At 50.1% G+C, this 54,470-nt stretch carries 45 protein-coding genes, 1 tRNA gene and 1 pseudogene (1 of these 47 only partly in view); 20 read left to right on the top strand and 27 right to left on the bottom strand.

Features of this window, described 5'->3' with window-relative positions; genetic code table 11:
- The 3 genes from HY774_17230 to HY774_17240 all read right to left on the bottom strand — a co-directional run.
- Positions 1-933, bottom strand: partial view of a hypothetical protein gene (locus HY774_17230; protein ID MBI4750229.1) — the 5' portion only. It extends 2,082 nt beyond the left edge of the window; 933 of the gene's 3,015 nt are visible here — the first part of the coding sequence; the start codon lies at positions 931-933; the stop codon falls past the left edge of the window.
- Positions 934-1,398: 465 nt separating this feature from the next.
- A complete protein-coding gene (locus HY774_17235; GenBank protein ID MBI4750230.1) occupies positions 1,399-1,791 on the bottom strand; it encodes a RidA family protein in 393 nt (130 codons plus the stop codon).
- Between the two features lie 162 nt (positions 1,792-1,953).
- Positions 1,954-3,318: an acetyl ornithine aminotransferase family protein gene (locus HY774_17240; protein MBI4750231.1), complete on the bottom strand. Its 1,365-nt coding sequence runs from the start codon at positions 3,316-3,318 to the stop codon at positions 1,954-1,956.
- A gap of 100 nt (positions 3,319-3,418) precedes the next feature.
- On the opposite strand from HY774_17240, the gene HY774_17245 reads away from it, so the two are divergent.
- On the top strand, positions 3,419-3,604 hold the full coding sequence (locus HY774_17245) for a hypothetical protein (GenBank protein MBI4750232.1): 186 nt from the start codon (positions 3,419-3,421) through the stop codon (positions 3,602-3,604).
- A gap of 159 nt (positions 3,605-3,763) precedes the next feature.
- On the opposite strand, the gene HY774_17250 is transcribed toward HY774_17245, so the two are convergent.
- Positions 3,764-4,405 (bottom strand): ArsR family transcriptional regulator, encoded by a 642-nt coding sequence (locus HY774_17250; GenBank protein MBI4750233.1) that lies wholly within the window; start codon positions 4,403-4,405, stop codon positions 3,764-3,766.
- 182 nt (positions 4,406-4,587) lie between these two features.
- Here HY774_17250 and HY774_17255 point away from each other — a divergent pair, with 182 nt between their 5' ends.
- The 9 genes from HY774_17255 to HY774_17295 all read left to right on the top strand — a co-directional run bounded on the left by HY774_17255 (position 4,588) and on the right by HY774_17295 (position 15,918).
- Positions 4,588-5,145 (top strand): thioredoxin family protein, encoded by a 558-nt coding sequence (locus HY774_17255; GenBank protein ID MBI4750234.1) that lies wholly within the window; start codon positions 4,588-4,590, stop codon positions 5,143-5,145.
- A gap of 306 nt (positions 5,146-5,451) precedes the next feature.
- Positions 5,452-7,890 carry an LptF/LptG family permease gene (locus HY774_17260; protein ID MBI4750235.1) on the top strand — a complete coding sequence of 813 codons (2,439 nt, stop codon included), beginning with the start codon at positions 5,452-5,454 and terminating at the stop codon, positions 7,888-7,890.
- Between the two features lie 96 nt (positions 7,891-7,986).
- Positions 7,987-9,078: a UDP-N-acetylglucosamine 2-epimerase (non-hydrolyzing) gene (gene wecB, locus HY774_17265; protein ID MBI4750236.1), complete on the top strand. Its 1,092-nt coding sequence runs from the start codon at positions 7,987-7,989 to the stop codon at positions 9,076-9,078.
- A gap of 124 nt (positions 9,079-9,202) precedes the next feature.
- The gene (locus tag HY774_17270; protein MBI4750237.1) at positions 9,203-9,901 is read left to right on the top strand and encodes a hypothetical protein; all 699 of its coding nucleotides are present in this window, start codon (positions 9,203-9,205) and stop codon (positions 9,899-9,901) included.
- A gap of 10 nt (positions 9,902-9,911) precedes the next feature.
- Positions 9,912-10,787 carry a 3-methyl-2-oxobutanoate hydroxymethyltransferase gene (gene panB / locus HY774_17275; GenBank protein ID MBI4750238.1) on the top strand — a complete coding sequence of 292 codons (876 nt, stop codon included), beginning with the start codon at positions 9,912-9,914 and terminating at the stop codon, positions 10,785-10,787.
- A gap of 177 nt (positions 10,788-10,964) precedes the next feature.
- Complete coding sequence (locus tag HY774_17280) at positions 10,965-11,828, top strand: pantoate--beta-alanine ligase (protein ID MBI4750239.1); 864 nt, start codon at positions 10,965-10,967, stop codon at positions 11,826-11,828.
- Positions 11,829-12,032: 204 nt separating this feature from the next.
- The gene (locus HY774_17285; protein ID MBI4750240.1) at positions 12,033-13,658 is read left to right on the top strand and encodes an NAD(P)H-hydrate dehydratase; all 1,626 of its coding nucleotides are present in this window, start codon (positions 12,033-12,035) and stop codon (positions 13,656-13,658) included.
- A 58-nt stretch (positions 13,659-13,716) separates the two neighbouring features.
- Entirely contained in the window at positions 13,717-15,117 is a 1,401-nt protein-coding gene (locus tag HY774_17290; protein MBI4750241.1) for a peptide MFS transporter, read from the top strand.
- 477 nt (positions 15,118-15,594) lie between these two features.
- Positions 15,595-15,918: a hypothetical protein gene (locus tag HY774_17295; GenBank protein ID MBI4750242.1), complete on the top strand. Its 324-nt coding sequence runs from the start codon at positions 15,595-15,597 to the stop codon at positions 15,916-15,918.
- A gap of 162 nt (positions 15,919-16,080) precedes the next feature.
- Here HY774_17295 and HY774_17300 read toward each other — a convergent pair whose 3' ends face one another.
- The 6 genes from HY774_17300 to rseP form a co-directional block, all read right to left on the bottom strand.
- Entirely contained in the window at positions 16,081-16,560 is a 480-nt protein-coding gene (locus HY774_17300) for a hypothetical protein (GenBank protein ID MBI4750243.1), read from the bottom strand.
- 82 nt (positions 16,561-16,642) lie between these two features.
- The gene (gene yidC / locus HY774_17305; GenBank protein ID MBI4750244.1) at positions 16,643-18,448 is read right to left on the bottom strand and encodes a membrane protein insertase YidC; all 1,806 of its coding nucleotides are present in this window, start codon (positions 18,446-18,448) and stop codon (positions 16,643-16,645) included.
- An 87-nt stretch (positions 18,449-18,535) separates the two neighbouring features.
- Entirely contained in the window at positions 18,536-18,760 is a 225-nt protein-coding gene (gene yidD, locus HY774_17310; GenBank protein ID MBI4750245.1) for a membrane protein insertion efficiency factor YidD, read from the bottom strand.
- A gap of 132 nt (positions 18,761-18,892) precedes the next feature.
- Complete coding sequence (gene rnpA, locus HY774_17315; protein ID MBI4750246.1) at positions 18,893-19,363, bottom strand: ribonuclease P protein component; 471 nt, start codon at positions 19,361-19,363, stop codon at positions 18,893-18,895.
- Positions 19,364-19,514: 151 nt separating this feature from the next.
- Positions 19,515-19,658, bottom strand: a complete 144-nt coding sequence (gene rpmH, locus HY774_17320) for a 50S ribosomal protein L34 (GenBank protein MBI4750247.1) — start codon at positions 19,656-19,658, stop codon at positions 19,515-19,517.
- 266 nt (positions 19,659-19,924) lie between these two features.
- The gene (rseP, locus tag HY774_17325; GenBank protein ID MBI4750248.1) at positions 19,925-21,367 is read right to left on the bottom strand and encodes an RIP metalloprotease RseP; all 1,443 of its coding nucleotides are present in this window, start codon (positions 21,365-21,367) and stop codon (positions 19,925-19,927) included.
- A gap of 820 nt (positions 21,368-22,187) precedes the next feature.
- Between rseP and HY774_17330 the strand changes: the two genes are divergently transcribed.
- Positions 22,188-23,924, top strand: coding sequence for a serine/threonine protein kinase (locus HY774_17330; GenBank protein ID MBI4750249.1), 1,737 nt, complete (start codon positions 22,188-22,190; stop codon positions 23,922-23,924).
- 287 nt (positions 23,925-24,211) lie between these two features.
- On the opposite strand, the gene HY774_17335 is transcribed toward HY774_17330, so the two are convergent.
- The 12 genes from HY774_17335 to HY774_17390 form a co-directional block, all read right to left on the bottom strand.
- Positions 24,212-25,765 carry a tetratricopeptide repeat protein gene (locus HY774_17335; GenBank protein ID MBI4750250.1) on the bottom strand — a complete coding sequence of 518 codons (1,554 nt, stop codon included), beginning with the start codon at positions 25,763-25,765 and terminating at the stop codon, positions 24,212-24,214.
- Between the two features lie 150 nt (positions 25,766-25,915).
- The gene (locus HY774_17340) at positions 25,916-28,237 is read right to left on the bottom strand and encodes an SUMF1/EgtB/PvdO family nonheme iron enzyme (protein ID MBI4750251.1); all 2,322 of its coding nucleotides are present in this window, start codon (positions 28,235-28,237) and stop codon (positions 25,916-25,918) included.
- A gap of 302 nt (positions 28,238-28,539) precedes the next feature.
- The gene (locus tag HY774_17345) at positions 28,540-29,316 is read right to left on the bottom strand and encodes a DUF4388 domain-containing protein (GenBank protein MBI4750252.1); all 777 of its coding nucleotides are present in this window, start codon (positions 29,314-29,316) and stop codon (positions 28,540-28,542) included.
- Positions 29,317-29,387: 71 nt separating this feature from the next.
- The gene (locus tag HY774_17350; protein ID MBI4750253.1) at positions 29,388-30,347 is read right to left on the bottom strand and encodes an FHA domain-containing protein; all 960 of its coding nucleotides are present in this window, start codon (positions 30,345-30,347) and stop codon (positions 29,388-29,390) included.
- Between the two features lie 175 nt (positions 30,348-30,522).
- The gene (locus tag HY774_17355) at positions 30,523-31,041 is read right to left on the bottom strand and encodes a hypothetical protein (protein ID MBI4750254.1); all 519 of its coding nucleotides are present in this window, start codon (positions 31,039-31,041) and stop codon (positions 30,523-30,525) included.
- Between the two features lie 114 nt (positions 31,042-31,155).
- On the bottom strand, positions 31,156-31,665 hold the full coding sequence (locus tag HY774_17360; protein ID MBI4750255.1) for a nuclear transport factor 2 family protein: 510 nt from the start codon (positions 31,663-31,665) through the stop codon (positions 31,156-31,158).
- A 225-nt stretch (positions 31,666-31,890) separates the two neighbouring features.
- Positions 31,891-36,903 carry a DNA polymerase III subunit alpha gene (gene dnaE, locus HY774_17365; GenBank protein MBI4750256.1) on the bottom strand — a complete coding sequence of 1,671 codons (5,013 nt, stop codon included), beginning with the start codon at positions 36,901-36,903 and terminating at the stop codon, positions 31,891-31,893.
- Between the two features lie 445 nt (positions 36,904-37,348).
- Positions 37,349-38,260 (bottom strand): hypothetical protein, encoded by a 912-nt coding sequence (locus HY774_17370; GenBank protein ID MBI4750257.1) that lies wholly within the window; start codon positions 38,258-38,260, stop codon positions 37,349-37,351.
- Positions 38,261-38,323: 63 nt separating this feature from the next.
- Positions 38,324-38,467: a hypothetical protein gene (locus HY774_17375; protein MBI4750258.1), complete on the bottom strand. Its 144-nt coding sequence runs from the start codon at positions 38,465-38,467 to the stop codon at positions 38,324-38,326.
- 62 nt (positions 38,468-38,529) lie between these two features.
- Complete coding sequence (locus HY774_17380) at positions 38,530-39,114, bottom strand: zeta toxin family protein (protein ID MBI4750259.1); 585 nt, start codon at positions 39,112-39,114, stop codon at positions 38,530-38,532.
- Positions 39,115-39,120: 6 nt separating this feature from the next.
- The gene (locus HY774_17385) at positions 39,121-39,672 is read right to left on the bottom strand and encodes a DUF192 domain-containing protein (protein ID MBI4750260.1); all 552 of its coding nucleotides are present in this window, start codon (positions 39,670-39,672) and stop codon (positions 39,121-39,123) included.
- A gap of 112 nt (positions 39,673-39,784) precedes the next feature.
- Positions 39,785-40,642 (bottom strand): TonB family protein, encoded by an 858-nt coding sequence (locus tag HY774_17390; GenBank protein MBI4750261.1) that lies wholly within the window; start codon positions 40,640-40,642, stop codon positions 39,785-39,787.
- A 222-nt stretch (positions 40,643-40,864) separates the two neighbouring features.
- On the opposite strand from HY774_17390, the gene HY774_17395 reads away from it, so the two are divergent.
- Positions 40,865-40,939, top strand: a tRNA-Gly gene (locus tag HY774_17395).
- 175 nt (positions 40,940-41,114) lie between these two features.
- Here the strand turns inward: HY774_17395 and dnaN are convergent.
- Positions 41,115-42,230, bottom strand: coding sequence for a DNA polymerase III subunit beta (gene dnaN, locus HY774_17400; GenBank protein ID MBI4750262.1), 1,116 nt, complete (start codon positions 42,228-42,230; stop codon positions 41,115-41,117).
- 160 nt (positions 42,231-42,390) lie between these two features.
- Here dnaN and HY774_17405 point away from each other — a divergent pair, with 160 nt between their 5' ends.
- The 6 genes from HY774_17405 to HY774_17430 all read left to right on the top strand — a co-directional run bounded on the left by HY774_17405 (position 42,391) and on the right by HY774_17430 (position 47,816).
- Positions 42,391-44,163, top strand: coding sequence for a tetratricopeptide repeat protein (locus HY774_17405; GenBank protein ID MBI4750263.1), 1,773 nt, complete (start codon positions 42,391-42,393; stop codon positions 44,161-44,163).
- Between the two features lie 68 nt (positions 44,164-44,231).
- Positions 44,232-44,804, top strand: coding sequence for an aminodeoxychorismate/anthranilate synthase component II (locus tag HY774_17410; GenBank protein ID MBI4750264.1), 573 nt, complete (start codon positions 44,232-44,234; stop codon positions 44,802-44,804).
- A gap of 51 nt (positions 44,805-44,855) precedes the next feature.
- Positions 44,856-45,890, top strand: a complete 1,035-nt coding sequence (locus HY774_17415) for a potassium channel protein (GenBank protein ID MBI4750265.1) — start codon at positions 44,856-44,858, stop codon at positions 45,888-45,890.
- A gap of 201 nt (positions 45,891-46,091) precedes the next feature.
- Positions 46,092-46,673 carry a GNAT family N-acetyltransferase gene (locus HY774_17420; GenBank protein ID MBI4750266.1) on the top strand — a complete coding sequence of 194 codons (582 nt, stop codon included), beginning with the start codon at positions 46,092-46,094 and terminating at the stop codon, positions 46,671-46,673.
- A gap of 24 nt (positions 46,674-46,697) precedes the next feature.
- The gene (locus HY774_17425; GenBank protein MBI4750267.1) at positions 46,698-47,201 is read left to right on the top strand and encodes a hypothetical protein; all 504 of its coding nucleotides are present in this window, start codon (positions 46,698-46,700) and stop codon (positions 47,199-47,201) included.
- Between the two features lie 105 nt (positions 47,202-47,306).
- A complete protein-coding gene (locus HY774_17430; GenBank protein MBI4750268.1) occupies positions 47,307-47,816 on the top strand; it encodes a DinB family protein in 510 nt (169 codons plus the stop codon).
- Positions 47,817-47,895: 79 nt separating this feature from the next.
- Here the strand turns inward: HY774_17430 and HY774_17435 are convergent, their stop codons facing one another.
- Positions 47,896-49,062: a hypothetical protein gene (locus HY774_17435; GenBank protein MBI4750269.1), complete on the bottom strand. Its 1,167-nt coding sequence runs from the start codon at positions 49,060-49,062 to the stop codon at positions 47,896-47,898.
- Between the two features lie 80 nt (positions 49,063-49,142).
- On the opposite strand from HY774_17435, the gene HY774_17440 reads away from it, so the two are divergent.
- The gene (locus tag HY774_17440) at positions 49,143-50,255 is read left to right on the top strand and encodes a glycosyltransferase family 2 protein (GenBank protein MBI4750270.1); all 1,113 of its coding nucleotides are present in this window, start codon (positions 49,143-49,145) and stop codon (positions 50,253-50,255) included.
- A 183-nt stretch (positions 50,256-50,438) separates the two neighbouring features.
- Here HY774_17440 and bshC read toward each other — a convergent pair whose 3' ends face one another.
- On the bottom strand, positions 50,439-52,112 hold the full coding sequence (gene bshC / locus HY774_17445; protein ID MBI4750271.1) for a bacillithiol biosynthesis cysteine-adding enzyme BshC: 1,674 nt from the start codon (positions 52,110-52,112) through the stop codon (positions 50,439-50,441).
- A gap of 262 nt (positions 52,113-52,374) precedes the next feature.
- Here bshC and HY774_17450 point away from each other — a divergent pair, with 262 nt between their 5' ends.
- Positions 52,375-53,271, top strand: coding sequence for a zinc ribbon domain-containing protein (locus tag HY774_17450; protein MBI4750272.1), 897 nt, complete (start codon positions 52,375-52,377; stop codon positions 53,269-53,271).
- A gap of 257 nt (positions 53,272-53,528) precedes the next feature.
- On the opposite strand, the gene bamD is transcribed toward HY774_17450, so the two are convergent.
- Positions 53,529-53,957 carry an outer membrane protein assembly factor BamD gene (gene bamD, locus HY774_17455; protein ID MBI4750273.1) on the bottom strand — a complete coding sequence of 143 codons (429 nt, stop codon included), beginning with the start codon at positions 53,955-53,957 and terminating at the stop codon, positions 53,529-53,531.
- 134 nt (positions 53,958-54,091) lie between these two features.
- Positions 54,092-54,334, bottom strand: a pseudogene (locus HY774_17460) (FAD-binding oxidoreductase).
- Positions 54,335-54,470 lie beyond the last annotated feature (136 nt).

Consider the following 54,470-nt stretch of genomic DNA (forward strand, 5'->3'; position numbering starts at 1 on the left):
AATCGTGTCCTGGATTGATTCCAGAAAATCCTGAGCAAGTTGGATTTCTCCGGCTGAACCGCGTGCCCGCAGCATGGCCAGCCGCTCCCAGTTTTGAGCCTCAGTTCGATAGTAGGTGGCTGCTTCAGCCGCCGGCACCACGAGCGCCCCATCGCGTCCGCGGGGGCGCAGTCGAACATCAATTCGGAAGGCAGCACCCTCCGGCGCCGTCAATGAACCCACCATCCGCAGCAGGTTTTCAGCCAGTCGGGTAAAAAATTCGCGGTTGCGTAGCGAGCCCTCGCTCCCACCTTCGGTTTCACCATGCCCTGAGTACAAAAACAACAAATCAATGTCTGATGAATAGTTCAATTCGTGGCTGCCGAGTTTCCCTAGCGACAGCACCGCAAAGGTGGCAGGTGAGCTTCGTCCGCGTTCGTCACGAACCATCGGGGCGCCATAACGGGAAACCAGCGTTGACCGACAGCGTTCAAGGGCATATCCCAGAATAACATCCGCCACATGTGAAAGCTCTTCCGTAACTTCTGAAAGCGAGCAGCGATTGAGGCAGTCACGCAAATAAATCCGGACCCATTCACGCCGTTTGAACCTCGACAACAAAACCGAAGGTTCAAGCGTGGACTGCATCACGGCCATGCGCGCCAGTTCCTGCGACAGGTCATCACGTGATTTGGCTTCGTTGAGATGGGGTTCGCGTTCAAGCCAGGAAAGAAATTCCGGGCGCTGGAGGAGTGTTTCGCCGAGCCAGGAGCTGTAGGAACTCAAGGTGAGGATCCAGGTTAACACTTCAGGGCGTTGCCAGAAGCGTTCGGCCAGCATCGGGTGTTCATCAACCAACCGCTCCGCAAACCTTCGGGCTGCCGCTTCATCCGGTAACGTTTCAACAAAAGACTCTAAGGAAGGTGGGAGGGATACGATCTTGGTAGAGCCCATTATGACTACCTCAACCAGTTTTAAAATTGTATCAACTGTGCTTTGGAGTGGGGCAAAATCGAACACCAACAATACCTGAATGCTGAAAAGAACGGTAGCCGGATGAGCGAAAAAACAGGGTTGAGGGGTGGGGGCTGAAGACTCGCAAGCTCGGGGCAATCGAAGGGATGAGGGATGAAGGATGAGGGATGAAATAAAGCCAATTTCTTCAGCCCTCAGCCCCAAGCCCCATAAGCGCCAGGAGAAGGGAATAACGTCTGATCTGGACAAGGTGACACAAAGACAAGCAGACAACGAGACACATTCAAGCGTCTCATTCCTCCGCTCCCAACCCGAGTCCGTTCAAGCTGACACACTCGGTGAACTTGCCTCGGTGTCTCCCTGTCTCTGCTTCTCCTTGTCTCAACCAGGCTCTCATTTCCTTATCCTGGCGCTTATGGCCCCAAACCCTCAGCCCTGGTTTTCTCAGCCCAAAACAATGGCTTCGGCTTCGATTTCAACCAGCATTTCCGGATCAATCAAACGACTGATTTCAATCATGCTGGTGGCGGGTCGGATGTCACCAAAAAGTTCACCGTGGGCTTTTCCGACCTGTTCCCAGTGTTCACTGATATTGATGACATAAATCCGGGTCCGTACCACATCTTTGAGCGTGGCACCGGCTGCCTGGAGTGCGCGTTCAATGTTGCGGATGGTCTGGACTGTTTGAGCATAGGGGTCACCAATGCCAACCAATCCGCCTTCGGGTGCCGTGGCGGTGGTGCCAGAGACATGGATGACTGAACCAACTCGAACAGCTCGTGAATAGCCAACAATTGGTTCCCATTTTGTACCGCTGGAAATATTTTGTCGGGACATAGTAGTGAAGCGAGTTGTGAGTAGCGAGTCGTCAATTCAGGAAGAGTGAGTCGTGATTTGTGAGTAGCGAGTCGTCAATCCAGAACCAGTTAAATACGCGTCGCCTTAACCTGGGAAGAGACTTTTTCTGACTACTCGCTACTCGCTACTCACTTTCTCCTGCTAGCTGACCACTTTGAGTGACGCCGCAATGGCTTCATCAAGAATTGAGAGGGCGCAGTCAACCTGTTCTTCGTCAATCACCAGAGGTGGTGAGAAGCGGATGGTTGATTCGCCAGCACCGAGCAGGATCAGTCCCCGGTTGAAGCATTCGGTTTCAATCTGGTTGCGCAATGCTGCCCATGGCGTCATTGAAGTGAGGTCTTTTACAAACTCAATGCCGATCATCAATCCGAGACCGCGCACGTCGGCCACGATGGTGGAGTATTTTTCCTGGAGCTTGCGCAGGCCATCCATCATCCGTTGCCCCATGGCATTGGCGTTGGCCAGCAATCCATTGTTGAGCAATTCAAAGGTTTTGAGCGAAGCCGCAATGGCCACTGGATTGCCGCCGAAGGTTGATGCGTGGGCGCCGACGTGCCAGTTCATCAAATCTGCGCGGGCAATTGTGGCGCTCAACGGGAGACCTGAGGCAATACCTTTGGCGCTGCAAATCACATCCGGCACCACATCATGGTGTTCTATCGCGAAGAGCTTGCCGGTACGACCCATTCCGGATTGGACTTCGTCAACCACGAGCACAATGTTGTTTTCGTCAGCGATGCGACGCAGTTCTTTCAGGAATTTTGATGGTGGTACGACATACCCACCTTCACCTTGTACGGGTTCAACCACGATGGCGGCGACTTCATCCGCCGGCACGGTGGTTTTGAAGAGACGATCTTCAATCACTTTTGCGCATTCAACGGCACAGGTATCAGGTGTTTTTCCATATGCACAGCGTAGACAGTTGGCATAGGGAATGTGTGTGACATCGAGCGCGGCGCGGCCAAACCCAAGGCGCTGGGCTGATTTGCTGGCGGTCAGTGACAACGCGCCAAATGTGCGGCCATGGAAGCTGTTGAAGAAGGCGATGTATTTTTGCCGACGACGGGCAAAGGCGGCGACTTTCAACGCTGTTTCAACGGCTTCAGCCCCGGAATTGCCAAAGTGGACGCGTTTGGGGAAATCACCTGGGGTTTCATTTTCGAGCTTTTCGGCCAGATCGGCCAGTTGCGGGTAATAAAAATCGGCGCCGGCAATATGGACAAATTCAGCGGCCTGATCAGCAATCACTTTGACGATTTCCGGATGGGTATGACCTGTCGCCAGCACTGCCACGCCGGCGTTGAAATCGAGAAAATGGTTGCCGTCTACGTCTTCGATAATGGCGCCCCATCCGCGCTGAATGACCAGCGGGTAGCTTCGGGTGTAGCTAGGCGACACATACCGATGGTCTTTTTCAACCACTGCTTTGGCTTTGGGGCCTGGGAGTTCGGTCTTGATGTTGGGGAGTTTGAGGTGAGCTTTATTGGCATTGGCTGACATGAGAATTAACCTCCGTTGGATAATAAAGACAGTGAACCCTGTTTCCGGCTCACACCGCCAGTGTGGATGGATCAGGGATCAATTGGGAACAGGCCAGAGTGTGGCCTGGAGGAAAGGGTTAGCGAATAAAAGCGAAGGGCAATTTCGGGCAGGAGGATTAATCCCCGAACAGGCCGCGCCGTTGCTGGATCGGGGCCAGATGCACGGCGACACGGAGATGATTGGAGTGGGCGTCAGCAAAAATATGCATGATCGGCAAAAACGCAAACCAAATGAGTGGTTTTGAGATTGAGGTGTGGTCTGACAACAACTTCAGCGGCGGAAAGGGTGAGAAGGGAAGTTGTTGCGGTGATTCAAGCGAAGCTCTCTTATCTGGGATAAGAAGCTGAGTGTACTAGCCTTACCGGGCAAAAAGCAAGGGGTTGATTTGGCCGGTGAACCTACCTTACGAGGGGAGCATCGTCACCTGGAACCGGCAAAATCCTGACCCTTCAGACAAGGCGCATTTTCGCTCGACCTTGGCCTGCAACGACTCGCGAACAATCCGACAATCGGTATCGCACACTTCCTTATATTTCCCTGCGATTCGAAGCACCGGGCAGTGATGAATCAACAAGCAGGACTCGGTCTTGGATTTGTGTTCGGCGCGGGTCATATAGCCCATGCTGTTGAGCACATGCGAAAGCTCCTCGACTTTTTCATCAAATGATTTATTTTCCAGTGTCGGTTTGAGCTGCCGGATCAATTTGTCCGCCCGGCCTTCCAGGATGTCACGAACGGCCTGACGGCCAAACAATTGTTCAACCTGTTCAAAGATATCTACACTGAGGGTGTCGTAGGCATGCGGGAAGAGTTCATGGCCACGTTCGGTCAAAAAGTAAAGACTCGTTGGACGACCGCGCTCGCGTTTATGAACAATTGAACAGACCAGTTCATCCCGTTCCATCACGTCCAAATGCCGACGAACATTGACACCGGATTGATCGAGTTCACGTGCCAGGTCATCAACGCTCAGTTTGCCGCGAGTTTTTAACAGGTAGAGGATTTTGCCGTGAGTATCTTCGTGATTCAGAGTTCTTACGCGCATGATGGGCGTAACTGTACCACATGCAGTTATTGAGCCAGAACCCGCATCTCCGGTTCCTCAGCCCAATTATGAATTATGAATTATGAATTATGAATTCTCTAAATATTTGTTGTTCAATGAGATAATCGTTTCACAATGTAAGTAAGCCAGCTCCCACTTTGAAACCAGAAAGGATGTCACTGATGGTCCGCACATACTCAACCATGGTTGAACTGGGAACCCCCATCCCAGCTTTTTCACTGCCCTGTGTCGTAACCGGCCAAACCATTTCTCCTGAAACCTTTGCCGATCAAAAAGCTTTGCTGGTGATGTTTATTTGCCAGCATTGCCCCTATGTCAAACACGTCCAGTCAGAACTGGCGCAAATTGGCCACGATTATGCCGGGAAGGGGTTTGGGATTGTGGCGATCAGTTCAAATGATGTTGTGAATTATCCTGACGATTCCCCTGAAAACCTCAGGGCTCAGGCCGTCGCGCTCGGGTTTACCTTCCCCTATTGCTATGACGAAACCCAGGAAGTCGCCCGTGCTTTCTCAGCCGCCTGCACACCAGATTTCTTCTTATTTGGTGAAAACCGACAGCTTGTATATCGTGGGCAACTTGACGAAAGTCGTCCAGGAAATGAAAAACCATTGAATGGAAAAGATTTACGAGCCGCAATTGATGCGGTGCTGGCTGGTCAGTCAGTTCCAGAAGAACAAACCCCAAGCCTGGGATGCAACATCAAGTGGAAGATTTAATCCAATGAGCGAAATAGTGAAGTAGCGAAATAGTGAAGTCGTGAAGTAGTAAAAATCACAGAATTTAAGAATGTTGACAGACCAGCCCAGTAAATCAAGACTGAGCTACTCGCTACTCGCTACTCGCTACTCGCTACTCGCTACTCGCTACTCGCTACTCGCTACTCGCTACTCGCTACTCGCTACTCGCTACTCGCTATTCACTATTCACTATTCGCTCCCTGTGTTAACGCTTGTTTCACATCAGTCCTCTAAGGTAGAGTCCTTGCTTTCGATTTTAGCTGTCTTGTCTCTTTGTGGTCTGCCATGCTCCGTATTCTTGATCGGTACGTTATCCGTGAAATCCTGCCATATTTCCTACTCAGCTTTTTTCTGCTGACGTCCATTATTTTTGTCCACGAAGCCAATCGTTTCTCAGAATTATTCGTCGTTTTTTCACAGCGGGGAATTTCCAGTACCCCGTTGTTGATGCTGGTGATTTCACTCCTGCCAAGCATTGTCATTTTCACGATTCCAATTTCATTTCTGCTGGGCGTGATGCTGGCCATTGGGCGATTGTCAGGCGATAGTGAGATTGTCGTGATGACGGCTGGTGGAGTGAGTCCGTTGCAACTGTTGCGCCCAGTGATGTTGGTGGCACTGATTGCCTGCACCATTACTGCCTACAACACCTTTTATTTGCTACCCGTGGCTGTAAATTCGCTCAACCAGTTGAAGCAAAAGCGCAACCAGATTCTGGTTCAGAGTATTTCAACCCAGATTAAACCAGGGATGTTTGCCGAGAACCTGCCTAATCGTGTGCTCTATATCGAGCAAAGCGACCGGGCCAGTGACACCTGGAAAAATATTTTTATTGCTGAGCAGGAAGAAAGCGAAAAGGACAACAAAGAGCCGAAAATCTACACGGCGCAAAGCGGTAACCTGGTGCTTGGTGAAGATCTGGCCCAGACGGAATTATGGCTGGACCATAGTTTTGTCTATGCCTCGGAAGCCCGGAAGTTCGCCAAGCAAAAAGACACCATGTCAACCTACTCCAAACGGGCGGTGATTCGCTTTGACCTCAGCAGCGACCGCGACCAGAAAAAGCCTGAGCCGCCGCCCGCCAGCACGGTTCAGGATTTGGACCCCTTACCGCCTGGCCCGGATTTGATGACGTTGCCCCAGCTCTGGCGAGCCGTGCCCGATGCCGGGAAAGAACGCCAGTATCAGATTGAGTTTTACAAACGATTTGCTTTGCCGGTGGCCTGTCTGTTCTTTGCCTTGATTGGTGTTGCGCTCGGGGTAACTGGAACCCGTTCGGGACGGTCATCAGGATTATTTATTGGACTGGTCGTCAATCTTGCATTTTACTTGCTGTTTTTAGGAGGAGAACGCGCGGCACGACAGGGCATGGTGCCAGTTTTGCTGGGTGTTTGGGGACCGGATGTCATCCTGGGCGCGGTAAGTTTCTGGCTTTTTGCGGGTGGTCCAGCCAAATTCAGGGCATCTCGGGTGGCAGTGGCGTTCTGGAATCTCTGGAACCGAATTCAATCTCCAGCGCGAATCCTCATTCGTCAGATTCAGCAAAAAACACAGGATCTGAGCCGGTCACAGTATCCGTTGCTTGGTCAGGGCGTTACCCGGCGGCAGATTCGACTTCGATTTGGGTTTCCGCGAATTATAGATTTGATGATATTTCGGGAAGCCGCCCGCCATTTCCTCTTTGTTCTTATCGGGTTGTGGGGGATTTTCATCATCTTCACCCTTTTTGAGCTGATTAACCATATTGCCCAGAATAAGATCAAAGCCGGCGTCGTCGTTGAATACCTGCTGTTTCTCACGCCTCAGGTCATCAATTACATGCTCCCCTTTGCTGTGCTGGTTGCCGTGCTGGTGACCTTTGGACTCCTGGGGAGAACTTCGCAGTTGATTGCACTCAATACCAGTGGGCAGAGTGTGTATCGGCTGACCGTGCCGGTTTTGATTGGGGCATTGTTGATTGGGGCGACGATGCTGGCCTCGCAGGAATATGTCTTGCCGTTTACCAATCGAACCCAGGATTACCTGCGCAACTTCATTCGTGGTAAACAGGTTCCGCCTCAAACTTTTTACCAGACCAACCGCAAGTGGTTTCGAGGCCAAAACAACCGGATTTTCAATTTTCGCCACTTTGACACCAACAAAAATGAGTTTATTGGACTGTCAATTTATGAAACCAACCCAGAAACAGCCAGTCTGGTCAGCCGAATTTATGCCAAGACCGCGCACTGGGATCCGAAAACCACAGAATGGGTTTTGATCAAAGGCTGGAAGCGGACATTCACTCCGGATGGCCGACCAGAAGGGCGGACTGAAATCACTGAAGCACGGTTTAAACTCCCTGAAGATCCAGAGTACTTTACCCAGGGAATCCCTGAGTCCAGCAAGATGAGCATTACCGAGTTGCAAGAGCAAATCATTGAATTAAAAAGGATTGGTGCCGATGTGATGAGTCTGAACATCGAACTGCAATCCAAATTTGCCGCCTGCCTTGCCTGTCTGGTCATGGCGCTGGTTGGATTGCCGTTTTCCTTCACGATTGGCAAACGAGGGGCACTGGTTGGCGTCAGTATCGGAATCGCGATTGCCATTATCTTTTGGGGAACGATTGGGGTTTTTGACCAGTTGGGACGGTATGAATTGCTCCCGCCATTTTGGGCTGCCTGGGGACCAAATTTACTGTTCAGCGTCGGTGGTGTGTATTTGCTGCTGACCGCAAAAACCTGACCCTGAAAAATAAAGAATGTAAAATGGAGCAATTCAGCGGCTCAAAGCTTTTTCTTCATTCTTCATTCTCAATTCTTCATTCCTTGGCGGAAATTTTTGATGAAAATTCTCAGTGTGGTGGGTGCGCGCCCAAACTTCATGAAAATTGCTCCGATCTTGAAAACCTTTCGTGCCAATCCCGAGATCGAAAGCAAACTGGTCCATACCGGTCAGCATTATGACGCCGAAATGTCGGATGCCTTCTTTCGGGATCTGCAAATTCCCGCCCCGGACATCAATTTAGGGATTGGTTCCGGGTCCCATGCTGAACAAACCGCCCGGGTCATGCTGGCTTTTGAGCCAGTGCTCCTGCAGGAAAAACCGGATTGGGTTGTGGTGGTTGGGGATGTGAATTCGACGATGGCCTGCACGCTCGTAGCCGTCAAACTCGGAATCAAGGTGGCCCATGTCGAAGCTGGACTTCGCAGCTTTGACCGTCAAATGCCTGAAGAGATCAATCGGTTGGTGACCGACGCCCTGGCTGATTTACTCCTGACGCCAAGCCCGGATGGGGACGAAAACCTGCTTCGCGAGGGGGTTCACCCCGCCAGAATTCGTCGCGTGGGAAATGTAATGATTGATACGTTGATGATGAGTCTTGAGCAGGCACAACAATCGTCAATTGTTGACCAGATGGAACTTACCCCTGGAAATTTTGCTGTGGTCACCCTGCATCGTCCTTCAAATGTGGATGTTGTGGAAACCCTGACCGGAATTTTGGGGAGTCTGGGCCGGCTTCAAACGGAATTGCCAGTCATTTTCCCGGTTCATCCGCGGACCCGTGCTAAACTGACGGAATTTGGGTTGACCAGCCAGCTTGCTGCCTGGCCAAACTTCCGGTTGTGTGATCCATTGGGCTATCTGGACTTCCTTCAGTTATGGAGCCAGTCACGGTTGGTTTTGACTGATTCAGGTGGATTGCAGGAAGAAACCACCGCGCTTGGTATTCCTTGCCTGACCTTGCGTGAAAATACCGAACGCCCCATCACCGTCACTGAAGGCACAAATCGAATTGTTGGAACGAATCCTGAAAACATTGATGCTGCAATCCGTGAAGTCTTGCATGGCACGACGTTTCCAAAGCGCATTCCTGAACTCTGGGATGGGAAAACCGCTGAGCGTATTCTGGCCTGTTTACTCCATGGGTAGGGTCTGACAGATAAATATTTCCTGGGAGCGCCGGCAGGATGCCGGCGCTCCCAGGGGAATCTTTTTCTAAAAGGCTATATAAAACCTGCCGTCGAGCTAAGTTCTGGATTTTTGGCGGAATTCGATGCGCAACTGGTTTCTTTCATCTCAATCAAAAGTGCAAAACCCATTTTTTCGACTTGAGGAACCTGATTTGGCCCAACTCAAGCAGGGGTGGGCTGAATTAATTCGTTCTGTATCGGCCAGACCGGAACGTCTCCAGGCTCTGTGGGAACAACTGGTCAAAAACTATTCCGAGCCCCATCGTTCCTACCATAACCTCAGCCATATCAAAGCTTTATTGGACCATATCCAGCCGGTTCGCGACCACCTCGAAGATATTGAAGTGGTGAGTTGGGCCATCTGGTTTCATGATGTCATTTACCGCACTCGTCGGAGTGATAATGAGGAACAGAGTGCAGCATTTGCTTTTGAGTGGTTGAATGAATTAGAAATGCCCCCACTTCGCCGTGATCAGGTTCACCGCCTGATTCTGGCAACCAAACATCACTCCCTTGACCATCTTCCACCTGACGGCGCCTATTTTCTGGATGCCGATCTGGCAATTTTAGGGGCGCCCGAACCGGTTTATGCTGAGTACCGGCAGGCCATTCGTCGTGAATATTCGTGGGTGCCCGAGTTTGTATATCGCCGTAAGCGACGGGCCGTTCTCGAAAGCTTTTTGACAAGGGAGCAATTGTACTTTACAAGTGCAATGCGCGCCCGACTGGAAGCCCAGGCACGTCAAAACCTTTCGGCTGAAATCCAATTTTTATCAAGTTAGTCTTTTTGTTATGAGTGTTCACCAAGCTGCGAAAGAGAAAAAAGTGACGATTCAGACGCTTCTGGATCGCAAACGAAATCACGAGAAAATCACCTCGCTGACCGCCTATGATTTTCCAATGGCCCGGCTGGTTGATGAAGCCGGGGCAGATTTTATTCTCGTCGGAGACTCTCTGGCCAATGTGGTGCTTGGGTACGAAACCACCCTGGAAGTCACGCTTGACGATGTCATTTTCTGTACCCGGGCGGTTCGGCGGGCGGTCAAACGGGCGCTGGTGGTGGGGGATATGCCGTTTGGCAGCTATCACACCAGTGTGGAACGGGCACTCGATTCAGCCGTTCGGTTGATCAAAGAAGGCGGCGCCGAGGCTGTGAAACTCGAAGGTGGTCAGAAACGGGCATATCTCATTGAAAAAATTGTGGATAATGAGATTCCAGTGATGGGACATATTGGACTGACCCCGCAATCCGTGAATCGAATGGGCGGGTACAAAGTTCAGGGCAAGACGCTTGAAACGGCGAATCAGTTGATCGAAGACGCCCTGGCACTGGAAAAAGCTGGCGTTTTTGCCATTGTGCTGGAAGGGGTTCCGGGTGAAATTGCCCGCACGATTACTGAACGCGTCAAAGTTCCAACCATTGGAATTGGTGCCGGAGTTGATTGTGATGGGCAAATTCTGGTCATTTCCGATGTGCTGGGGTTGAATTTTGGCCATCAACCACGCTTTGTCCGTCAATATGTTGATTTGAAATCAGTGATTGGAAAAGCTCTGGAAACCTATGTCCAGGATGTCCAAACCGGGAATTTTCCAGGCCCGGCGGAGACCTACTCCCTTCCAGATGAAGTTGCCGCCAAACTCAAGAAATCCAATGTTGGGTTCCTGTGACACTGAGCTGGCTCATTTGAAGTGTAACCCCAGGTTGGAATCATTTTCTCGGATGAGAAGACAGTCAAGTACTTCAAAAAATGAAGCTTAATGATCTACTGACTACCGACTACTGACTGATATCATCACATCTTTGACCCTGACAATTCCTGACCTTGCCACCTTGCTGAAAAAAACATGGAAATCATCAATCGAATTCCCCGAATGCGAATGTTGTCGCGAAAACTACGCCGCGATAACCGGAAAATCGGCTTCGTCCCGACCATGGGGGCGCTTCATGACGGCCATTTGAGCCTGATTCGGCGTGCCCAACAGATGTCGGATGTGGTGATCGTTTCGATTTTTATCAACCCGATTCAATTTGGCCCCAGTGAAGATTTTGAAGTTTACCCCCGCGACCTGGCCCGGGATGCTGAGCAGATTGCCAACAAAGGGGTAGATTACCTTTTTGCCCCCAGCATTGATGAAATGTACCCGGAAGATTTCATGACCTATGTGGTGACGGAAAATCTTTCCTCCCGATTATGCGGTGCCAGCCGTCCAGGGCATTTCCGGGGCGTCACCACCATTGTGAATAAACTGTTTAATATCATCACCCCGGACTTTGCCTTTTTTGGTCAAAAAGATGCCCAACAAGTGATCATCATTCAACGCATGGTGCGTGATTTGTGTATGGATACTGAGGTGGTGGTCTGCCCAATTATTCGCGAGGCTGATGGCATTGCGATGTCATCTCGCAACCAGTATCTTGATCCGGAAGAACGCCAGGCGGGACTGGTTCTCTACCGGTCGTTGGACCTGGCCCGGCGCCTGTATCAGGATGGTGAGCGCGACTGCCCTAAAATTGTCGGAGCTATCCGTGAATTGATTGAAAAAGAACCACTTGCCCGGATTGATTACATTGCCGCCGTGGATGTTGACACCCTTGAGCCACTGAATGAAATTGATGATGAAACCTCAGTTTTAATTGCGCTGGCTGTGTTTATTGGTCGGACCCGCCTGATTGATAACATCGTCCTCAAACCAGAAATAGAAAACTGAGGGTTCCGGGTTCTTTAAGGGATGAGGGATGAAGGATGAGGGATGAAAAAAATCACCTTGTCACCTTGTCACCTTGTCACCTTGTCACCTTGTCACCTTGTCACCCTGTCACCCTGTCCGGGTTCCGGGTTTTTGAAACCAAGCACCAAGCACCAGTCACCAAAAACTAAAAACTAAAAACTAAAACCCAGTCACCAGAAACCTATGCTGCACATCCAGACTGCTGAGCACATGACAGAAGTAGATCGTCTCACAACCGAGACATATGGGATCAAAGGACTCATTTTGATGGAGAACGCCTCGGCGGGGGCGGCGCGTGAGTTGGTCCAGTTTTTTGGTTCCGTGGAAGGAAAATCAATTCGGGTCTTTTGTGGCAAGGGAAATAATGGCGGTGATGGCGCTGCACTGGCTCGTCAGCTTTGGATGCGTGGGGCGAGGGTTGAGGTCCTGTTGTTTGGAAAGCGTGAAGTGACTCGTGGGGATGCCCGGGTGAACTTCGATATCATTTCCCGGCTGGCGGAAACCGAGACCAAGTTGATTCACTTCAAAGAGATTATTTCAGAGACGGATTTTAAAAACCTGGTTCAGCAAAATCCGCACGTTCCTGATTTGCACGTGGATGCACTCTTTGGCACCGGGTTGAAGCGAGGGCTGACTGACATTTATGAGCCAGTGATTGCCTATTTGAATGAATGTCGAGGCCGGAAAACTCATCGCATTCCGGTCTGTTCACTCGATCTTCCGTCAGGGTTGGCGGCTGATCAAGGAAATCCAATTGGACCAGTGGTTGAGGCTGATCTGACCGTGACGTTTACGGCGCCAAAACTGGCCAATGTTTTGCCCCCGGCGTGTGACTACAATGGCGAGTTACGGGTGGTGCCGATTGGGTCCCCTAAATCACTGACCCGGTCAGCGGGAAAACATAAATCCTGGCTTCACCTGGTCGAAGCCCACGATGTAAAGCGAATGCTTGGGGTGACCCGAAGACGACCTGGCGCCCACAAAGGGTCGGTTGGGCATGTTTTGCTTGCAGCCGGAGCACGTGGGAAAACCGGCGCCGCGGCACTGGCTGGGGAAGCCGGACTGCGGGCTGGAACGGGACTGGTGACAGTGGCGCTTCCACGCTCAGCCCAGCATATGCTGGTGGCGAGTTGCCTTCCGGAAGTCATGACGTTTGGCGCGACTGAGACTGAACGAGGGACCTTCGCTGAATCAGCCGCGATCCAAGTTCTGGAGCTGCTGGCGGAACGGACTGTCCTGGCGATTGGACCTGGCATTTCCTCTGACGAGGATGATGTCAAGCTGTTTGTTCGACAGGTGGTTGAAAAAAGCCAGAAACCAGTGGTGATTGATGCTGATGGACTGAATTGTTTATCCCCCTGGCCGGCGGAACTCAAAGGCACACCCGAACGGCCTTTGATTTTGACCCCTCACCCAGGTGAAATGGCGCGCTTGACTGGTCTTTCAACCAAAACGTTGATTCGAAACCGGCATGATTGTGTTCGTGCACTGGCCACTGAACACCATCTGCACGTGGTGCTCAAAGGGCAGCGAACCCTGATTGCGGCTCCAAATGGCGAAGTCTACATCAATCCGACAGGCAATCCGGGGATGGCAACTGGAGGATCGGGCGATGTATTGACCGGGTTGCTGGCTGGTCTGCTGGCCCAGTCCCCAGGTTCGCCACTCGAATCCACCTTGATTGCCGTCTATTTGCACGGCCTGGCCGGAGATAAAGCGGCTGCCAAATTGGGAATGCGCTCAATGGTCGCTTCAGACATCACGGCTGCGTTGAGCGAAGCTTTTTGGGAAATGGAACCATCGTCATAGCCAGGTCCGACTTTTACCAGCGATCAGAATTTATTTGTGAGGAGAGCGTACGTTTTCAATGCCCCACTCGACGCCTGCCAGTGAGCCTTCCTTTGATACGGCCCGTGATACTGCGGGTCTTGGTGGTCATCCAAAAGGGTTGACCATGCTTTTTTTTACTGAACTCTGGGAACGGTTTAGCTACTACGGGATGCGCGCCATCCTCATGCTGTATATGACATCAGCGGTCGCCCAGGGCGGACTTGGTTTTGATGTAAGAACGGCAGCCTCGATTTACGGCACCTACACCATGTCGGTCTACCTGACGAGCTTACCAGGCGGGCTCATTGCCGATCACCTGCTCGGTGCGCGCATGGCGGTGTTGCTTGGCGGAATCATCATTGCCTGCGGGCATTTTGCGATGATTTTTTCGTCCATGCCTTTTTTCTATGGCGGACTGGTTTTGATTGCCGTTGGTTCTGGATTGCTCAAGCCCAATATCAGTTCAATGGTCGGTGGGTTGTATGGTCCAAATGACCCACGCCGGGACAGTGGCTTTTCCATTTTTTACATGGGGATCAACATTGGTGCTGTTTTGGCGCCACTGGTGTGTGGGTATTTAGCCCAGGCTCAAGGATTCAAGCAGTTTATCCAGTCACTTGGGTTTTCTGCGGAGTCAAGTTGGCACTGGGGATTTGGGGCTGCCGGGGTTGGCATGGTGGTTGGATTAGCGGTGTTTCTGAGTCAATTAAAATGGGTGGCACACGTTGGAAATCGGCAAACCAAACCGATGGTTGATGGAAAACAAGTGACGATTCCAAAAGAACCCCTGACGACGGCTGAATGGAAGCGGATTGCCGTGGTCGTGATCTTTTTTATGTTCACGATGTTTTTCTGGGCGGCTTATGAACAAAAGGGAACCAGCCTGAACCTGTTTGCCAAAGAACTGGTTCGAACTGAAATTTTTGGCTGGCCATTTCCATCTTCCTGGCTGCAATCAATGACCGCCTTTTATGTAATTTTATTGGCACCGATTTTTTCCAAAGTGTGGGTTGCTTTGGGAGATAGGCAGCCGTCAAGCCCGGTGAAATTTATTTTTGGACTCCTGTTTATTGGATGTGGTTATTTACTCATGATTCCAGCCGCCATGTTAACCGCCAGCGGAAAAATCAGCCCGCTCTGGTTTGTGGCGCTGTATTTTTTAGAAGTCATGGGCGAAATGTGTTTAAGCCCGGTTGGGTTGAGCACGGTGACCAAACTGGCGCCAGCTCGGGTTTTAGGAATTATGTTGGGTGTGTGGTTTCTGGCATCGGCGTTTGGCAACAAACTGGCTGGATATCTGGCCGGTTTTTATGACGGGTCGAATGCTCCCTTACTGACCATGCTGTATGGAGGCATTGCGGTGGGGCTTTTCGTCGCGGCTGGCATTCTTGCCACGTTGACACCTACCATCCGCAAGATGATGGGTGATGTAAAATGATTTTTTTGATTGAAATTTAAATTGCGGTTTGATTTAAATTAAAAAAATAAAGGCACCATACCCGTTGATCAGGTGTGGTGCCTTTTATTTTTCGGTTAAGAAAAGTGAAATTTATCGTGGCTTTAAAGCAACCTTTTTTCAACCCCACCAATCCCGGTTACATTTTTCGGTTGTCTGACCAGTAACTTGTGACGGATTTTGGCTTTTACTGCAACAATATCTATCGGTTAAGCCGGCCCGTTAGCCCAGAGGATGAGAGCCTGCGTCTGGAAAAGCCCTGAAGATCGCTCCGAATTTTCCCGAACTTTTGGGCACAAATCCGCTGTTCAGGCGTCTAAAGAGTCAACTCCAAATTACATTTCTTTCCTGATTAAGCCGTAGTTCCAACGCTTTTTGCTTGTGGTATGCCAGTTGCTCTTATGTATGGCAACTGCATTAATTTATCCCTGAAACAATAGAAAAGAAGGAGAAGACGATATGGTGAAAGTGAATTTGCTTGGAAATCGTTTTTTGAAGGCGCGGACCCTATCTCCGGCCAAACCAGCTCTCCAGCCAGTACCTGAAGCACCCGTGGTGACCGCAGGGGCGATTTTGACCAAATTGATGGCCGAACTGGTTCGAGCCCGAAACGCCAGCCAATCTGCACTGCAGCGGTTACGGCGAGATCCGAACCCATCTGAAGCCGCTTTGTTGGAGTTGCGGCGGACACGTGAGCAGGTCCAGTTGCGTCGTCAGAATTTACTGCGGGCCCTCGCGGCCCATCAAAAATCTCAATTATTGGAGCTGGTCAATGGTCAATAACCCGGTTGGGTTCAATCAATGGCGGGGAGTACCCATCAGGTCACTCCCTCTCAAACTACGATTGTATTTCTTTCGCCACTCCCCGATTATTTCCGCTGGTTCTCATCAGTTCTCAAGATTTGTGATTCAATGCCTCTGATGAGGTGGGGAGTTACCTTTTCTTCAGGCTGGGTGAATGACAACTTTTCGTTCTTCCCCATCTCCAATACTTTCAGTGCGGACGGATGTATCTTCAAGCAGAGCTGTGTGAATGATGCGACGTTCAAAAGACGTCATGGGCGCCAGGGTAAAAGGGCGGCCAAACCGCTTCACCCGTTCCGCCGCCGCCGTGGCCATCAACCGCAACTCATGTTCGCGATGGGCCCGGTAACTGCCAGCATCAAACCGCAGGCGAATTTCACCACGGAGATAGCGGGCAAATACCCGACTGGCCAGGTATTCAAGGGTATTGAGCAATTCCGCATTATGCCCAAGCAGCAAGGGGACATCTTCTCCTGAAAAGTTGACCCAAACCTGATGTGGTTCGCGCACGGATACCTCGACCTCAAGCTCAAAATTTCCCAAAGTTACAATTTTCGAAAGATATGCTTCCAGTTCGGTTGCAAATGTCGTGCATTGTTGATCAAGTTCAGGTGTTGTCATAGCCGGCAATTCCTTTGCGCTGATTGATCCTGTGCTGTCTCACGGCGAGTGGTTTCGGTCCTGGCCAGCCTCTGGTCCTGGTTTAGGCTGGGGATTCGGCTGGATTCTTTGCCTTTTTATTCAGGTTAACTGGCGGCGGCTGAACTGGATTGAGTTTATTGATCACCAGTTGCTGTGAGATGCCGATGATATTTCCAGCCATCCAGTACAGAACCAGTCCGCTGGGTGCCGTCCAGAAGAAAAAGTAGGTGAGCACAATCGGAAAGACCCAGGTCATCAGGGTTTTCTGCATTTTTTGAGCTGGATCATCCGTCGCAGGTGATGGCATCAGCAATGTGGAGCCAATTTGTGTGATACACATTGCAATGGGCAAAATATGCAGGCTATCAGGTGCCGACAAATCATTCAGCCAGGAGATAAAGTGCTCCTGACGGATATCCACCGAAATCTGGAGATAGATGAAGAAGGCAAAAAAGATCGGCATTTGAAGCAGCAACGGCAGACATCCCATCAGCGGATTGCCTTCGCGCATCAACCGTGCCAGTTCCATTTGACCTTCGAGTACCCGTGGGTCACTTTTAGGAAGGTTCTTGATTCGATCTTGAATTTCCTTCACTCGAGGTTGAATTTCGGCTGTTTTTCTCAGTGCCACTGATGATTTCCACTTCAGTGGAAAGAGCAGGGTGTTGACAATGATGGTGATGGCAATAATGGCCCACCCATAATTGTTTGTGTACCGATGAAGGATTTTGACGGAAACATCCAGGAGTGGCACCAGCGGGCGGACCAGGAAGGAAAATATGCCGTAGTCAACCAGTACTTCCAAATCAACCTTATTTCCCAAAAGTTGATTGACGGGTAACAGATAATTCCGATCTTTCGGGCCAATATAGAACGTGTTTTTTATGCCATTGGGCAATGGTATCAGAACACCGACATAATCTCGTTCTGTTTGCGCTCCAGCAATGGTTTCCGTCACTTTTCGATTGGAAAGTACGACTTCAGGTACATTTTGTCCCGGAATCACCGCCATCGCAAAATAATGGTCAGCCAGTGCGGTCCAATGAACGTTCTGGTACCGGTTTTTTTCAAACTGATCTGGGTGGACATCCGTGGCAGGCCGATAGTATGGCTTGGTGGTGACGACAACCGCCTGGGGTGGGGTGTGGTAGCTGTCAAAAGTGTGGACGGACTGGTCACCAAAATTTGGTCCCAAAACAGTGTTGACTTGAACTGGAGACTGGTCTTTCTTGACATCAACTGTGTAGTCAAACGTATACCCAACTCCATCTTTTTCATCCCCATTGAACACCAAAACTTTTCGAACCAGGATACCCAGGGTTGGATCTTCGTAGGTAAAAGCCAGTTCTTTGGTCTCACCTGGGCCAATGGTGAGATTGGTGACTGGTGGGTCAATCCGATAGTTGACTGAATTGAGTTTTGTTTCAAGCTGGGTATCAGACTTAACTGCCAGCCGGAGCGAGGCACCCAGATCAACTGTTTTATCTGTTGGTGCGTGTTTTTGGGAAAAGGGAGAGATTAATTCAAGATCTTGATGCAGGGAGTTTTTGAGCGGTCGGCCATTTGGAAGCTGCTTCAGAATCCAGCTTGTCATCACGCCACCCCGGTTGGAAAAGACAGCTTTCCATAATTTGGTTTCAACCGTGAGCGATTGTTCCGGGACCGCATCTGGCGTCGGGAGAGGTCCTGGTAGAACAAGTGGTGACTCCACCACCACCTTGGGTGGTTCGTTGGAAGGCTGGGAAGGGGAAGTCGCAGGTGTTTCTGGTTTTGGGGAGGGTGGTGGAGGTGCAAAGAAGTACTGCCAGCCCAACAAAACCAAAAAAGAGAGGAACAACGCAAGAAAATAACGAGGTTTTTCGCCCATACATCAAAAACTTTCAAAGCCCCTGACGTGCTGCGGATTCGGGATCGAAATAAAACAGCACACCTCTGTGTCAAAGCACAGATCTATTCATGGAACCGGATCATATCCACCAGGACAAAAAGGATGACACCGGAGTAAGCGTCGAAGCCCCAAATATCCGCCCCGCCAAATTCCATAGCGTTCGATTGCCTCAGCCGTGTACTGAGAGCAGGTTGGATAAAATCGGCAGGCAGGAGGCAAGGCTGGGGAGATGTAGCGTTGATACGCTCGAATTAACCCAACTGCTCCAGATCGTACCGAGAAATGCGCCATATCCAGGCCAACCCATCAATATTTTTCAGGTCATCGCGAAGAACGGTTAAATGACGAGTTTGGGTACTTTCCCCGGAGTCAGGTGATAAACGCCAGGCGCTACGATTCCTGGTCCGAATTTTATTAGGTGAATTATTTACGATCACCTGGGATGGAGAGCTTTTTCGTCAGCCGTAAAAACTCAGCCTCCACCTGTCCATAGGTACTCTTGGTTAATGGTTGCTTGGCATTCACCACCAGGTCCCACCCTGGCAGCAAGGATGTTTTCTGATGTCGAAACACTTCTCTGACCAGCCGGCGGCAACGATTGCGCTTCACTGCCTTCCCGATTTTCCGACTGGTGGTAATCCCAAGGCGGACCCGTGGGAACTGGGAATGCAATGCAAAAATTGTAAAAAGTGAAGAGTGCAACCGCAGACCCTGATCATAGACACGTCGAAATTCAGTTGGGCGAAGCAAGCGATCTTGCTTTAACAACTGTTGATCCAGTCGTGGCGAATGGGAAGTCGCTGGAGGTGAACACTCGGTGGTTGGGTTGGTCTGAGTGTTTGTTTCGGCTTCAGGGTGCTCCGCTGGCAACTCTCGGTTCAGGGTATCTCCCATATCAATCTGGTTCGGAATGAGTACAAATCGCGCCGAATAAAAACGCCAATGCTTCCACCTTGAGCGTTAAGTATATCTGTATACTGGCCGTCAGGTGAAAGCAAACTGGTGGGTCGGCGACAAAGAACCTGTACTTCAACTGAAGCACCTTTTAATCATGAGAAGCTGTCAGGCGTTTACGCCCTTTTGCGCGTCGCCGTTTTAAAACAAGACGACCACCTTTGGTGGCCATGCGGGCCCGGAACCCATGGGTTTTGGCACGCCGCCGGTTATTTGGTTGGAATGTTCTTTTCATAGATCCAAATCCTTCGCTTCCTGGGATGATGAATGTTCAATATTCGAAATCCAAACCTCCTGGATAAGAACTCACCAGCCGCCAGCCAGTGACCAATTTGCTCCAGGTATAAGAGGTGAGTCAGTCGAATTTTTGAATTTTTAGACAAAAACGTGAGAGTACAGATGGGGGGAGGTTTCGTCAAGCGAAGAATTTCGACTTGGGGTGAGTGTTGATCCTGGTAAATCAGGGAACTGATTTACCAGGAATGAATTGAGTCGGTCAATTTACTTGCCTGGGGCGGGAGTTGGGGTTGGCGTGGCTGGTGGTGGTGAGGTATCTACCGCAGCCGGTTTGGTCGTTGCTTTTGTGGCTGATCGTTCGGTAAATAATCGAGCCACATCGATGTAAATAACATACCCCATCAATAAAAAGAGCAGAACGGCGCCCGTTTGCATCATCTTTTCCTTAAATCCGTTTGTGATTTGCAGTCCAACCCAACCAAAGAGTGTTTCCAGGAAAATGATGAAAATATGACCGCCGTCTAAGACTGGAATGGGGAGCAAATTGAAAACTCCCAAATTCAGGCTTAACAACGCCATCAACCTGAGTAAACCTTCAACCCCAAGGGATTGATAGGTATCTGAGGACATTTTGGCGATTCCCAGGGGACCAGCTAAGGTTTCCTTCACTGCCCGGTGACCGGTAAAAATCTGTCCAAGTGCGTCACCGGTGAGTACCAGAACCCGGATATTTTCATCAACTGCATATCGAAAAGCTGCTGGGAAGGATTTATTCTGGGTAATCATTGGGGTTAGTGGAACTGAACTCGGCTCAGGAGCAAATCCAACCATGACATCCCCTCGGGGTTCCTGCCGAGGTGTGATATGTAGTGGCACCATTTGTCCGTTGCGATCAACTTCAAGTTCAATCGGTTTACCTTCAAAATTGCGCACCGAACTTTTAAACCAATGAAAATGAACAACAGGCTGCCCGTTAAATTTAACAATTTTATCCCCAGGTTTGAGGCCACCGGCTTCGGCTGGAGTTCCCGGGTTGACAGCTTTGACCTGGATTGGCATTGGGGTGAGGTCATTTTGGAGCAGTCCTGAATCACCAAGCTTTTCCTGACCAAATTGAATGCGGGAAGGCGTCAAAGTCAATTGGAGTTGCTGGGTATTTCGCTGGACAGTGACTGAGAGGGGTTGATCAGGACGCAGGATGGTCGAATCAGAGACTTGTCCCCAGGTAGGGTTGGTTTTGCCATCAATCTGCAGGATTCTATCCCCTGGTTGAATCCCAGCCTTCTCAGCGGCTGATCCCAGCGCCACGCTTCCCACCACGGCAGGTTGTGTGAGATAGGCTGGGGATTGAAACATAAACATGGCCATGGCGGCTGGGATCGCAATGGCGCTCAGAATATTCATCACTGGGCCGGCAATCAGAACCAGAAACCGATGCCACCTGGGACGTGAGAGAAATTCATCGCCAGTCCCCTCGATATCTTCATCCAGCGTTTCACCCTTCATCTTGACATATCCGCCAAGCGGGATCGCTGAAACCCGATAATCGGTATCCCCATAATTAAACCCAAGCAAGCGAGGTCCAAATCCGAGCGAAAACACCTCAACTTTGATTTTCAACAGCTTGGCAACCGCAAAATGACCAAATTCATGAATAAAGATCATTGGACCGAGCACGACTAAAAACAACAACAGGGTTAGCAGCATCCCTCTCTACTCCTTCATTCTATCTTCGGCGTGGAGACCCGGCCCTTCAGGGCCGGGTCTCCACGCCGCTCTTGCTGTGTAAGAAATTGAAATGCAGGTGGGGGAATCACCCCACCCGCTCTGCTTGAGGGAAAACTACCCTCAGTCATCTCCTTGCGGAGAGTTGTGCGTACCGGTCTGAATGTGACCGCCGACCGGATTCGACGTCCTCTCGACCGGATTTGGGAAGGTTTGTTGTGACCGGCACTGGCACTGACTCCCATGCCTGTTTAACCGGTCACCGTAGAGCAGCGGACTGAGGCGGCATCCGCAGGTACCCATAGGATTCTTCCCAATCGTTTCCCGTGATTTGCACGGGGGGCTGGTCAACCGGAGCTTGGACCGATCTCCCCACACCGACCATCCGGCAGGATGGCGTCGTGGCGACACGACCCAAGCTCGGCCCTGAAGGGCCGAGTCTGTTGGCAAAAACATGGGCTTGGAATCATAAACTGTACCACGAGCGTGGCGGTTCCGGCAGTACAAAATCCTGAAACGCTTTTGCTGCAACAAGATGTTCCTGACCCTTGGCAAATTATTCGAAACAGGTTGTCACCCTTGGTGTTTCCATGGTAAATGAAGGGTACTTTCTGCCAGTACTTCCAACCTGTTTCCGCTTCTGCCTTTACAGTAGCGCGTCGTTTTTCAGCCAGGGAAACAAAGAGTCGTTTCATCGCTTTGATGACAAGGTTCGAAATATTGATACCTCAGGCGAATGCATGACCCTCACTGAAAGCGCCTCTTTTCAGGCTTTCAGTCTGATCTGTTTCAACCAGCACCCATGACTGAATTTGATTCCGTGTTTTTCACTGACCAGCCGGGGACTTCTGCACCTGTTGATCCATTTATTGGCCGAACAATAGACAAATATTTTATTGAGCAACGCATTGGCCGGGGCGGGATGGGGGCTGTGTATCGAGCCCATCACACCATGTTTGACAAGTGTGTGGCCATCAAGATTCTCTCTTCGAATTTGGTGAATGATCCTAAAACCTTTAAACGGTTTCAGATCGAAGCTGATGCCGCAGCTCGGTTAAAGCATATTAACGTCGTTGGGGTGACTGATTTTGGCCGAACGATCGATGGTATTGCCTATCTCGTGATGGAGTATGTGAATGGGTATTCCCTTCGGTATATTCTGGATCATAAACCGGTGCTCTCATCCGAACAGGTTGTTGCCTTGATGAAGCAAATCGGTGCCGCCGTTCATGCTGCCCACCGCAAAGGGATTGTTCATCGGGACCTTAAGCCTGACAACATTATGGTTGAAGTCTCTGAAGGTGAAGAGATTATCAAGGTCCTCGATTTTGGAATTGCCAAGCTCAAAGATTTAACAACCGGTAAAAGCTATCAATCCGAAGCTGAGAGCCTGATTGGTACCCCTCAATACATGTCTCCAGAGCAGTGTGATGGCACGAATCTGGATATGCGGTCTGATATTTACAGTTTAGGCGTTATGGCCTATGAGATGCTCACCGGGCAGGTTCCCTTCACTGGGAAGCCTGCCACCATCATGGTTCAACATCTTTCCAAAACTCCGTTGCACATCTGTTCTATTGCCACTGACCTGCCATCGGCAATTGGAGACTGTGTTATGCGGGCACTGGCTAAGGATCCAGGTGATCGGTTTGAATCAGCGCTTGATTTTGCTTCTGCGCTTGAAATGGCCTGTCCACAGCCAGTTGAGGCACAGTTGTATTTAGTACGCGAAATAATTTGTCAGCCATCGAGCGAAGTTGTGGTTCCGGAAGATGAACCACAGGGGAGCCAAACTGAAGGTGTGTACCTGCCATTTACTGAAAACCTTCAGGATGTGCTGGAGGCGGCTCCGGTGGCTGATTTCTTAACTGATAAGGGAAAGGTGACTTTGTTGGAAGAGTCTGTTTTTCTACCTTCTGGCCGTGAAGTTCTTTCCCAGGTAGAGATTTCTCCACTTGAATCAACTCAAGCTAAAGAGGAGGAAGACCACCTGGCTGCAAAGCGCGGGGATTTATATGTAGTTGCTTCCCCAAAGGCTGGTCTCATTGATCGCCAATTTACTTTTCAGCCTCGAGTTGTTGGTTGGACTATTGCCGTAGGGGTTCTCTGTCTTTTTGTGGTCGGTGGGATTGGAACACTCGTCCATCAATATCTCACCTATCATTCCATACGTCAGAATCTCGTTTTGGCTGTCGAAGCACGCCACCCTAACCTGAAGGAACTTCACGAGCAAATTGAACAACTGGCCGTTCGTCAAGGGATTCATCTGCCATCTCAGGCCGTGAAAATCATTGTTGATCCCCCCAATCACCAACTCACAGTTGTTTTAAGGTACACCAGCTCATATTGCACGATTCCACTTCAGTATGAGATCGAACAAACCGTTCAAGACTATCCCTTAACGCTCGAAGAACTTGCCCAGGTACCAGTTGATGCCCTTCAACTGGTAAATATTTCTGCGACAGAGCTTGAGAACTACCGTTTCGAGAAAGGGATACCCTCTCATTCCGGGCAAACATCCAGAGATGAGAGGAAGTGACAAAAAGAGGCGAATTGAAAGTGACGATTTTTGTCAGATTCCGATTGTAGATATATTGGGGTGATAGGCTATTCTGTTGAATATAAACAGGTTGCTGGTAACTTGAAAGAGTGGTACGCAAATTGTATTAGCTAATTTCGAGATGTTATTCTAGGGTCGCACCTAATCTTATCGACAGCGTCGTGCGGGGTCTGTCGATAAGTTTACGGTGCGGCCATTATTTTTTATAGCGCATTCCTTCCAAAACACAAAGCCCTTCTTTCTCCTTCAGTTGGTTCCCTCAAAAATCAGCGAATTTTCCACTCAACTTCGAGTTCAACGGTGGTGGGTTGCAGTGCTTCAAGCACAATCGTGGACGTAAAGTAATTCAACGATGTGCCCGGTGAACCTAATCTTACCTTTGCCGTTCCAGAAATTGATTTGACCTTCATATCAGCCATTTGCAGGGGAAGCGACTCCCGAATCACTGGTTTCTGGTTGGGTTGTACTCCAGAAATGGTTTTAATGTCCACAAATGGACCTTGCCAAAGCAACTGGTAGGTACCAGGACCAATCTGGCCTTGCCACTGGGCCTTACTTTTGGCGACAAGCTTCCAGCTACATTCAATTTGAATGTCCCCACTACCTGGGCTTTTGGGTTCAACAACCAGTTCTGTCAGGAACTGATTGGCCAGTGATGGAAAGGTTTGAATTCGCGCCCGCCCATTCTTGGAAATACTGTTTAACCGGATGGTAAATGCCTGATATGGAAGCGGTGCACTCAATTGCGCCGAGGTGAGTGCTTCAGTTCTGCCTGAATCAGAACGGATAAATGCCTGATTTCCACGAAGTTGGATGCGACTGGTGGTTTGGGCTGGAATTTTCAGTTGGATAGTTCCCAGGGCGGGTGGTTTAGATGACAGGCGAATTTGAAGTTCGGCCAGTCTGTCCAGAATTGATTCATCCTCTGTCAGTATTCTCGCCGCATCCCGAAAAAGCTGTTGTGCCTGGCCAAAGTCACGTTCCTGATAGGCTACTTCGGCCCGAAGCCGAGTCAGATGAGCCGTTGCCTGATTTTTTCCGCGATAGGCTTCTTCGTTGTTTGGGTCCAGAGCAAGTACTTTGGCAAAGCTGGCTTCAGCTTCGGCGTACTGGTTTTGATTGAGGGCTGCTGTTGCCAGGCGAAGCAGTTGTTTTCCTTCAATCTGGGTTTGCCCACGTTGTGCCACCTGATTGGTCGGATCAATTGTCAGGACACGTTGAAAAAGGGCTTGAGCCGCGCCTTCATCGCGCCCCACAGCTTCGAGCGCCTGTCCCAGCAGTGCCTGGACCAGTACTTCATCTGACACTGACACCGGGTCCAGTTGCCGGGCCTGCTCAATATAGCCCATCATCTCGGCCCAGTTGGATTGCTTCTGAGCGACTTCGATCTGACGAAGCAACACCTTGATGGCTTGTTGTTTGGCAAATTCATCAGTTGGATCAGCCTTCAGGACCTGCTGATATGCTGTCAGTGCCTGATTCAACTGATTTTGTTCAATTGCCGCACTGCCTTCAGCAAAGCACTCTGCCTTGTGTTGGCCACGCCGAAGCTCATCGGCCAGGTCAACTCCATTTCGTTGGCTTACAGTTCGTTTCAAACCTTCTTCAAAAAAAATTTTTGCCGCGACAAAGTCTCCTTTTTGAAGAGACTGCTTTCCCAGATCAAGATAATACCGAGGCGAGCGCCCCAAGAAGACAACCACTCCGGTTGGGGTTCGGATGCTGGGTGTTTTTTTCGGAGGGCGGCGTTTGGTTGTGGCCGAGGAGGAAGTGGGCGATGTTGAATCTCCCAATCCTTTGGGCCGGACCGTTTGAGCCAAAGCCACGCTTCCAGTAAAACAGCTCAAGCAAAGGCCAAGCTGCACAACTATTGTCAACCAGGAGGTCAATCCTTTTAGAACTTGAATCATGGCACACATGTCAGGTGAGTTTGGTGTGGATGAATGATTTGTGAGGGCAGGATGCTCGTGTCACAGTGATCTGGCACAGCGAAACCCAAGTGCTTTATAGCGTGTGGCGGCAGGAACCCAATTCCGATAGGTTGTGACACAATCAGGCGGTTTATTTTCAAACGATCCGCCACGAATCACCATCAGTTTTTCCTGGGTCGGATTTGAGATTTTTTCGGTATTGCCTGGGTATGGCAAGGCTTCGCTGGCTGTCCATTCCCATACATTCCCAGCCAGATCCACATTCCCAAATGGTCCAGCGCCCGTTGGATAAGAATTGACCGGTGTCGGCTGTTTCAAGTTGGATTGGGCCGAATTTAATCGGTCAACCTGAAACTGATCTCCCCAGGGGTACCGTCGAATTTGATCACCGTGGGCCGCCGCTTCCCATTCTTCCTCAGTTGGAAGCCGTTTTCCGGCCCAACGGGCATACGCTTCCGCCTCTTCAAATGACACCCCGGTTACCGGATATTGTTCGGTACCAGCCGGAAATATCCCCCCGCTCCATTGTACTGGAGGCTTATGGCCAGTTTGCTTGATAAATTCCTGATATTGCTGATTGGTCACTTCGGTTTTATCCAGAAAGAATGCCTTTAAACTCACACGGTGCTGTGGTGTCTCAAAGGTGTCAAGATTCGGGTCATCTCCCTTGTTGCGCCCAATTGGATATTCCCTCGCCGGGATCAAAACCATGTCTGGTGGAAGCGCTGGCGGTGATGGTTGGCCGAGTGGGGGCACCGTGGGCGATGGTGCAGGAGTTGACTCACGAACTGGTTGTGGTTCCGGTCGTGGCTGTGAAAAAACCGCCCACCAGACGATCAAAGATCCAATTGCCAGAATACCGACCACTGTCCCCACCAGAGCTAGAATCTGGTTTCGACTGACCTGGCCAGATTTTTGGCGAACAGGTGACTTTTCTGGAAGGTAGGCGCCACCGGAAGCCGGTATCGTTGATCGTGTTATACCGGCGGGAACGGAGGAGGAAGTTAATTCAGAGGTCCGTCCGGGTGAGTGTGGTCTGGTGCCAGAGTCGGGTCGTTCGCTTTTGAGCGGTGTTGTTCCGCTACTCTGGAGTGCTGATGCGGTGCGTTTAAATCTGGTCTCAGTGGTTTCAGTTGATACTTCAGGCTCAGGAGCCCTCCCCATTTCGGGAGCGGCTGTTTCAGCAATGGGTTTGGTCTCAAAGGAAGCTGGCGGGCCAGGGACTTCCTGAAGCGTTGATGTCGGAGGTGATTCTAAAAACTTAACCAGATATTGAGGCGACCCTTTACGCAAAGCTGGATCCTCAGGCGGAATCGGAAGCTGGACCACCTGGTTTTCCGCCTCGTCGGTTGAAGCCTGGTTTGAAGAGGCCGTCGGCAACGCAACTCCTTTAGGTTGTGGCTCATAAGGTGAGAGCGGTGACTGAGGCGGAACTTCCGTGAGTTGCTTTTTATGCTTTCCGCTGGTTTTTCCTGACCGACCAGCATTGCCTCCCTCGCTGGCGGCTCGGGGTTTGGTGACGCTTCGTGGGGTGCGTTGTTGAACCGTTTGTGGAGCACGCATTTGAGTGGTGTCCACCATTGGGTCAAATTGAGCATGATCAATCTGGGTTTCATTCGAGGGCTGAACCGGCGCTGTCCCAATCGGAAATGCTTTTGGAATTTCTTTGTTGTTTCGGCTTCCGAGATAGTCAGTTTCCTGGGTGGAGGACGATCCTGAGGCGATTGAATTGCTGGTGAGTTGACTGGTCGCATCCTTTGGGGGAACCACCTGAGATCCAGGCCAAAAAGTTTCAGTTGGGGTATGCCCAACCAGCGAAGCCGTACCCGTTTCCGGTCCGGTTAATGTGGTGGTTGACGGGAGCGGTTGGGTACCTTCAGATGTTGTTTTTGGAGGGATTGGGATAGGCTGTTGGCCTATGAGTGACGCGGTGCCTGACCCTGGTGTCGAAGCCGGGGGAATGAGTGGCAACGGTTGGGTTCCGGCGGTCTGCAGTTGAGGTTTGCGAGAGGCCAGAGGGGTTGTCAGCAGCTCAACTGGTGGTTTTGAATGCAAACCAACGGTGTTTGAGGAATTCGGTTCCGGTTGATCCAGTTGACGCGTGGGCCGTTGTGAGAGTCGAAACGCTTCATTGGCCAGGGGAGATTGAGGCGGTTGGTCCACAAACGGGGCCGTAATCGGTTCCTGAAGGGTTGGAACATCCATTTCCAGGCGAGTGTTTCCCGCGGCTGAACCAGGTACATCGGTTTTAGGAAGTGCCACTGTCACTGGAATTGATGGTGTTGGAGTGGACCCTTCGGCTGAGAGTTCACGAGGTGCTGATTGCAACCAGGTTGCCTGCAGGGAGGTCCGCAGTGGCATTGGTGATGACAGACCACTGCTCAGTGAAGTGAGCCCAGGAGGAACCTCCGCGAGGGTTCTTCCACACCCACTGCAAAAACGTGCTTTGTCGCGATTTTGAGTACTGCAATAAGGACAAAACATAAGAACTCCCCTTGGGGTGGGGAATGAAGATGACCCTGGCTAACATCCGGTGGCAATGAGCTGGTTGCCGATTGGAGTGCTTCTGATACGGGTGCTTTGAATCTGGTGCCTGGTGCTGAAGAACCAATACCTTTCGACAAAGAACCAGTTACCAGAACTCGAACCCAGTCACCTGATCCTTAACTTTCTCCGCGTTCCTGACGTGCTTTTTCCCTGGCTTCGTCAAGTTCCCGCAGTGTATCCAGCACCAGATTGGTGTTGCTGCTAGCCTGGATATTTTGGGGGAACAAATATTCATATTTTTCAACTTCAAACGTTCCTTCCTCGACCATAGCAAGCTGACGAAAGGCATCCAGGCCATGCGTGCTATCCACTCCGCTATCAATCACTTTTCCTTCGCCTCGCTTTTGATCAATGTCGCAATCAACTATTTGTCCGTGATTGAAATACAGTCGTCCCACCAGGCTTTGTGAGCGAATGATCAGAATACAGGTGAGCTTATTATTTTCAATGACTTGAATCAGGTCAAACAGGCTCACCTGACTCAAATTTCCAGTCATAAACCGGTCGTTTGACTGGTCGAGGACGGCAAATTTGAACAGGTGCTGACCGATAATGAACTTGTCCCCATCATTGAGAAGCATTTCCTGGTTGGCGTCAAGTCGCCGTCCATTCAAGAACGTACCATTGGTGCTGCCCAGGTCTGACAGCATGTACTGTCGGTTCCCATCCGCTGTCAATGTGATTCGGATTCGGGCATGTTGGCGCGAGGCTTCTCCGTCATGGGCAAGTGAGATGGTGCATTCTGGGTCCCGTCCAATTGAGGTAATCAGAGAATCAAGTACGGCTGAGGTATAGACCTGCTGATTTTGGAGCACAATTAAGGTCGCAAAATTATTTTCGTCGGTGTCTAAAACAATGCGTTCAAGTCGGCGGGTTTTTTCCAGGTTGCTCATAAGACGCCTCGTGCGTGTACTGTTTTCGGCAAATCAAAAGATCTTCGCCACGGCCCGGTGGCGAAAATCGCTCAAGAATTACTGGGTTCCGAATCGGTTGGAGTGAGTGCCGTTGCCCTGATCGTCGGCATGAGGGAATTGGCCGGAATCACTCGCTGGGTTGTGATGTCTTCGACTTTGGTTTCTTCAACTTCAAGTGTGGTCACTGATTCTGACAGGTGTGTTTCCCTCATGGCTTCATTTTCAGGCAAACCAGTATTGGCCGTGTCAAACATTTCATTTGGAATTGACTGTTCGTCCGTTTCCTGGTTCAGCAGTTCGGCGTGTGCTTCGTCAAGTTCACGCAACGTGTCAAGCACCAGGTTCATGTTGCTGGTTGCTTCGAGCGTAACCGCAAATTCTTGTTCGTGTTTTTCAACTTCAAAAAATCCTTCCTGGATTTCGACCAGCTTGCGAAAGGCATCGAGTCCCTGTTGGTCACTCACTTCGCACCCGACAATCTGTCCCGAATTAAAATACAGCTTTCCAATCGCATTTTGCTCACGCACGATGCAGATGCAGGTCAGGCGATTGTTTTCGATGATTTGAATCAGATCGAAAAGACTGACCTGGGTCAAATTTCCAGTCAGGAATTTTTCATTTGATTGATCCAGGAGGGCAAACTTGAACAGGTGCTGACCGATAATGAACTTGTCTCCATCGCGGAGCAAGGTTTCCTGATGTGGTGCCAGGCGTTTGCCATTCAAGTGTGTGCCGTTGGTGCTTCCCAGATCGCTGAGCCAGTATTGATGCAAACCATTGGAATTCGTGCTGAGTCGAACCTGGGCGTGATGTCGTGAGGCTTCGGTATCTGCCCCGAGTGTGATAGTGCAGTCTGGGTTGCGACCAATGAGCGTGATCTCTTCTTCCAGCGTGACGTGCGAAAAGACCTTTTTTTCCTTAAACATAATTAAGGTGGCAAAATGCCCTTCGCTGTCCATATCGACAGAAATTTGGTCGAGTCGCCGGGTCTGTTGCTCAGTTTCGCTCATAAAACAGTGCTCCTCAAGTGAAGTGGTATGGGCAGGACAGCGAAAGTGAATCCGTGGTGAACTTCAATCTGATTCGGTGGAGGCTGAGGTTGCAATTGCGGTCATCAGATGGGGTTTAGGAAAACTACTAAATTGCACTGCCCTTTTTCAATCGAAAGAGCACGTTTCCGACCCATTATCGAGCAAAGCGAAGACCCCGGATCTCAATCAGTCCATTTTTGACGTAAGCGTTGTCCTTTACGCCGTCAATCGACATTCGGACCTTGAGCTTCTGGTTGGGGCCAAGTTTTGGAAGTTCTTTGCTGGGCAATGGATAGCGATAAATTTCGCGAGAGGGTTTATCTTCCCAATCATAGATAAATCCTCGCAATTCAATGGCTTCAATCGTCCGATCACCCCGGTTTTCAATCTGACAGGTGAGTTCATACACAAACTCGATCATGCTGCTTGATTCCGAGGTTTCCATTTCAGTAACCACCACTTTTTGGCCTTTGACGTAGGCTTCAAAATCTGGATTCCCGGCCCGAAGCAAGTTGGCCGAACGCTGGAGACGGTCTTGTTTGGTTTGGTACTCGCTCCACAAGACACCAACTCCCACCAGAATCAGAATCACCACACCCACCACAATCAGGACTCTTCGAAAGTGCGAAGGTTCCGCCTTTTTCGGTTCAGCTTCGAGTTCAAGCAGCGACACGCCAATCATTCCTCCAAGTTACAAATTATGAATTATGAATTATGAATTATGAAAGTGGTATCTCGTTGAATTTACAGGTGGTTTGTTGATTCATCATTCACACGTCATCGCTCATCATTTGGTGTTCCTGGGTTTCGATTTCAGGAGATAGGCTTTGGGTATTGGGTTGTCAGGTCGTTCGGTGTCCCAAAAAACTGTCATCACCCACCATCGGTTCCCATCTTTGAGTAATTGAATGCTGTTAATGCCACGGGCAAAGGGTTTAGCGTCCTGCGGTGAATGCAGGGATTCATAGGTACTCAACACGTGCACGATATTTCCGAACTGCTCGCTTTTCCGAGCAATTTCGCGCTCATAAAAGCCGCTTTTTTCAAAATAGGCTGAAGCTCGTTGAATATAACCTTCACCATCATAGGTATGGGCTTCACTGCCACCAGTCGGAGTTGGATTGGTTGGAATCAATCTGGCTGATGGATGGAGCAATGACCGGAACCGATCCCAGTCACGTGTTTGACCAGCGGGACCTGAAATCACGTCATAGAGCGCTTTGATGATGGCATCAACTGATTCAACATCAGCCGACCGTACTTTGGGAACTGCAGAGGGAGTGTTTTGTCGTGCCATAGCTTGAGCAAAAGAACTGCTGATTCCATTTGTACACATCACAGCCAGAATCAATACCGGGCACGTGTGAAGGAGAAACCCGGTCAACTGGCGGTGAAGAGTAGGTAAATTTGGCCTGGTCATGCTCAGGAAGATCCTTGAATAGGAATGAAGGATGAAGAATGAACGAAGTCTTTGTAAATCAACAAAAAGCTTTCTTCACACTTCATTCCTGGTCACTGTATTTTAACTGATCCGGACTTCGCATCCGGCACACAAGCTCTGAACCGCATGAAGGAGTTCCGGGCTGGATTTGACGCGCACAAACTGATTTGGGCGGACACAGGCAATATCTCCGGTTGGTAACTGTACTTCGAAGCTGATCTGACAATCGCCCCGGTGGCGATCAAACAGGCTGCGAAGCTGGTCAACTTTTTCGGCGGTGATACTGCCTGACCGGAAGTAGAAGGTCAGCAGCGAAGCGGAGCGTTCCCGGAGGCCGGCGAGCGGTTCAACGTCATCAGCAATGATTTTCGAAGGACCGTCATCGGTAAATTCAATCCTACCAGTTACAAGCACTGCTTGGGTATCACTAATTTTGCCACTAATGCGTTTAAAGGTTTCCGGCCAGGCAATGACTTCGATTGACCCGAGTTCATCTTCAAGCGCGAAGACGCAAAACCGGTCGCCTTTCTTGGTGTTTTTCACCACATAGCCAACCACCATCCCGCCCATTTTGATGATTTGGTTGGGCTGACACTTGCTAAGCCTTTCATAGCTGGCATTTGAGAAACTGGTCAGCAGTTCCCGGTAACTCGCCAGCGGGTGGCCAGTGATGTAAAAGCCCAGCGTGGCTTTCTCGCCGGCCAGTTGCTCTTGTTGTGACCAGGCTGGGACGTCCGGCAACGCAGCATCAGCATCGGCTTCCATCTCGGCTTCAAGCATTCCAAAAAGTGAGGCTTGACCGCTCTGAGCATCGCGTTGCGCCCGGGCGCCGCTTTCCATCACGCTTTCAATCGCCGCAAATTTCTGGGCGCGAGTACCGGGATGTTCGTCGAGACCTCCCGATTTGATCAGGCTTTCCAGTACTCGTCGGTTGAGTGCCCGGCTGTCAACCCGTTTGGCCAGATCATAGATTGACGTAAATGGGCCGTCTTTGCGGGCTTCGACGATGGCATCCACGGCTGATTCGCCAATGCCTTTAATCGCCATCAGCCCAAACCGGATGGTTTTTTCCGTTGATGTAAACCCGTGATAACTGAGGTTGACATCTGGCGGCAGGATCTCAATTCCCTGAGCGCGAGCGCGTTCGATGTATTTGGCCACCTTGTCGGTGTTGTTTAATTCGTTTGACAGAACAGCAGCCCAGAAATGCGCTGGATAGTATGCTTTCAGATAGGCTGTCTGATATGCCAGGACCCCATAGCAGGCTGAGTGGCTGTTGGCTGTCAGAATGCCATTTGTGAAGTAGTTGTGGTGCGGTCCGCGCATGGTCATGTTGTAGGTTTTTTCCGTCCCCGACGGATTGACTCGCACGAGCTTCATCTTTTTCAGGCGGATGGTGACCCGGTTTTGAGGGTATTGACCAGGTGCTTCCAGGCTGCTGGCGGTGAAAGCTTCCACCTCTTCTGAAAAGTAAACCTCCAGGCTTTTGTCAAGAATGTCGTGTAATGGAAGATACCCCTGATCTGTGAAGAACTTATGGTCAGGGGTACAGCGCAGGGTGCGTCCGTTTTCAAGTTCCAGTTCAACGACTTGTTTTTCACCGGTTTCAAAGGCTTCGATGATCTCGTTGACGATGATCTGGTGTCCATCAAAACTAAACGTGTGGGATGTTGAGACTTCCCTGGCTGCAATTTGAGCTATCGTCACCACCTGACCTGTATCGGCGTCCACAATCGGCGAATCACCGACCAGACATTTATTGAACGCATAGTCCGCAAAGCCTTCGAGCGACTGCCACAACTTTTCGAGTTTTCCCCGGTCGTGACCACGATCTTCAGCCTGTTGAAAGAATTTGGCCTTGTGCGCATCGAGTTCCTCGCGCTTTTTCTTCCCCATGGCGCGTCGAACCAGGTCGGCTTCTCCGAGCGAATACCCAGCCAGTTTTTGGAAAATGGCCATGATTTGCTCCTGATAGGTGCAATTGTGGAGCACGATGTTGTTACCGACGAAGTTGTGAATCCCCTCAACCGTGATGTCATAGACTGGCTCTGTTCCGGCTGGTTGAATTGAAACAATCTCTTCCCAACGAACCTTAAGATTGGTCTGGGTTTGAGAAAGATTGAGCGGATCAACCACGCTACAGATGGCATTGATGGAAATACGGGGAATCGCTCTCTTTTTAGGGCGCAAATGTTGGACCGAAAAATCATATTCCCGTTCCAGGCTTTTCCAGGATTGACTCCACGACTGCTCCAACTCAGCTAAGAAAATCTGACGCGATACAGAGTCTCTGGATTCAGTACTGATTGAAGATGCTGGAGGAAATGATTTAGACACCAGGAATGGCCCAACCAGCTCTCGAAAGAGATGAAGATTGTAAACTGTCACCTGGTAGGCTGTGGTTGGCTCAGATTTTCGTTTTTCGGCTTCATAGACCGACTCATAAATAACTGAATGAATGCCGAGTCGCAGGAGGAGCGTTTGAACGTCAAGGGCAAGCTGGTGTGAAATTGTTTTGTAGTGATAGAGCTTGGGGCCTAAATGGCCATCGCAATCCCACAACGAAGCCAGAAAGAAGCTAATGCACTCTGAATTCAGTCCAAACACAAAATCACAGCAGGCGGCTGAACTCAGTGAACGATCAGCAATGAGATAGGCCAGCACACGCAGTTTTTGGCGGTTGTAGTCTTGCTCATCGGCCACCGTCAGGCGACGCGGGGTGGCAATAAAGTCAGTTACCTGTAGATCTTTTACCTGACGCCAGCCGGCTTCCGTCAGGACTTGATGATCTGGGGTTACTTTGACAGTTGAGCCATTGCGTAATTTCAACTCGACAACCTCACGTACCCCATTGTCAAAGAAATGAGTGACTCGCCCAATCTGAGAATTGAGATTCTGATCAACACCTTGAACATAAAAAGTGCCGATTTGGGACTCCAGTTCATCAATGCGAACTCGTTTTCCAGAGTAGGCATCCAGAACCAGCGTGTCTCCGGCAACACAAACGCCGAAGGTATTTCCCAAAATATCTTTGAGTTCGGGAAAGTCATATCGGACTTTTTTCCGACCATGACGCCGCTCGATATAATCATCCACCATGCCGGAATCGAGTGGGCCAGGTCGGTACAAGGCATTAAGGGCAATGATGTCTTCCAGGCTTTCGGGTTTCAGCCGCCGGGTGATTTCTTTAATTCCGTCGCCTTCAAACTGGAAAATCGCTTCGGTTTCACCGTCGGCAAACAGACGCAAGGCGGCTGGATCATCCAGTGGAATTTCATTGAGGTTGGGTGTCTGGCCGTGTTCGCGCTGAATGTTTTCCAGGCAGTCATTGATGATGGTGAGCGTCGTGAGTCCCAGAAAGTCCATCTTCAACATGCCAGCCTTTTCGAGGTCATTCATGTTGTACTGCGTGGCGAGGACGTCAATTTCACCGCGTTCTTTATCTTTCGCTTTGGTTTTGAAGACTGGGACCAGTTCATAGACGGGTCGTGGCGAGATCACCACTCCGGCGGCGTGAATGGACGAATGCCGCGAACACCCTTCCAGACGCTGAGCCAGATTGAGCATCTCGCGGATTCGGGTGTCTTTTTCATAGGCCGTTTTGAGTTCGGGAACGGTTTTTAAAGCTTCGCCAATCGGAACGTTGCGTCCGCGCTGTGGCGGCGGAATCATTTTGGCGATTTTTTCGACTTCGGCGTAGGGAATATCGAGCACCCGTCCAACGTCTTTAATCGCTGCCCTTGAAGCCATCGTCCCAAAGGTGACGATTTGCGAAACGTTTTCCCGACCATAGAAATTACCGACATAATCAATCACCTGACCACGTCCGCGGACACAAAAATCCACGTCAATATCGGGCATTGAAACGCGCTCCGGGTTGAGAAAGCGTTCAAACAGGAGTTCAAACTGGAGCGGGTCAATATCCGTGATGCGCATCGCATAGGCTACTATCGCGCCCGCAGCACTTCCACGGCCCGGGCCCACGGGGATGCCGCTATCTCGTGCATATCGAATAAAATCCCAGACGATGAGAAAGTATCCGCAAAAGCCCATTTTCTTAATGGTGGCAATTTCATGATCGAGCCGTACCCGATATTGTTCGACGCTGTATTTCAGCTCTCCGCGGGCATGAAGTGGGGCTAATTCCTGGAGTCGGCTTTCAAGCCCTTCGCGAGCGACTTTTTCAAAGTAACTGTCAATGGTGAAGCCTTCGGGAACCGGATATTCCGGCAGGTGCATTTTGGCCTTTGGAAACCCAAATTGACACATCTCCGCAATTTTCATGGTATTGCGAAGTGCTTCAACATTTTGATTTTCAAAGAGATGCCACATTTCCTCGGCGCTTCGGACATAGTGCGTCGGGCTGTAGTGCATCGTGGCCTGGTCAATCGTTTTGCCGGTTTGCAGACACAGGAGTGCCTGATGGGCACGAAAATCATCGCGGGTCAGGAAATGCGCATCATTGGTTACCACCAACGGCACATCAAGTTTCCGGGCAATTTCAGTGAGTCCGGCATTGACACGTGATTGCTGTTCTTCAAAGCCGTCGTGACATTGAAGTTCAAGAAAATAATTTCCTTTGCCGAAAATTTCCTGATACTCGCCAACCTCACACACCGCCCGATCCATTTTGTCCCGCAAAATAAGCGAGGCTGGGACACCGGACATACAGGCTGACAGGGCTACGAGCCCTTCGCTGTGCTTGCTCAGTAACTCCTTATCCATCCGGGGTTTATAGTAATACCCTTTGGTGTAGGCCAGCGACGTCAGGATCACCAGATTTTCATATCCAGTCTGATTTTTCGCCAGCAGAATGAGATGATTGGTCCCTTTTTCTCCTTCAGTGTTTGCCCCCCGTTCATGCATCGAGCCACGGGCCACGTAGGCTTCCATGCCGATGATGGGGCGCACATTCTGTTTTTTCATGGAGTTGTAAAAGGACATCGCCCCAAACATATTGCCGTGATCGGTGGCGGCCATCGCCGAAAACCCAAGTTTGGAGGCGTGTTCAGCCAGGGCATCGTGTTGAATTGCACCATCGAGAAGGCTGAAGTCAGAGTGCAAGTGCAGGTGAACAAATTCTTTGTGGGACATAGGTGATAGAGTGAGTAGTGAGTAGCGAGTAGCGAGTAGCGAGTAGCGAGTAGAAACCGTGAGAGTGTGATTTACTCGTAACTGATTGATTTCAGGTTAGATCATGTGAGTTGTTGCCGTTGGTGAAGAGATTATAGCCTGTTGATGGCTGGGAGAGAACACAAGGAATCGGGTTTCGGGTCTTTGAGAAAAAGACAGGAAAAGACAAAACGGCTTAAAGGTTCGAAAACCCGGAACCCGGAACCCGGAACCCGGAACCCGGAACCCGGAACCCGGAACCCGGAACCTTGTCATTACCCAAATTTTTTTAACTTGCCTCTAAACCTCAGCAAATTTAAAGAGTTACTGAAATTGTTTTTCGGCTATTGTCTGAGTTGACCACTGATTATCCTGAAAATCCCAGAACCCAGAATCAACAACTTACAAAGGCAATTGAGGTCCAATTTTAGAGGTGATGACCAGTCAGGGCAAATCCGTGTCCTGAACCTCCGGCAACTGGTCGCCGGACCACATTCGTCAGTGGTCGGTAGTGTTGGAGGAAATCAAAATTGACCGTGGTAAACCCTTCCAACTGGTGGCCCAGGTTGCGCAAGGTAGTGACCGCCTTCAGAAAAACTTCCGGTAAAATAACGGCTGAGCCGAGATTCAAATAAACCCCGCCATCATCCAGACCTTTCACCACCGAACAAAACAGTTGAAAATCATGGTATGAGGCTGCCCCAATTGCTGACCCATCAGCCGTTGGATGGATGTGCGTAATGTCAGTTCCAACAGCCACATGGACGGTTACCGGAATGCTGTGCTGGTAGGCTGAACAGAGCAGGGAACGGTCAGCAAAGCGTGGATTCATTTCGGTCAAGAGTCGTCCAATGGCCTCGCCTCCACCGATTGAATCACGCAAGGCTTCACTGTATGCCTGATTGATGAACCGTCCGGTTTCTTCAGCGCCACCAAACGCACCTGAGCCAAGCGTGGCGTCTACATCTTCAGACGTCGAACCAATCAGGGCAATTTCAAAATCATGGACTACGCCAGAGCCATTGAGGGCAAATCCGTTGATAAACCCTTGATTCATCAGGTCAATCAGCACCGGCGCCAGCCCACACTTGATGACGTGCCCACCGAGTCCAACCAGGACGATTTTCCCCTTCTGACGTGCCTGCCGAACCGCCTGGGCAACAGCTTTCAAGTTCTGAACCGCCAGAATATTTGGCAGGCGTTCAAAAAATTCTCGAAGCGAGCCGCCTGACTGAATGGGTCTGGCCAGATCTTCGACCGAAACTTTGCTTTTGCGTTCAGCGAGTGGATAGGTGGAAAGGTTGGAAAAGTCGAGCGGTTCAAATGGATAACGTGACATAGGACAACCAGGGAATAGGGGATAGGGGACGGGGGATGGGGGATAGGGGATGGAAAGCCACCCTTAATCAGGCTTCTGTTTTTGGAGTGGATCTTCAACCGGGATTTCGTCAGGTTGCAAAAAGATGATTTTTCCGTTCTCCCAGCTTGGCACGGCATTTCCTGCTCGTTTGTGCAGGAGCAAGGCATGGGCGACTGCCTCAGACATAACTGCCTCAAGGTCTATCGTTTCAATTGAAACAGGCTCCAGGTGTTGGTTGGTTTCTTTGGTCATTGACTCATCTCACAGAAGGATTTCCAAAGTTCATTTTTATATATCGTCAAACATCCACAGTTTGCACGATGAGCGATCAGTGCTGGTTGACCAGATTTGGAATTGTCAATAACGGACCAACTGTTCGCCAGCGGTTTATAGAGATCGTGGAAATTCTGGATTCCTCTCAAGTATCGGCGCCGGATGGTTTCTTCCGGAATTGAATGTCCCCCAAGTTTGACTCGGATGGCAACTCGTTCAATGGCCAGTTCACTGCTTTGAAGCCAGAGGAAAATCAAATGAAATCTGTATCCAGTTGTTTTCCATTGACTTATCCGTCGTGCATAGGTTCGACTGGCCAGAGTTGATTCAAAGGCAAAAGACTGATGTTGAGTCGCAAGCTGCTCCAACCGGTTTAATGCAATGCGACCCGCTTCGATTTGAACCTGATCCGGTTCAAAAGCGGAGAGGCCCGAAGCAATCGTGTCCGCGTTGATAAAGTTGGCCAGGTGGAGTTTGTCTCGGAGGAGAAACGGCGCCAGTGTTGATTTTCCTGACCCATTCGGGCCACCAATGACATAGACTGAAGGTGGCAAAGTCATTGCTTTTCAAGGAATTGAAAAAGAAAGCTGTGTTCCTGCCGCAATTCCCAGCGCCTTTGCACGTCCGGCTGGGATTTCCAACACATACTGACCCACGCCTGACCGCCGTGGAATATCGGCATCCGGTGTTTCGGCTGTGGTGCGTGGGACATTTGCCGCCACGCTCGTGACGCGTTTGTCCGCCCCAATGAAAATGATGTCCAGATCAATCAGCGTGTTTTTCATCCAGAAGGTATGTGGCGCTTCACGATTGTAAATAAACAACATACCGCGATCTGGCGCTAAACTTTTGCGCAGCATCAGGCCGATTTCATGCTCAGTCGGTGTGCGGGCCATTTCAACACTGAGTTTGTGCCCATTGGGTAGCGTGAGCGTTGTGGTTGGAAGGTTTTGCTTGCCGTATTGCCAGTCATCAAGTGTGGCTTGTGGAATGATGAAAAACACCCCCAGGGCCAGGAAAAGCAAGCCTCCAACCAGGGCAATAACTTGACGTCGGGAAGATTTCGATGGTTTGAGAGCGGGTCGAACTGCCTTTTTCGATGAATGCTTTTTGGCCATAACTGCACGAGATTTAGGGTTTAGGGTTTAGGGTTCAGGGTTTTTAAGCCAATTGAATTCAAGTATTTTCGATGTTCACCCTGAAACAGATGGCATATTTTCCGTGCCAGATCTACGGTTTCTCCTGTCGCCGGAAGTTAAATTCCGCCAGCAATTTGATGCGAACTGGGACGCCGTTTTGCGTAGCTGGCTTAAATGAATAGCTTTGAATTGCCTGAATCACGGCTTCATCCAACCCATATCCGGCCCAGCGAACGATCCGAATATCTTCAACTTTCCCGGTTGTGCCAAACACAATTTCAGTTTCAATTTTGGCTTCGATACTGGCATCACGGGCAGCTTCAGTGGTGGTTGGGCGTGGACGTTTGAGGAAAATCGGCAAGGTCACATCTTCGGGAACTTCGCCACTTCGCAAGTCAAGTACTGTATCTCCAGAAGAATCATTCAGTTGGGATATTTGCTGTTTCCGAAAGACCTGAAAATCGTGAACCACAACGGTTGCCAGCCGGCTGGTTTCGCAGATGGCTTCTGCCCGGGCATGTTCTGGGAATGGCCCCTGGGCTTTGAGTTCTCGCCACGTCACAAGGGTTCCGGTTCGGGCGTCAATGCAAAACAGACTGAACCGGACTTCAAAATAGGACTCGTTTGTGCTGGTCAGTCGCCTCGCACTCAGCACTCGCCCCTGAAGGTAAAAATCACATCCAAGCGCGGCGCCAAGTTGCCGGGCTTCTTCACGATGTGGGTTAAAGTTGATGGCTGAACCATTCCGAGCGGAAAGGGGAGCTCCAACCAGCGCCGAAGGGAGGACTTCAACACCGCTGGCCTGCAAGCCCTGGCTTAAGGCGGCTTCGAGTGGGAGTGATGGAATCTCCGGCGCCAGTGCCACGGTTTCAAACGGAATAATTCCGGCTTGAAGTGATGATTGTGATGCCCCCTGGGCTGAGCCACTGGTTACCAGCAGCGTTATCACGGCGAAAATCAGGCTCCAAGCATGGTGTCTGGTGAAGTACATTGGTTTGATAAGCCGGAGGTTTGTCGCTGGTAAGAGTGAAAATTATTGGGACGCAGTGGGGATGTGTCAGGAGAATTTTCACTTTTCATTTTTGATTGGACACTTAACTGTTGACAGATGTGCCCGGAGGAATTATTTTTGGCGCTCTAAAAAACACCTCTAATAACCTGGATGTGCTGAGCGGGCGTAGCTCAATGGTAGAGTACCAGCTTCCCAAGCTGGGTGTTGTGGGTTCGAGTCCCATCGCCCGCTCCATTTTATTTCCCTTTCAAACAATCCCCCTGAAATATTTCAGATCACTGCCTGGTCATTCGCACAGGCATAGGAAATATGCTCGCCATTTTTTGAGCGAAGACTTTCGAGTTGAATTCGGACCTGGGCGCCGATGCCCGATGTCTTCAGCCCCAAGCCCGATGTCTTCAGCCCCAACTTAATTCCTCATCGGCATGACCACATAGCGGTAGTTGTAGTCATTCTCACCGTGTGGGCGCAACTGGATTTGCGTGGCTTCATCACGGAATTCGAAACTAATTTCCCCAACATTGACCACTGAGAGAAAATCAAGCAGGTACTGCACATTAAAGGCCAGTGAATAGGTGTCTCCGTCATATGGAACCGGAAGGGCATCAAAGCCTTCGCCGGACCCGCTTGACTGGGCGCTGAATTCGATTTGGCCTTCAGTGATGTTGATTTTTATGGCGTGGGTGACGTCGTCAGCCATGTAAGCGACGCGGCGCAACGTTGCCGCCAGGCGATCTGATTCAAGGATCAGTGCTTTATCATTCGCCTTGGGCATGACCATTTCATAATTGGGGAACTGACCGGCGAGCATTCGTGAGATATAGAGCCGATTGCCAATTTCAAAGAAAATGTGGTTGTCGTCTTTGCCAAATTTGATGATTTCGTCATCGGCATCCCCGGCCAGCTTTTGAACCTCGGCCAGCGTTTTTTTCGGGATCAGCAGTTTGATGCCTTCTTTGGGGGCTTTGAATTCAACGCCTGATTTTTCAATAAAGGCCAGTCGGTGGCCGTCAGTCGCCACGACCCGCAAGGTCGAAGGGCTGAGAATCACCTGGGCGCCGTTGAGGGCAAAGCGGGATTCTTCCTGAGTGGAGGCAAACAACGTCCGGGGAATCATGGCACGTAAGATGGACGCCGGAACCGAAAATTGAGCATCTGGGACGTTGGCCAGTGGCGGAAAGGCTTCCGGGTCAGGGCTTAACAGTTTAAATCTGGAGCGTTCACAGGTCACAATTGCCTGATCGTTGCCATCGGTTTTGACGGTGATTTCAGCGTCTGGAAGACTGCGGACCAGGTCATACAATTTCCGGGCTGGAAGCAGAATGGTTCCTCCGACTCTAACCTGAGCCGGGCAGAGACAGCGTAGCGTTGATTCCAAATCGGTTGCCACCAGGGTCAGCGGCTCACCTTTTTTGGCGCGAATCAACAGGTTTTGAATGATAGGAATGGTGCTTTTCTTTTCCACCACGCCTTGCAGAAAGTTTAACTCTTTCAGAAGGTCAGAGCGATTAACTGAAAATTCCACGGCTGGATTCCTTTTCTTGTGAGCAAAGATACGGTGTGTGGTATAGTTGGTCGCCATTATGATTGAGCCATTGGCGAGATGCAATCCTAACCCCAATCCCCTTGGACGGGTGTTTGACTGACACCTTTCATTTTCTCTCTTGCTTTAAGCCTCAAATGATATGACCCCCACCTCATCGAATGATACCTTCCCCTTATCGTCGAGAGGCAGTCATCCGTTTCTTCAAAAAATCAGTTCCTGGTATCAATCTGCTCCAGTGTTGATTGCGAGTGGTGTGTTTCTGGCATTGATTCTGGCCGTCTTTGGGGGCTCACTCAACTATGCGATGCTGGAATATGACTCTTCGACCTACATCCTGAAAGATGAAGCCATCCGCACCATCTCCTGGAAGAATGTCCACCAGATTTTTACGACCAATTATTTTGTCAATTACAACCCGCTGCACCGCATTTCCTATATGTTGGAGTATCCTTTGTGGGGAAGCTCACCGGCTGGATACCGGGTCACAAACTGGCTGTTGCATTGGGTAAGCTCTTCATTGTGTTTTATTTTTTTTCTTCAACTGACCCAACACCCTGTTTCAGCCTGGTTCCTGGCGGTGTGTTTTGCGATTCATCCCAGCCGGATTGAGAATGTGGTCTGGCTGGCTCAACGCAAAGATGTGCTTGCCGCCGCGTTTGGGTTTGCGGCCTTGTGTTGTTTTCAGCAATGGCAGTTGTCATCAACCCGAAAACAGAACGGATACTGGTACGCGTTCACGCTTGTGATGTATTGGGGGGCCCTGGCTTCAAAGGCGCAATGGGTTCCTCTGTGTCTCATTTTCTTATGTTTGGATTGGTATAAAGGTTCTTTGAGCCGCAGCCGAATGTGGGCCTACATACCATTCTTTGGATTAACCGGTTTGTTCAGTTGGTGGGCATATCAGGCGCAAATTCTCGAAACACAATTCCGAACCGCTTTTTCATTGAAGGAATGGCTTAATTCACCCGCTCGTGATATCGCAATTTATTTCAAACTGACATTCTGGCCAATTGATTTATATCCGCGAACACCGCCAATGCCCTTTGTGGCCTGGCAGGCGGCGATTGGGTGGGGAGTTCTTTTGATTTGGGGAGGCGTGGCCTGGAAGAAGTGGTCGCAGAATCGCGCCCATGCTTTTGGACTTGCCTGGTTTTTACTCTTTTTATCGCCGATGTTAAACCTGGTGCCAGGCATGCTGATTGCAAACGACCGCTATCTGTATGTTTCCATTCTGGGTCTGTTTTTCCCTGGTGCGCTTTGGCTTGGTCGGCAGTCGTCAGAGTGGGGAATCAGTGGGATTGTCCTGACTGGAGTTTTATGTGGGATTTTAACGCTGAGTTATTTGCCAGTTTGGAAAGATGATCTCTCCCTTTGGTCAAATGCTGTCACCCATAACCCAACGAATGTGAGAGCCCTTCACAACCTGTTGTCGGCAGCTCAGGTGCGCAATGAATCAGAAACTCAGTATGTGCTCCTTCGACAGCTCGTTGGATTAGAACCCCACAATCTGGAATATCGAAAGGGTTTGGGGGTTTGGGCGTACCGGTTCCAAAATTATCAGGAAGCGGCTGAAAACTTAGCTTATTCATACAGGCAGGATCTTCATTTTCAAGAAGATGCGTCAAACTGTTTTTTGTTGGGGTACTCATTGCTTGTGACACAGCGTCCAAAAGAATCCTTGGAACCATTGATGCAGGCCATAAAAGGAGCTCCCCAAAACCCTCAATACTGGTACACTTTAGGTGATGCCCGATTGGCCCTGGGTCAATCAGTCGAAGCCCTTGAATGTTACAATAAGGTTTTGAAGCTGGATCCCAACCAGCCTCAGGAAGTCAAATCAAAAATTACCATGCTTGAGCAGTCTCTCCACCAGGTCCCCCATCAGACCAAACTGCCCAGGTCACATTCTTAATCCTTGATTGACGAAGGTCTCACTCCTTCAAGTCAATTTTGCCAGTCATCTATTTGGGTGAGATGTTTATGATTCTTGTGATTGATAACTATGATTCTTTCACCTACAACCTGGTTCAGTATCTGGGCGAACTGAATCCAAATATTGAAGTTCATCGCAATGACCGGATTACGTTGTTTGACATCAATCAGAAAAGCCCATCTCACATCGTGATTTCATCTGGGAGTGGTCACCCTCAGCGGGCGGGTGTGACGGTTGAGGCGGTTCAAACCTTTGCTGGGCGGATTCCAATTTTAGGCGTCGGGCTCGGAATTCAGGCCATTGCGGTTGCTTTTGGTGGAAACGTCGCCTCCACTCCGGTGATTACACTTGGAAAAACCAGTGAAATTTGTCACGACGGGCGAAGTGTATTTCAGGGCCTTGAATACCGGTTTCGAGCGACTCGATACCACTCGTTGATGGTGGATCGAAATTATATTCCACCGGTGCTTGAGGTTTCAGCCACAACTCCAGATGGCATCATTATGGGATTGCGGCACCGTCAGGCCATTTGTGAAGGCATCCAGTTTCACCCGGAATCAATTATGACGTTGCCTGGTAAAGTGTTGATTCGGAACTTCTTAAATCTATCGACCACCTGATCTTTTGCTGGTTGCTGGCAACTATTCCCATACTCCCCAATTTGTCTTGCTATGCCATCATATGGGCGACTGCTGAACTCCCTGGCCTTTTTATTCTTTCTCATTGTGTTTGGCACGGTCACCTTTCACTTGTTGGAAGGTTGGTCAATGCTCGACTCCCTCTATGTCACGGTCATTACCCTGGCGACCGTTGGCTACGGAGATTTTGTTCCCAAAACCTGGGAAGGCCGGTTATTTACAATCATGTTTGTGCTGGTTGGGGTTGGAGGCGCTGGCTATGTCATTACCACTGCTGCCCAGACGGTGCTTCAGGCAACGCTCAATGCAACGCTGAACCGAAGACGTATGTACCGAGATATCAGTCAGTTAGAATCCCATTATATTATTTGCGGCGCTGGCCGTGTTGGACAACGGCTGGTGAAGGAATTGCAACGTGAAGGGGTTGATTTTCTGGTTATTGAGCGAGATGAGCATCTGGCTGAAAAGCTGATGGAGCAAGGGTGTCTGGTGCTCAATGGTGATGCCACGGATGAAGAGGCCCTCCTTGGAGCACGAATTGAAACGGCTCGGGCCATGGTCTGCTGTGCTTCAACCGATGCTGACAATGTCTACATTACACTGACGGCTCGGGGGCTGAATGAAAAAATCTATATCGTGGCTCGTGCCAATGAGGAATCAGCGATCTCGAAACTGCGCAAGGCCGGTGCCAACCGGGTTGTCTCCCCAGTCATGATTGGCACGCACCAGATGTCGCAGGTTTTATTGCGCCCAGCAGTGGCTGATTTTATCGAGTTGACCACGATGACTGAGGAACTCGATCTGGCGATTGAACAGGTTCAACTGGCCACTGATTCTCCGCTGGCTGGAAAGAAACTCAAAGATTCAGGGATCCGGAGTTCGCTCAACATTATTGTCGTAGCTGTCAAACGTGGCCAAAGTGAAATGATTTTTAACCCGTCAGGCGATACGGTCTTCCATCCAGATGATTGTCTGGTGGTGATTGGTGATCAAAAAGGACTCTCGCAACTGGTTCAAATGGCATCACCTGGATCAGGAAAACCGCCGGGGCGCTATCGGAAGAAATAGCGAGCAGTGTGAAATAGTGAATCGTGAAGTAGCGAAAGAGTGAGAAACAATGAGTTTAGGGGTTGATAGACCCCAATCTGAGACGCACTGCTGAGCTATTTCGCTCAGCGCTCTTTTGTAAACCGCAAAAAAAACTTGGCAGGATATAAAAGTTATATTACAGTGTAATCAGCTTCCTGATTCTTATTCCCATTCCAACCTATGTTGTCTCTCACCTTTCAACCCTTAACGGTGGAAAACTGGGCTGACTTTGAATCCTTATTTGGTGAACGTGGCGCTTGCGGCGGTTGCTGGTGTATGTGGTGGCGGCTGAAGCGGGCACAATTTGATCTCCAAAAAGGCGAAGCAAACAAAGCCGCTATGAAGGAAATCGTTGCGACCAGCCAGGTTGCTCCGGGGTTACTGGCCTATGTTGACCAGACACCTGTTGCCTGGTGTGCCATTGCGCCACGTTCAGATTACCCATCCCTGGAGCGGTCACGCATCCTTCGACGTGTGGACGATACACCGGTCTGGTCGGTCACGTGTTTGTTTGTCGCCAAACCCTATCGCCGCCAGGGGGTAACGGTGGCTTTATTAAAAGCTGCTGTTGAATATGTTTGTGCCCAGGGTGGGAAAGTTGTGGAGGGATATCCGGTGGAACCTCAAAAAGATTCCATGCCGGACGTGTTTGCCTGGACCGGTCTGGTTTCGGCGTTTCGTAAAGCCGGCTTTCACGAATGCCTGCGCCGGTCAACTTCCAGGCCGATTATGCGCTTTACCATCAATGAACAAGAACCATAACCTTTTGATTTGAGGAGACTTCTTATGTTTCAAGCCATTGCTGATTTTGAAAGAAACTGGAATTATGAACGCGATGCCACAGCCAAAGTATTGAAAGCACTCACTGATGCGTCACTGGCCCAGGCCGTGTCCCCCCAGGATCGCACCATTGGCCGGATTGCCTGGCACATTGCTCAAACACACCCGGAAATGTTGGGCCATACCGGATTGACCATTGATGGACCCGCCGTGGATGCCCCGGTTCCCACGACGGCTGCTGAGATTGTGGTGGGCTATGAATGCGGATCGGCGTCGGTGCTAGAGCAGGTAAAAGCCAATTGGACCGATGAGACCTTGCAGCAAACCGATAATATGTATGGTGAAGTCTGGAAACGTGGCTTTACCCTGATGGCGCTGGTGTGCCACGAAGTTCATCACCGTGGGCAACTCACTGTGTTGATGCGTCAGGCCGGGCTGAGTGTCCCTGGCATCTATGGACCAGCTCGCGAAGAATGGTCGGCGATGGGAATGGCTGCACCGGCAATCTGATTGAATAAAGCATTGAAAATGAGGAATGAAGAAATACCTGGATGATGAAAAATCCATAACCTCTTCATTCTTTTTGTTTTTACCCGTTAAAACTGGAGGATACCGATGGCTTTAAATGAAATGCTCCTGCCTGAATTTGATCAAGAAATGGCCAGTACTCGAAAAACGCTGGCTCGGGTACCCGCTGAAAAATTTGGCTGGAAACCCCACGAAAAATCAATGTCAATGGGGGATCTGGCTTCGCACATCGCCCATATTCCATTTTGGGCGGTGAAAACCCTTGAAGTTGAATCACTTGACCTGGCGCCCGAAGGTCAACCACCGGTCAAAAATCCGTCAGCAACTTCATCAGAAGAATTGCTCGGCTGGTTTGATAAAAACGTGGAAGACGCTCGCCAGGCGCTGGCACAGGCTACCGACGAGCACTTTTTGGTTCAATGGTCATTACTGATGACCGGAAAAACCATTTTCACTCTGCCGCGAATTGCAGTGTTCCGAACCATGGTGTTAAGCCATTTGATCCATCACCGGGCGCAACTCGGCGTGTATTTGCGATTGAATGACATTCCAGTGCCCTCGGTGTATGGCCCATCGGCTGACGAAGGCATGATGTGATAGTTTGGGCTAAGGGCTGAGGGCTGAGGGCTGAGGGTTGAAAACCTGATCTTTCGAAAAGCCCCAAGCCCCAAGCTGCCTACCCACCTTTTCCAGCCCTGGACAAAATCTCAGCCACAAAATGTACCAGTTGCCAGACTTCTGAAAACGAAGGCTCTCCCTGAAGTTCAACGTGCCCAATACATTTGCTGATCAAAACATGATTGGCAGGATGAGACGGGATTTCTTTGATCAGCCATTTAGCTTCAGCCACTGGAATGACCGGATCAAGTTCTCCGTGCAGTAAAAAGACCGGAACTGACACCCCGTGAAGCTGACCATTTGGAGATACCAGCTTCATATCAGAGCGCAGGTTTTCAATTTCCTTGAGAAGCTCTGGCGCGAACTGATCAATTTTCCCTTCAAACAACAACTCCATCTTCTTTTGAGATTCCGGGCTCAACGTTGGAAGTTGATTTTTTGCTGCGTCATGTTGCTCCCAAAGCCATAATTTCAGAGTTTCATGAGCCTGGGGAAGGTCTTTCGGTGGAAAGAAATGTGCCAGGTTTGAATAAACTATGATTAAAGGCCCGTAGGGATGAGCTGTCAGTTTCTGGATGCTGCTATCAGGTAAAGGAATTTGATTTGTCGCAAAGAATTGGGCGACTCTGGCCAGGTCGTGGTGGCCTCCAACTGAAACGACATAGTGAATGGATGATTTGTATCTGACGTCCCCGGCTGCCAGAAGTGCCAATCCACCAGCAAAGCTCAATCCCATCAGTCCAACGCTTGATTGACCAAGTTTCTGGCTCAAAAATTGAGTGGTTGTGCCAATGGTCTGAATGGATTGAGGACTGATATGGTAGTCAGCCAGTTCTGTAATCTCAGGGGTCAGCACCATCAGGCCGGTTGTCGAGAAAGCACGGGCGAAAGCCATCAACCTTGGTTCATCCATCCCCAACCGATGAACACCATGAATTAAGACCATTCCTGGTCCAGAAGAAACATTTTGAGGCGCATACAGCCGGGCTCGTATCGGATGACCGGTTTGGGGATCCGGAAAAGTGAGAACGGTTTCAACAATTGGGGGATGGGTACTGAGGATTGGGGAATCAAGGAAGGCAATTTTTGCCATTTTGACAACCAGTCTCGCGGCCCGGAAATGAACTGATACGGGTTGCCAGATCAACAATCCAACAAGAAAAAGAGCCCCGCCTGTCAGCATGAGCCGACGTTTTTGCAGGAGCGGACGAACCGTGATTTTCATAGCAGTCCTTGCATGAGGATATGATAGATTAGGCTCAGACACAGCATAAATAACATTCCTCAACAGGCAATTAAATCACTTTGATAGATAATTTTGCGTCACAATCCGATTTAACCAACGGGGTCAGTATTGTCATTCCCTCGTTTAACGGTCAGCACCTGTTAAAGCGGTTTCTTCCATCGGTCATTCAGGCAGCCGAAGTCTATGAACAACAGTCTGGAGCGCCAACCGAGATTATCATTGTGGATGATGGAAGTCAGGATGAAACGGTCAACTGGTTAACCCGTCACTTTCCAAACCGGGTTTTGTGCCTGCCGCAAACTCACAATCGTGGGTTCAGTCCAACGTGCAATATCGGATTTGCGGCGGCGCGATTGCCGCTGATCTGGTTGCTCAATAATGATATCGAAGCCACCCCAACTGCCCTTATCTGGCTGGTTCGCCATTTTCAAAACCCGGACGTTTTTGCAGTCGGAAGTCGGGCCTACCGTTTGAGTCCAGATCTGAAACCAACCACCGAAATTGACGGGGCAGGCCGGGTTGGCGAACTGGTTCGAGGATTTTGGAAAGTGTATCGCAGTTATGACCTGCTTCCAGAATATAACCGCGAGATCAACAAACCCCTCTTTACAATGATGGCCAGCGGGGGGTATGTCCTCTTTGATGCGACAAAACTGAAGCGTATTGGAGGGTTTGAGGAACTTCTGGCTCCATTCTACTGGGAAGATGCTGAGTTGTGTTATCGGGCCTGGAAGCGAGGCTGGCAGGTGCTCTATGAACCGGAAAGCCTGGTCTATCACCAGTCAAGTGCCACGATTCCAAAGCATTTCGAGGCCAAAACCGTCAATGTCATTGCGACGCGCAACCGGATGATCATGCATTGGATCCACCTGCATGATCCGTGGATGTGGGTTTCACATCTTGGAATGACAGCTTTGCTCCTTGTGCGCGATCTGATTTCAGGCGGCAAATATCAGGACATTCAGGCTTTTCAACAAGTCTGGCAGATGCGAAAGAAAATCTGGAACCGGCGGCAGGAAGAACGCCAGTCAGCCGTCCGAACTGATCGCGAAATCCTCGATCTTTTGAAAGAAGTAACTCAGCGTCAGGGAGTAGTGACCTATAAAAATGCCGAAGAGTATGCAGCTTTTCTGGAAAAGGCCAACCCGGCAGGGGACAGGGGGACAGGGTGACAAGGTGACAAGGTGACAAATGACAGAGTGACAGAGTGACAGGGTGACAAGGTGACAAATGACAAGGTGACAGAGTGACAAATGACAGGGTGACAGAGTGACAAGGTGACTGGGTGACAAGGTGACAGGGTGATCAATGAGATTTCATTTTTATTGTCACCTTGTCACCCAGTCACCTTGTCATTAAACCACCAGCCACTGATGGTGGGCCGGATCAACCTTCAGTTCACGATGGAGACGGTCAATCAGGTCCCAGCCATAGCGGGTCAGAAACGGAAGCAGGTTCAGTTCACGTTCCTGTTTGGCATTATCTGGATAGAGCGCAGCCACGGCCCGTTCGATTTGCCGTCGGGTTGCTTCTTCAGCTTGAGACCGACTGTTCAAGAACCGATTTTGTAAATGATTGAGTTGATAGAGGATCTTTTCCCGACTTTGAACCAGTGCTTTGGCCAGCGTTGGATCCTGCCGGTCAAGTGAAGTCTGCAATTTATCAAGCTGGGTATTGAACAGGGTTTCAGTTTCGGTAAACAGCTCCGCCGTGCTGCTATCCAGAACTTCAGTTAAGATCCGGCGCATCAAGGTTTGTTCGCCGTTCACCACATCAATCACAGAAAATTGAAATTTCTCAAGGGTTTTCAGATGACGCCGCTCAACCAGCGTCATTCCGGAACGCGGCCACCGAACCGGCGCGGTTCGCTTGAGATGATCATAAATTGGCTGGGATTGCGCCAGATAGGCCAGTTCAGCCGGTCCAACGACCTGGGCGACGGTTGGCAACAGCACGTCTTGAACAACTGGCCGGAGCAGGGCATTTGGGGTAATGCGCAAGGGGTCAGATTCAAAAATTGCACTGAGTTCTTCAGTCGAAAACTGATGCTGGTCGCCGCTGGCGCTTTTGGTTTGGAATCCGTCGGGCGTTTGAATCAGAGATGTTCGGGTTTCGTTAAGTTCAACAAACACAAGCGATTGATTTACATCGGTTTTCACCTGCGCATGGTAGCCAGTTTCAATCAGGGCCTGACTCTGGCGGTGAATGGCACTGGCTAATTCCTGACGGTTTCTGATTGCAGCTTGAAACACCTGATGGGTTGCGGCTTTGAGTCGAGCGTCACGTGGGTCAATGACAATCAATCCATATTTTGAAAATAGCCGGGTCATCCATCGGGCAAACGCATCGCACCAGCCAACCCCTGTTTGGTATGCGTCACGCAAATCAGTCAGAATTCCAGCCGTAAAATCAGTCTCTGGGAGCGCTCCGACCAGTGCTTCCCAGGACTGATCAATGGTGGGTTCAATCGTTCGTTTTCCGACCGGAGGTTGTGACACGGTGGAATCCTGATATGGAATTTTCACCAGTCCGCCATCACGACCAAACAAGATAGTGTGATTGACCTCGGCAAAGTCATGATCTTCACTGGCAATCCAAAAAACGGGGACGGCTGGTGTTCCCGCCTGTGTGAGCTGGTCAGCCAGATGAATTATCGTCAAGGCTTTATAGACACTCAATAACGGCCCCCCAAACAACCCGGCCTGCTGCCCGCCGACGATTGCCACCGTGCGTTGATTGCGCAATTTGTCAATTTGAGCGAAGGTGTGTGGTGTGGCACCCCAGCTCCGGTTTTGTTCGAGTAAAACTTCGACCAGGGTGTCACGTTCGGGATGCTCCGCCGCAATACCTGGCGCCAGGGTGGCCAGATGGTGAACGGAAAGTGTTTGCGAGGAAAAACCAGGGAAGAATGCCGCAAGCTGGTTAGAGCCATTCAAGTAATCAAGAAAAAGCCGGGAATTTCCGGGGAATTCCTGGTGATGAGTGAAAAAACAGACAGAATCAGTTGAAACAAGGGATGGGGCTGTCACAGAATTTTTCTCCGGCTGGTAAAAATTGAAGGTGTCGCCCGTGGTCGGCTGTTCCTGGAAAGGCTTGAAGTTGAAAAACTTATTGAGACTGGAAAGCCTGAATTCACCTGGCGAGTGCAGAATCGAATTTCCATCATACGGAAAATTTCTAAAAATCGGCGACCACTTTGCCGATCTGAAAAATCACACACCAATTGATCAGGCAACTTCCACGAGTTGGAACTCCGTTTCAGAAGAAAATTCATTGAGGAACAGGTGGCTTATGGGGACTGAGTATCTGTCAATGGACAGCAACAACTATGGGGTTGGCCCGTCTGAGCATGAGGTCACGTTGCGCTTGCCGGGAAATGTGGAGGTTGTACGAAGCCGTTTGAGCCGGGCGCTGGAAAAAATGGGGTATCAGGTTCAGGAAGAACACCCGCTTATTGCCAAACGCAAAGCCCAGGGCGGAGGCGAAAGCTACACCTCAAGCAATATTTTGGATTACTTCACCAAACTCCATGTGAGTCTCAAGGCTTCAGGCGAAAATGCCACGTTGGCGACCTTCAATTATTTGATCGGTCATCCAACTATGACCAAAGCCGATAAACAGGTGATGAATCGCGAAGCGGAAGCGATTTGTGCCTGGGCCCGGCATACTGATTTGATTGGAAACTGTGTTACTTGCGGAACAGAATTTACAACAGATTCACGATTTTGCCGTCGGTGTGGAACGCCGGCGGTTGAATCCACTCCAGCGGAATTTGAGGTGTTACGGCTGACTTCAAAGGGGGCCATGGCTCACGACAATCTGCTGGTTGGCCTGATTTCGATTGGGATCTCACTCTTTTTTCTGTGTTTACCATTGCTTCCAGGGATTACGCTCAAGCCGAAGGCCGTTATTTTGTTTGAAATTCTGGCCTTGCTGGGCGGGGTGATTGGGTGGGTGTGTGCGCTCAACGGGATGCGTCATTTGCGTGAGGGAGTTCACCCAAAAGAACCCACTGAACTCAAAGACTTTCGGCGGTCAACTGAGCCTATCCAATATGCGCTTCCCAGTCAGACCAACCGCCTCGAAGTCAACCCAATCGTGCCTCCATCCGTAACCGAAAGCACAACCGAGTTGCTTGACGACGGAAAATCACCGATTCCGATTATTCGCCGTCGTGATACCAACTGATGGCAAAGTGACAGGGTGACAAAGTGACAGGGTGACAAGGTGACAGAATGACAGGGGGACAAGGGGATAGGGTGACAAGGTGACAAAGTGACAAGGTGACAAGGTGACCAAGGTGATCAACCATAAAGAAAGAGCCGATCACCTGGTTTTTCCAGGTTGAATTGACTGGTTACAGAAAAATTTGGACAGTCCCTTTTGTCTGGTATCTTGTCACCTTGTCACCTTGTCACTTTGTCATTCGGTCACTTTGTCATCAATCATCCCTTTGCCTGTTTCTGCTTTTCTTCGACCTTTTTGAGTTGTTTTCCAGCCTTTTTGAAGAGTTCGCTTTCAGGGAATTTTTCAATCAATTCGCCATAGCGGCTTTTCGCTTCGTCCAACTCTCCGTTGGCCAGGTACGACTCAGCCAGATAAAACAACACCTGATCGAATCGTGAATACTGCGGGTAGATCTCAACAATCTCGACCAGCCGACTGATAGATTGCTTGTATTTTTTCTGCCCCAGATAGTATTTGGCGACTTCAACATTCTTCGACGCCTTCATTTCCAGTTCCGGATCGCGCGTTCCATATTCCTCAAGTGGATTTTGCGCATTGGACTGTGCGAAAGTACTTGACGTAAAGCCACCAATCAAAAGGCTTGCCGTGAGTGCAACCAAAATGAGTGCGAGTTGAAAAATCTTCACAATAAAAACTCCCTAAAGATGAATGAAGAATTGAGAATGAAGAGATGAGGCAGATTTGTGATTTATTGAACCGTTGCATCAACTGGAAAATGGTTCCAGTTTGCCCCTAATTCTTCATTCTTCATTCTCAATTCTCAAAGCTGCCCTGACCAGGCACTGACCGTTTCCAGCAGTGCTTGATAAGCCGGGTCAGAATAGCGTTCCAGGTGAAAGACAGGTGCGTAGTCAGGTAGGGAAGCACCCATGACGTGAGCGGCCAACAGTTCGGCGGCAGCCTGTGACGCCATAATCCCAAACCCGGAAAGTGCCCCGATGACATACAGTCCCTGGATGGGAAGCGGGCCGATCAACGGGCGATTTTCACTGGTTTTACAATAAAGGTTATTACGATTAAATCATAGGAACCCAGGGTGTGATCCGAACTCGAAAATTGTGAAGGGCGGCACAAACTTCCATCACCAGATCCCGAACCCCCTCGCCCTGTAACCGAATCTGTTCCTTGACAATCCGACA

The sequence above is a fragment of the Acidobacteriota bacterium genome, from assembly GCA_016208495.1.
Classification (GTDB): domain Bacteria; phylum Acidobacteriota; class Blastocatellia; order Chloracidobacteriales; family Chloracidobacteriaceae; genus JACQXX01.

Excerpts from the sequence above, each read along its gene's own strand:
- HY774_17260 (MBI4750235.1), top strand. The coding sequence starts at position 5,452 with ATGCTCCGTATTCTTGATCGGTACGTTATCCGTGAAATCCTGCCATAT.
- HY774_17255 (MBI4750234.1), top strand. The coding sequence starts at position 4,588 with ATGGTCCGCACATACTCAACCATGGTTGAACTGGGAACCCCCATCCCA.
- rpmH (MBI4750247.1), bottom strand. The coding sequence starts at position 19,658 with ATGAAAAGAACATTCCAACCAAATAACCGGCGGCGTGCCAAAACCCAT.
- HY774_17380 (MBI4750259.1), bottom strand. The coding sequence starts at position 39,114 with ATGACTTTGCCACCTTCAGTCTATGTCATTGGTGGCCCGAATGGGTCA.
- HY774_17415 (MBI4750265.1), top strand. The coding sequence starts at position 44,856 with ATGCCATCATATGGGCGACTGCTGAACTCCCTGGCCTTTTTATTCTTT.
- HY774_17360 (MBI4750255.1), bottom strand. The coding sequence starts at position 31,665 with ATGGCACGACAAAACACTCCCTCTGCAGTTCCCAAAGTACGGTCGGCT.
- HY774_17425 (MBI4750267.1), top strand. The coding sequence starts at position 46,698 with ATGTTTCAAGCCATTGCTGATTTTGAAAGAAACTGGAATTATGAACGC.
- yidD (MBI4750245.1), bottom strand. The coding sequence starts at position 18,760 with ATGGCGCATTTCTCGGTACGATCTGGAGCAGTTGGGTTAATTCGAGCG.
- HY774_17340 (MBI4750251.1), bottom strand. The coding sequence starts at position 28,237 with ATGCCACTGCGGACCTCCCTGCAGGCAACCTGGTTGCAATCAGCACCT.
- HY774_17350 (MBI4750253.1), bottom strand. The coding sequence starts at position 30,347 with ATGAGCGAAACTGAGCAACAGACCCGGCGACTCGACCAAATTTCTGTC.
- HY774_17240 (MBI4750231.1), bottom strand. The coding sequence starts at position 3,318 with ATGTCAGCCAATGCCAATAAAGCTCACCTCAAACTCCCCAACATCAAG.
- HY774_17375 (MBI4750258.1), bottom strand. The coding sequence starts at position 38,467 with ATGTCTGAGGCAGTCGCCCATGCCTTGCTCCTGCACAAACGAGCAGGA.
- panB (MBI4750238.1), top strand. The coding sequence starts at position 9,912 with ATGAGTGTTCACCAAGCTGCGAAAGAGAAAAAAGTGACGATTCAGACG.
- HY774_17420 (MBI4750266.1), top strand. The coding sequence starts at position 46,092 with ATGTTGTCTCTCACCTTTCAACCCTTAACGGTGGAAAACTGGGCTGAC.
- HY774_17345 (MBI4750252.1), bottom strand. The coding sequence starts at position 29,316 with ATGAGCAACCTGGAAAAAACCCGCCGACTTGAACGCATTGTTTTAGAC.
- HY774_17250 (MBI4750233.1), bottom strand. The coding sequence starts at position 4,405 with ATGCGCGTAAGAACTCTGAATCACGAAGATACTCACGGCAAAATCCTC.
- HY774_17435 (MBI4750269.1), bottom strand. The coding sequence starts at position 49,062 with ATGAAAATCACGGTTCGTCCGCTCCTGCAAAAACGTCGGCTCATGCTG.
- HY774_17430 (MBI4750268.1), top strand. The coding sequence starts at position 47,307 with ATGGCTTTAAATGAAATGCTCCTGCCTGAATTTGATCAAGAAATGGCC.
- HY774_17370 (MBI4750257.1), bottom strand. The coding sequence starts at position 38,260 with ATGTCACGTTATCCATTTGAACCGCTCGACTTTTCCAACCTTTCCACC.
- rseP (MBI4750248.1), bottom strand. The coding sequence starts at position 21,367 with ATGCTGCTAACCCTGTTGTTGTTTTTAGTCGTGCTCGGTCCAATGATC.
- HY774_17405 (MBI4750263.1), top strand. The coding sequence starts at position 42,391 with ATGACCCCCACCTCATCGAATGATACCTTCCCCTTATCGTCGAGAGGC.
- HY774_17385 (MBI4750260.1), bottom strand. The coding sequence starts at position 39,672 with ATGGCCAAAAAGCATTCATCGAAAAAGGCAGTTCGACCCGCTCTCAAA.
- HY774_17410 (MBI4750264.1), top strand. The coding sequence starts at position 44,232 with ATGATTCTTGTGATTGATAACTATGATTCTTTCACCTACAACCTGGTT.
- HY774_17270 (MBI4750237.1), top strand. The coding sequence starts at position 9,203 with ATGCGCAACTGGTTTCTTTCATCTCAATCAAAAGTGCAAAACCCATTT.
- HY774_17280 (MBI4750239.1), top strand. The coding sequence starts at position 10,965 with ATGGAAATCATCAATCGAATTCCCCGAATGCGAATGTTGTCGCGAAAA.
- dnaE (MBI4750256.1), bottom strand. The coding sequence starts at position 36,903 with ATGTCCCACAAAGAATTTGTTCACCTGCACTTGCACTCTGACTTCAGC.
- HY774_17300 (MBI4750243.1), bottom strand. The coding sequence starts at position 16,560 with ATGACAACACCTGAACTTGATCAACAATGCACGACATTTGCAACCGAA.
- HY774_17330 (MBI4750249.1), top strand. The coding sequence starts at position 22,188 with ATGACTGAATTTGATTCCGTGTTTTTCACTGACCAGCCGGGGACTTCT.
- HY774_17235 (MBI4750230.1), bottom strand. The coding sequence starts at position 1,791 with ATGTCCCGACAAAATATTTCCAGCGGTACAAAATGGGAACCAATTGTT.
- HY774_17290 (MBI4750241.1), top strand. The coding sequence starts at position 13,717 with ATGCCCCACTCGACGCCTGCCAGTGAGCCTTCCTTTGATACGGCCCGT.
- HY774_17450 (MBI4750272.1), top strand. The coding sequence starts at position 52,375 with ATGGGGACTGAGTATCTGTCAATGGACAGCAACAACTATGGGGTTGGC.
- rnpA (MBI4750246.1), bottom strand. The coding sequence starts at position 19,363 with ATGGGAGATACCCTGAACCGAGAGTTGCCAGCGGAGCACCCTGAAGCC.
- HY774_17295 (MBI4750242.1), top strand. The coding sequence starts at position 15,595 with ATGGTGAAAGTGAATTTGCTTGGAAATCGTTTTTTGAAGGCGCGGACC.
- yidC (MBI4750244.1), bottom strand. The coding sequence starts at position 18,448 with ATGGGCGAAAAACCTCGTTATTTTCTTGCGTTGTTCCTCTCTTTTTTG.
- HY774_17285 (MBI4750240.1), top strand. The coding sequence starts at position 12,033 with ATGCTGCACATCCAGACTGCTGAGCACATGACAGAAGTAGATCGTCTC.